The 57,081-nt window shown below is 37.4% G+C and carries 53 protein-coding genes and 8 pseudogenes (1 of these 61 only partly in view); 9 read left to right on the forward strand and 52 right to left on the reverse strand.

Annotation, left to right across the window (positions count from 1 at the left end):
* Together FIM44_RS08825 and FIM44_RS04220 are read right to left on the reverse strand one after the other, a co-directional pair.
* Positions 1–126 (reverse strand): annotated as a pseudogene (locus FIM44_RS08825) (restriction endonuclease subunit S); the annotation flags it as partial.
* Between the two features lie 9 nt (positions 127–135).
* Positions 136–1,857, reverse strand: coding sequence for a type I restriction-modification system subunit M (locus tag FIM44_RS04220; RefSeq protein ID WP_524541228.1), 1,722 nt, complete (start codon positions 1,855–1,857; stop codon positions 136–138).
* 16 nt (positions 1,858–1,873) lie between these two features.
* On the opposite strand from FIM44_RS04220, the gene FIM44_RS04225 reads away from it, so the two are divergent.
* Positions 1,874–2,560, forward strand: a complete 687-nt coding sequence (locus FIM44_RS04225; protein WP_140579193.1) for a phosphatase PAP2 family protein — start codon at positions 1,874–1,876, stop codon at positions 2,558–2,560.
* 16 nt (positions 2,561–2,576) lie between these two features.
* On the opposite strand, the gene FIM44_RS04230 is transcribed toward FIM44_RS04225, so the two are convergent.
* Together FIM44_RS04230 and FIM44_RS04235 are read right to left on the reverse strand one after the other, a co-directional pair.
* The gene (locus tag FIM44_RS04230) at positions 2,577–3,509 is read right to left on the reverse strand and encodes a COG2958 family protein (RefSeq protein WP_140579194.1); all 933 of its coding nucleotides are present in this window, start codon (positions 3,507–3,509) and stop codon (positions 2,577–2,579) included.
* Positions 3,506–5,107 carry an ABC-F family ATP-binding cassette domain-containing protein gene (locus tag FIM44_RS04235; RefSeq protein WP_140579195.1) on the reverse strand — a complete coding sequence of 534 codons (1,602 nt, stop codon included), beginning with the start codon at positions 5,105–5,107 and terminating at the stop codon, positions 3,506–3,508. The genes FIM44_RS04230 and FIM44_RS04235 overlap by 4 nt, the downstream gene beginning before the upstream one ends.
* Positions 5,108–5,303: 196 nt before the next feature.
* Here FIM44_RS04235 and guaC point away from each other — a divergent pair, with 196 nt between their 5' ends.
* Positions 5,304–6,281, forward strand: a complete 978-nt coding sequence (gene guaC, locus FIM44_RS04240) for a GMP reductase (protein ID WP_194147495.1) — start codon at positions 5,304–5,306, stop codon at positions 6,279–6,281.
* A 183-nt stretch (positions 6,282–6,464) separates the two neighbouring features.
* Positions 6,465–7,089 (forward strand): annotated as a pseudogene (patA, locus tag FIM44_RS04245) (MBOAT family peptidoglycan O-acetyltransferase PatA); the annotation flags it as partial.
* A gap of 525 nt (positions 7,090–7,614) precedes the next feature.
* Here the strand turns inward: patA (FIM44_RS04245) and FIM44_RS04250 are convergent.
* The 24 genes and pseudogenes from FIM44_RS04250 to FIM44_RS04365 form a co-directional block, all read right to left on the reverse strand.
* Positions 7,615–8,383, reverse strand: a pseudogene (locus tag FIM44_RS04250) (transposase).
* Complete coding sequence (locus FIM44_RS04255; RefSeq protein WP_140579196.1) at positions 8,370–9,221, reverse strand: Coiled-coil domain-containing protein; 852 nt, start codon at positions 9,219–9,221, stop codon at positions 8,370–8,372. The pseudogene FIM44_RS04250 and the gene FIM44_RS04255 overlap by 14 nt, the downstream one beginning before the upstream one ends.
* Positions 9,221–10,102 (reverse strand): hypothetical protein, encoded by an 882-nt coding sequence (locus tag FIM44_RS04260; protein WP_140579197.1) that lies wholly within the window; start codon positions 10,100–10,102, stop codon positions 9,221–9,223. Before FIM44_RS04260 ends, FIM44_RS04255 begins: the two co-directional genes overlap by 1 nt.
* Positions 10,103–10,155: 53 nt before the next feature.
* Positions 10,156–10,485 (reverse strand): hypothetical protein, encoded by a 330-nt coding sequence (locus FIM44_RS04265; protein ID WP_140579198.1) that lies wholly within the window; start codon positions 10,483–10,485, stop codon positions 10,156–10,158.
* A gap of 1 nt (position 10,486) precedes the next feature.
* The gene (locus FIM44_RS04270; RefSeq protein WP_140579199.1) at positions 10,487–11,071 is read right to left on the reverse strand and encodes a hypothetical protein; all 585 of its coding nucleotides are present in this window, start codon (positions 11,069–11,071) and stop codon (positions 10,487–10,489) included.
* Positions 11,072–11,096: 25 nt separating this feature from the next.
* Positions 11,097–11,891: a hypothetical protein gene (locus tag FIM44_RS04275; protein ID WP_140579200.1), complete on the reverse strand. Its 795-nt coding sequence runs from the start codon at positions 11,889–11,891 to the stop codon at positions 11,097–11,099.
* A gap of 3 nt (positions 11,892–11,894) precedes the next feature.
* Positions 11,895–12,440 (reverse strand): DUF5675 family protein, encoded by a 546-nt coding sequence (locus FIM44_RS04280; RefSeq protein WP_140579201.1) that lies wholly within the window; start codon positions 12,438–12,440, stop codon positions 11,895–11,897.
* Between the two features lie 47 nt (positions 12,441–12,487).
* Positions 12,488–12,706 (reverse strand): hypothetical protein, encoded by a 219-nt coding sequence (locus FIM44_RS04285; protein WP_140579202.1) that lies wholly within the window; start codon positions 12,704–12,706, stop codon positions 12,488–12,490.
* The gene (locus FIM44_RS04290) at positions 12,703–13,698 is read right to left on the reverse strand and encodes a coiled-coil domain-containing protein (RefSeq protein WP_140579203.1); all 996 of its coding nucleotides are present in this window, start codon (positions 13,696–13,698) and stop codon (positions 12,703–12,705) included. The genes FIM44_RS04285 and FIM44_RS04290 overlap by 4 nt, the downstream gene beginning before the upstream one ends.
* Position 13,699: 1 nt before the next feature.
* The gene (locus FIM44_RS04295) at positions 13,700–14,026 is read right to left on the reverse strand and encodes a phage holin family protein (RefSeq protein ID WP_140579204.1); all 327 of its coding nucleotides are present in this window, start codon (positions 14,024–14,026) and stop codon (positions 13,700–13,702) included.
* Positions 14,026–14,247: a hypothetical protein gene (locus FIM44_RS04300; RefSeq protein ID WP_140579205.1), complete on the reverse strand. Its 222-nt coding sequence runs from the start codon at positions 14,245–14,247 to the stop codon at positions 14,026–14,028. Before FIM44_RS04300 ends, FIM44_RS04295 begins: the two co-directional genes overlap by 1 nt.
* 11 nt (positions 14,248–14,258) lie before the next feature.
* The gene (locus tag FIM44_RS04305) at positions 14,259–14,465 is read right to left on the reverse strand and encodes a hypothetical protein (protein ID WP_140579206.1); all 207 of its coding nucleotides are present in this window, start codon (positions 14,463–14,465) and stop codon (positions 14,259–14,261) included.
* 65 nt (positions 14,466–14,530) lie between these two features.
* Positions 14,531–16,087: a terminase large subunit domain-containing protein gene (locus FIM44_RS04310; protein ID WP_140579207.1), complete on the reverse strand. Its 1,557-nt coding sequence runs from the start codon at positions 16,085–16,087 to the stop codon at positions 14,531–14,533.
* 214 nt (positions 16,088–16,301) lie between these two features.
* A pseudogene (locus tag FIM44_RS04315) lies at positions 16,302–16,703 on the reverse strand (hypothetical protein); the annotation flags it as partial.
* On the reverse strand, positions 16,700–21,445 hold the full coding sequence (locus FIM44_RS08640) for a putative barnase/colicin E5 family endoribonuclease (protein ID WP_238699894.1): 4,746 nt from the start codon (positions 21,443–21,445) through the stop codon (positions 16,700–16,702). The gene FIM44_RS08640 and the pseudogene FIM44_RS04315, both read right to left, overlap by 4 nt.
* Before the next feature lie 124 nt (positions 21,446–21,569).
* The gene (locus tag FIM44_RS04325; RefSeq protein ID WP_140579209.1) at positions 21,570–22,760 is read right to left on the reverse strand and encodes a hypothetical protein; all 1,191 of its coding nucleotides are present in this window, start codon (positions 22,758–22,760) and stop codon (positions 21,570–21,572) included.
* A gap of 39 nt (positions 22,761–22,799) precedes the next feature.
* A pseudogene (gene dnaG / locus FIM44_RS04330) lies at positions 22,800–24,103 on the reverse strand (DNA primase).
* 10 nt (positions 24,104–24,113) lie between these two features.
* Positions 24,114–25,268 (reverse strand): RAD55 family ATPase, encoded by a 1,155-nt coding sequence (locus FIM44_RS04335; RefSeq protein WP_140579210.1) that lies wholly within the window; start codon positions 25,266–25,268, stop codon positions 24,114–24,116.
* Between the two features lie 121 nt (positions 25,269–25,389).
* Entirely contained in the window at positions 25,390–25,746 is a 357-nt protein-coding gene (locus FIM44_RS04340) for a hypothetical protein (RefSeq protein ID WP_140579211.1), read from the reverse strand.
* 20 nt (positions 25,747–25,766) lie between these two features.
* Complete coding sequence (locus FIM44_RS04345; RefSeq protein WP_140579212.1) at positions 25,767–26,708, reverse strand: phage replication initiator YdaU family protein; 942 nt, start codon at positions 26,706–26,708, stop codon at positions 25,767–25,769.
* A gap of 125 nt (positions 26,709–26,833) precedes the next feature.
* Positions 26,834–27,154: a hypothetical protein gene (locus FIM44_RS04350; RefSeq protein WP_140579213.1), complete on the reverse strand. Its 321-nt coding sequence runs from the start codon at positions 27,152–27,154 to the stop codon at positions 26,834–26,836.
* A 1-nt stretch (position 27,155) separates the two neighbouring features.
* On the reverse strand, positions 27,156–27,374 hold the full coding sequence (locus FIM44_RS04355; RefSeq protein WP_140579214.1) for a hypothetical protein: 219 nt from the start codon (positions 27,372–27,374) through the stop codon (positions 27,156–27,158).
* Positions 27,371–28,492, reverse strand: coding sequence for a site-specific integrase (locus FIM44_RS04360; protein WP_140579215.1), 1,122 nt, complete (start codon positions 28,490–28,492; stop codon positions 27,371–27,373). Before FIM44_RS04360 ends, FIM44_RS04355 begins: the two co-directional genes overlap by 4 nt.
* A pseudogene (locus FIM44_RS04365) lies at positions 28,492–28,697 on the reverse strand (hypothetical protein). The gene FIM44_RS04360 and the pseudogene FIM44_RS04365 overlap by 1 nt, the downstream one beginning before the upstream one ends.
* A gap of 303 nt (positions 28,698–29,000) precedes the next feature.
* On the opposite strand from FIM44_RS04365, the pseudogene patA (FIM44_RS04370) reads away from it, so the two are divergent.
* Positions 29,001–29,933, forward strand: a pseudogene (gene patA, locus FIM44_RS04370) (MBOAT family peptidoglycan O-acetyltransferase PatA); the annotation flags it as partial.
* 9 nt (positions 29,934–29,942) lie between these two features.
* On the forward strand, positions 29,943–31,037 hold the full coding sequence (locus FIM44_RS04375; protein ID WP_140579217.1) for a hypothetical protein: 1,095 nt from the start codon (positions 29,943–29,945) through the stop codon (positions 31,035–31,037).
* Positions 31,038–31,039: 2 nt separating this feature from the next.
* On the opposite strand, the gene gmhA is transcribed toward FIM44_RS04375, so the two are convergent.
* The 15 genes from gmhA to cdh all read right to left on the reverse strand — a co-directional run bounded on the left by gmhA (position 31,040) and on the right by cdh (position 44,202).
* Positions 31,040–31,618 (reverse strand): D-sedoheptulose 7-phosphate isomerase, encoded by a 579-nt coding sequence (gene gmhA / locus FIM44_RS04380; RefSeq protein ID WP_140579218.1) that lies wholly within the window; start codon positions 31,616–31,618, stop codon positions 31,040–31,042.
* Positions 31,611–32,996 (reverse strand): D-glycero-beta-D-manno-heptose-7-phosphate kinase, encoded by a 1,386-nt coding sequence (gene rfaE1 / locus FIM44_RS04385; protein WP_140579219.1) that lies wholly within the window; start codon positions 32,994–32,996, stop codon positions 31,611–31,613. The genes gmhA and rfaE1 overlap by 8 nt, the downstream gene beginning before the upstream one ends.
* On the reverse strand, positions 32,993–33,985 hold the full coding sequence (gene rfaD / locus FIM44_RS04390) for an ADP-glyceromanno-heptose 6-epimerase (RefSeq protein ID WP_140579220.1): 993 nt from the start codon (positions 33,983–33,985) through the stop codon (positions 32,993–32,995). Before rfaD ends, rfaE1 begins: the two co-directional genes overlap by 4 nt.
* A gap of 8 nt (positions 33,986–33,993) precedes the next feature.
* Positions 33,994–34,518, reverse strand: coding sequence for a D-glycero-beta-D-manno-heptose 1,7-bisphosphate 7-phosphatase (gmhB, locus tag FIM44_RS04395; RefSeq protein WP_140579253.1), 525 nt, complete (start codon positions 34,516–34,518; stop codon positions 33,994–33,996).
* Positions 34,505–35,242: a sulfite exporter TauE/SafE family protein gene (locus FIM44_RS04400; protein ID WP_140579221.1), complete on the reverse strand. Its 738-nt coding sequence runs from the start codon at positions 35,240–35,242 to the stop codon at positions 34,505–34,507. The genes gmhB and FIM44_RS04400 overlap by 14 nt, the downstream gene beginning before the upstream one ends.
* Entirely contained in the window at positions 35,233–35,898 is a 666-nt protein-coding gene (locus FIM44_RS04405; protein ID WP_140579222.1) for a type III pantothenate kinase, read from the reverse strand. The genes FIM44_RS04400 and FIM44_RS04405 overlap by 10 nt, the downstream gene beginning before the upstream one ends.
* 4 nt (positions 35,899–35,902) lie before the next feature.
* Complete coding sequence (gene pgbB, locus FIM44_RS04410) at positions 35,903–37,528, reverse strand: plasminogen-binding protein PgbB (protein ID WP_140579223.1); 1,626 nt, start codon at positions 37,526–37,528, stop codon at positions 35,903–35,905.
* Between the two features lie 4 nt (positions 37,529–37,532).
* Entirely contained in the window at positions 37,533–38,189 is a 657-nt protein-coding gene (locus FIM44_RS04415) for a hypothetical protein (protein ID WP_000022994.1), read from the reverse strand.
* The gene (gene dut / locus FIM44_RS04420) at positions 38,186–38,623 is read right to left on the reverse strand and encodes a dUTP diphosphatase (RefSeq protein ID WP_000694164.1); all 438 of its coding nucleotides are present in this window, start codon (positions 38,621–38,623) and stop codon (positions 38,186–38,188) included. The genes FIM44_RS04415 and dut overlap by 4 nt, the downstream gene beginning before the upstream one ends.
* The gene (greA, locus tag FIM44_RS04425) at positions 38,613–39,107 is read right to left on the reverse strand and encodes a transcription elongation factor GreA (protein WP_001031321.1); all 495 of its coding nucleotides are present in this window, start codon (positions 39,105–39,107) and stop codon (positions 38,613–38,615) included. The genes dut and greA overlap by 11 nt, the downstream gene beginning before the upstream one ends.
* A gap of 40 nt (positions 39,108–39,147) precedes the next feature.
* Positions 39,148–40,230, reverse strand: a complete 1,083-nt coding sequence (gene lpxB / locus FIM44_RS04430) for a lipid-A-disaccharide synthase (RefSeq protein WP_140579224.1) — start codon at positions 40,228–40,230, stop codon at positions 39,148–39,150.
* Positions 40,230–40,691 (reverse strand): nickel-binding protein Mua, encoded by a 462-nt coding sequence (gene mua, locus FIM44_RS04435; protein WP_140579225.1) that lies wholly within the window; start codon positions 40,689–40,691, stop codon positions 40,230–40,232. The genes lpxB and mua overlap by 1 nt, the downstream gene beginning before the upstream one ends.
* 6 nt (positions 40,692–40,697) lie before the next feature.
* Positions 40,698–41,051: a hydrogenase/urease nickel incorporation protein HypA gene (hypA, locus tag FIM44_RS04440; protein WP_000545288.1), complete on the reverse strand. Its 354-nt coding sequence runs from the start codon at positions 41,049–41,051 to the stop codon at positions 40,698–40,700.
* A 58-nt stretch (positions 41,052–41,109) separates the two neighbouring features.
* Positions 41,110–43,266 (reverse strand): flagellar hook protein FlgE, encoded by a 2,157-nt coding sequence (flgE, locus tag FIM44_RS04445; RefSeq protein WP_000946402.1) that lies wholly within the window; start codon positions 43,264–43,266, stop codon positions 41,110–41,112.
* 201 nt (positions 43,267–43,467) lie between these two features.
* On the reverse strand, positions 43,468–44,202 hold the full coding sequence (gene cdh / locus FIM44_RS04450) for a CDP-diacylglycerol diphosphatase (RefSeq protein WP_140579226.1): 735 nt from the start codon (positions 44,200–44,202) through the stop codon (positions 43,468–43,470).
* 318 nt (positions 44,203–44,520) lie between these two features.
* Here cdh and FIM44_RS04460 point away from each other — a divergent pair, with 318 nt between their 5' ends.
* Complete coding sequence (locus FIM44_RS04460) at positions 44,521–44,850, forward strand: zinc ribbon domain-containing protein YjdM (RefSeq protein ID WP_058338070.1); 330 nt, start codon at positions 44,521–44,523, stop codon at positions 44,848–44,850.
* A 56-nt stretch (positions 44,851–44,906) separates the two neighbouring features.
* Here the strand turns inward: FIM44_RS04460 and FIM44_RS04465 are convergent, their stop codons facing one another.
* The 3 genes from FIM44_RS04465 to FIM44_RS04475 form a co-directional block, all read right to left on the reverse strand.
* On the reverse strand, positions 44,907–45,122 hold the full coding sequence (locus tag FIM44_RS04465; protein ID WP_001206519.1) for a hypothetical protein: 216 nt from the start codon (positions 45,120–45,122) through the stop codon (positions 44,907–44,909).
* Positions 45,123–45,206: 84 nt separating this feature from the next.
* A complete protein-coding gene (locus tag FIM44_RS04470; protein WP_140512532.1) occupies positions 45,207–46,082 on the reverse strand; it encodes a twin-arginine translocation signal domain-containing protein in 876 nt (291 codons plus the stop codon).
* A gap of 150 nt (positions 46,083–46,232) precedes the next feature.
* Positions 46,233–47,750, reverse strand: a complete 1,518-nt coding sequence (locus FIM44_RS04475) for a catalase (RefSeq protein ID WP_020982936.1) — start codon at positions 47,748–47,750, stop codon at positions 46,233–46,235.
* 322 nt (positions 47,751–48,072) lie between these two features.
* Between FIM44_RS04475 and FIM44_RS04480 the strand changes: the two genes are divergently transcribed.
* Entirely contained in the window at positions 48,073–50,448 is a 2,376-nt protein-coding gene (locus tag FIM44_RS04480) for a TonB-dependent receptor (protein ID WP_140579227.1), read from the forward strand.
* On the opposite strand, the gene ruvC is transcribed toward FIM44_RS04480, so the two are convergent.
* A complete protein-coding gene (gene ruvC, locus FIM44_RS04485; RefSeq protein WP_140467392.1) occupies positions 50,449–50,922 on the reverse strand; it encodes a crossover junction endodeoxyribonuclease RuvC in 474 nt (157 codons plus the stop codon). It lies immediately after the preceding gene.
* A 131-nt stretch (positions 50,923–51,053) separates the two neighbouring features.
* Between ruvC and FIM44_RS04490 the strand changes: the two genes are divergently transcribed.
* The gene (locus tag FIM44_RS04490) at positions 51,054–51,779 is read left to right on the forward strand and encodes an NYN domain-containing protein (protein ID WP_140579228.1); all 726 of its coding nucleotides are present in this window, start codon (positions 51,054–51,056) and stop codon (positions 51,777–51,779) included.
* 166 nt (positions 51,780–51,945) lie between these two features.
* On the opposite strand, the gene FIM44_RS04495 is transcribed toward FIM44_RS04490, so the two are convergent.
* From FIM44_RS04495 to FIM44_RS04520, 5 genes and pseudogenes are all read right to left on the reverse strand, one after another.
* On the reverse strand, positions 51,946–52,071 hold the full coding sequence (locus tag FIM44_RS04495; protein ID WP_238699896.1) for a hypothetical protein: 126 nt from the start codon (positions 52,069–52,071) through the stop codon (positions 51,946–51,948).
* A 577-nt stretch (positions 52,072–52,648) separates the two neighbouring features.
* Positions 52,649–52,924, reverse strand: coding sequence for a hypothetical protein (locus tag FIM44_RS04500; RefSeq protein WP_140579229.1), 276 nt, complete (start codon positions 52,922–52,924; stop codon positions 52,649–52,651).
* Positions 52,925–53,130: 206 nt separating this feature from the next.
* Positions 53,131–53,829 (reverse strand): annotated as a pseudogene (locus FIM44_RS04505) (DUF3519 domain-containing protein); the annotation flags it as partial.
* A 44-nt stretch (positions 53,830–53,873) separates the two neighbouring features.
* Entirely contained in the window at positions 53,874–54,425 is a 552-nt protein-coding gene (ruvA, locus tag FIM44_RS04515; protein ID WP_000635127.1) for a Holliday junction branch migration protein RuvA, read from the reverse strand.
* Positions 54,426–54,449: 24 nt separating this feature from the next.
* Positions 54,450–56,294, reverse strand: a complete 1,845-nt coding sequence (locus FIM44_RS04520) for a FapA family protein (RefSeq protein ID WP_140579230.1) — start codon at positions 56,292–56,294, stop codon at positions 54,450–54,452.
* 91 nt (positions 56,295–56,385) lie between these two features.
* On the opposite strand from FIM44_RS04520, the gene murJ reads away from it, so the two are divergent.
* Positions 56,386–57,081: the 5' end (the start) of a murein biosynthesis integral membrane protein MurJ gene (murJ, locus tag FIM44_RS04525; RefSeq protein ID WP_140579231.1), read on the forward strand. The gene runs 765 nt beyond the window's last position; 696 of the gene's 1,461 nt are visible here — the first part of the coding sequence; its start codon is at positions 56,386–56,388; its stop codon lies off the right edge, out of view.

The raw sequence follows: 57,081 nt of genomic DNA on the forward strand, positions 1-57,081 counted from the left end.
CCCTTGAGAGAAAGATTTTTTACTTTTTCCAACAAGTCCGCTATAAAATTCCCCAATATCCCCCAACTTCCTAAACTCCACCCCCTTAGGTGCTAGAGTTTGGAGCAGGTTTTCTATGCGGTTCATTTTGTCCCCTTAAGCTTCTAACTCTTTAATGATACGATCTAGACGCTCTCTTAAAGCGCTTTGTTTTTTTACGATTTGAGAAATCCCATCATTAAGCGCTTTAATGTCAATGATCTCTTTAGTGTCTTCTTGCTCCACATAGCGATTCACCGATAGGTTGTAATCGTTTTCTTTGATTTTTTCAATACTCGCTAGGGCGCAAAAGTGCTTGATTGTTTTCCTTTCAATATAGGTTTGCAAAATCTTTTCTCGGTTGTGCGCTTTGAGCTTGTTTTTCTTGCCTTCTTTGACAAATTCCTTACTCGCATCAATAAAAAGCGTGGTGTCGTCTTGTTTGTTTTTCTTAAGCACTAAAATACAGGTAGCGATACTCGTTCCAAAAAAGAGGTTGTCTGGTAAAGCGATCACGCAGTCAATGAAATTATTTTGGACTAAATATTCTCTGATTTTTGCTTCAGCATTCCCCCTATAAAGCACCCCGGGAAATTCCACGATCGCGCAAGTGCCGCTATTGGATAAATAAGAAAGCATGTGCATGGTGAAAGCGAGATCGGCGGCGTTTTTGGGCGCTAGCACACCGGCTGGGCTAAAACGCTCATCGTTGATTAAAATGGGGCTTTTATCGCCCATCCATTTAGTGGAATAAGGAGGGTTGGAAACGATCGCATCAAAAGGCTCATCGTCTTTGTGTTTTGGGTCTAAAAGCGTGTCCCCATGCGCGATGTGGAATTTAGAGTAATTGATGTCATGCAAAAACATATTGATGCGGCAAAGGTTGTAAGTGGTCAAATTGATTTCTTGCCCGAAATACTCTTTTGAAATGTTTTTATCGCCTAGCACTTTAGAAAATTGTAAGAGTAACGATCCGCTCCCACAGCATGGGTCATAAACTTTATTGACGCTTTCTTGGTTGTGTAGGGCGATTTTAGCGAGCAGTTCGCTCACTTCTTGGGGGGTGAAAAATTCCCCTCCGCTTTTGCCGGCATTGCTCGCATACATGGCCATTAAATATTCATAAGCGTCTCCAAAAACATCAATCCCGCTTTTTTGGTAGTCGCCTAATTGCATGCCGCCTATGGCTTGAAGGATTTTAGCCAATTTTTCAACCCTAGTTTTATGAGAGCTCCCTAATTTATTGCTATTGACATCTAAATCCGCGAACAAGCCTTTGACATTTTCTTCTGATTGAAACCCAAGGCTGGATTTTTCTATTTCGTTAAAAATATTTTGTAAGGTTACATTGAGATCTCCGTTATTTGGTGCGTTTTTTAGCACATTACAAAATAAAGCGCTTGGCGGGATGAAAAAGCCTTTTTCTTCAATCAGGCCTTCTTTTGCGCTTTGGGCTTCTTCATCGCTTAATAAAGCGTAATCAAAACTCAGATCGTGCTCTCGCTGTTGCTCATTGATGTAATGAGTCATGTTTTCTGAAATGTAGCGGTAAAAAAGAATGCCTAAAACATACTGCTTAAAATCCCAGCCATCCACTGAGCCTCTCAATTCATTAGCCACTTTCCAAATGGTGTTGTGCAATTCGTTGCGTTCTAAAGACGCTTGGTTGTTGTTTGTCTTGTTTTCCATAGATAATAAGCCCCTTTTTTGTGTTTTGATTGGCGTTTTTAGCACACCACTTAAAGGTTTCATTATAGCAAAGAATATTATTTTTTTATTCCCTGTATTTCCCATGCGTTTGTGTGGAAAATAAGCTATAATCACCCCTTTAAAGTTCATTTTTTAAGGGGTTTGAATGGTATTTGACAGAACAATAAGCGTAAGAGAGAAAGAAGCGGCTAAAACGCTTGGGATTGTGGGGGTGGTCTTTTTTATTTTGTTTGGCATCGTGATAAGCGGGGTGGCTTTTCAAAAAGAGTGGGTGCAACAATTGGATTTATTTTTTATAGACTTGATCCGCAACCCTGCACCCATTCAAGGGAGCGCGTGGCTTTCTTTCGTGTTTTTTAGCACATGGTTTGCGCAAAGCAAGCTCACCACTCCTATAGCCTTACTCATTGGCTTATGGTTTGGGTTTCAAAAGCGCATCGCTTTGGGGGTGTGGTTTTTCTTTAGCATCTTATTAGGTGAATTCACCTTAAAATCCCTTAAGCTTTTAGTGGCACGCCCACGGCCTGTAACCAATGGCGAATTGGTTTTTGCGCATGGCTTTAGTTTCCCTAGCGGGCATGCTTTAGCTTCTGCACTTTTTTACGGCTCTTTAGCGTTGTTGTTATGCTATTCTAACGCAAATGCTCGCATTAAAACGATTATTGCTGTGGTTTTGCTTTTTTGGATTTTTTTAATGTCGTATGATAGGGTTTATTTAGGGGTGCATTACCCTAGCGATGTTTTAGGAGGGTTTTTATTAGGGGTTGCTTGGTCGTGCTGTTCTTTAGCGCTTTATTTGGGGTTTTTGAAACGCCCCTACAAAACCGCTTAAAGCGTTTAAAAGAAAGTTATGAGTTAGGGTATAACTCCTCTTTCTTTTTGATCTCATCAAATTCATCTTTATAGCGGTTTTGGTTCTTTGGGTCATAATCCACAACGCTCTTTAAAAAACCGCTGAATTTTTCATTTTTGTCGCTAAGCTCTTGAGCCATAGTGTAATCAATTTTTTCTTTGTATTTAGCGTTCAATAAAATAACGCTTTTATCCTCATCAGTTCTTAAATCAATCACGCCAATCCCAAAACTCGCATGCAAACGCTTCAATAAATCCATGAGTTTAAGATCATGCGTATCAATATGATGACCCACTAAATACGCCTCATTAGCCCACGAGCTGTTAGAAATCGCTTGAAAATAACACTCCCTGCAATTATTCACGCTGATTTCTCTTTTCAATTCAAAGCTCACCAGTTTAACGGGTAAAGTGTCAAATTTCTTAGAAAAAGCGATTAAATTTTCATTAGACAATTCAGCGTGCAAAAACCTAACCCCCACCATGTCCGGATAAAGCCACCTGTCCATGCCTTTTGGCGATTTTAAACTCTCTTCATGAAAAATGGTTTTCGTGTAGCATTTCAAATTTTCATTACCAAAAGCCATGTAAGTTAAAAAGGGGTGCAACTCTCTTTCACGCGCGATTTTAACGCTTGGAGCGCTGGGTTTTTGAGTGTTTAAAACCGGCTCATTCATCGTGCTTTTTAAAACGATTAAAACTGGGTTTTCTTGCGCTTTTTTAAAAGGTAGCTCTTCGCCCTTCTTTAAGGCTGTATAAATATAAGAACTAACGCTCTGGTGTGGGGTTTCGCCCCCGCAATCAAACATGTTTGTAATCTCGCCTTTTTCAAAAAGCTCTTTGGCTTTATCATAAATCTCAGTAACCTTAATAGGCTCTTTGATAATCTCTAAAACGCTTTGAACGATTTCAATATCTCGTGGTTTCATTTTTTGCTCACTAAATACTCTTCATAACTGCCTTTAAAATCAATGATTGAAGCGCCTTTAGGGCTTGGGACTAATTCAATGATCCTATTAGCATACGCATCAATGAGCTCTCTGTCATGGCTTATGCAAATCACTGCCCCATCAAATTTAAAGAGCGCTTCGCCCAAAGCGATAATGGCTTCTAAATCCAGGTGGTTGGTTGGCTCATCTAAGACTAAGAAATTCCCCCCCTCTAGCATGAGCTTAGATAAAACCATTCGGTGTTTTTCGCCTCCGCTTAAAGCGTTCACGCATTTTTCTTGCTCTTCGCCATTAAAAAGCATCCTTCCTAAAGCGTTCCTCACCTCTGCGCTTTCAATCTTTTTGTTGAAATTAAAGAGCCATTGATACAAGGTCTCTTCCCCGCTAATTTCTTCGCTCACATTTTGAGGGAAATAGCCTTTTGAAACCGTCGCTCCCCATTTCACCACGCCCTTATCGGGCTTTAACTCTTCTACTAAAATTTTACAAAGCGTGGATTTACCCACGCCGTTTGGCCCTATGAGGGCGATCTTGTCTTTAGGCATCACTTTCAAGCTCACTTGATTTAAAACAATTTGCCCATCATAACTTTTAGAGATGTTTTCGCATTCTAAAGCTTCATTACCAATGGTGCGTTTGGGTTTGAAAATAATGCTAGGATCCCTCCTGCTGGATACCGCTAAACTTTGAATGTCTAATTTATCCAGTTGTTTTTGGCGGCTGGTGGCTTGCTTGGCTTTAGAAGCGTTAGCGCTAAAACGAGCGATAAATTTTTCCAGCTCTTCTTTTTCTTTGAGTTTTTTATTGCGTTCGGCTTCTTGCTGTTTAGCGATCAGAGTAGAAGCGATATACCAATCATCATAATTCCCGCTAAATTCGCGCACGCTGTGAAAATCCAAATCCAAAATATGCGTGCATACCGCATTTAAAAAATGCCTGTCATGGCTGATGACGACCATCGTGCCTTCATGGCGTTTGAGGTTGTTTTCTAGCCATTCAATGGCGTTTAAATCCAGGTTGTTCGTAGGCTCATCTAAAAGCAAAATATCCGGTTTAGGGAACAAGACTTGAGCGAGAAGGATTTTAAATTTATCGCTGCTTGGCAAGGTTTTCATCAAATCGTTGTGTTTAGAGCTAGGAATGCCTAAATCTTCTAGGATTTTTTCAATCACCACTTCGCATTCATACATGGGATCTTCTTCTACGCAAATGGTTTCCAACTCCCCTAGTCTAGCATTCACTTTATCATCGCTCAAATCGCCTTCGGTGTATAAGCGCTCTTTTTCTTTGATAGCATCATACAAACGCTTATTGCCTATCAAAACCGCATCTTTAAGGCTCAAATCTTCAAAAGCGTATTGATCCTGCCCTAAAACCCCCATCCTCATCCCGCTTGTGATAATAACTTCCCCACTGCTGCAATCAATGCTCTTGCTTAAAATCTTTAAAAAAGTGGATTTTCCTGCTCCATTAGCCCCAATCAGCCCGTAGCGTTTGTTTTTATCCAGCTTGATATTCACGTTTTCAAACAATTTTTTAGTCGCATAGCGTTGCGTTAAGTTGATGGTTTGTAGCATCTTATGATTTCCTTATTTTTTGTGATTAGAGAAAGTTTATTGTAGCGTTTTCTTTGCAATATTGTAACCCTTGCTCATTATGGTTATTCATAAGGTCTTTGACGCCCAAAATTTGATCGAGCCTATATCATTTCTCTTGATTTTTTATTCAAATTAAGGTAAAAATAATGTTTTAAAGCAAAAAAGGATCAAGTCATTGAAAGTATTTGATTACGAAGATGTCCAACTCATTCCTAATAAATGCATCGTGAATAGCCGTTCAGAGTGCGATACGACCGTTATTCTAGGCAAACACGCATTTAAAATGCCCATAGTCCCAGCCAACATGCAAACAATCATCAACGAATCGATCGCAGAATTTCTGGCAGAAAATGGCTATTTCTACATCATGCACCGCTTTAATGGATCAGCAAGAATCCCGTTTGTCAAAAAGATGAAGGAACGCCAATTAATTAGCTCGATCAGTGTTGGGGTGAAAAAGGAAGAATATCTTTTTGTAGAAGAGTTAGCCAAACAAGGATTAACGCCAGACTATATCACGATTGATATTGCACATGGCCATTCAAATTCTGTCATTGAAATGATCCAACGCATCAAAACGCATTTGCCCGAAACTTTTGTGATTGCCGGGAACGTTGGCACGCCAGAAGCGGTCCGTGAATTAGAGAACGCCGGTGCTGACGCTACGAAAGTTGGCATCGGGCCTGGGAAAGTGTGTATCACTAAAATCAAAACAGGCTTTGGCACGGGTGGTTGGCAACTAGCAGCTCTTAGGTGGTGCGCTAAAGCAGCAAGAAAGCCCATTATTGCAGATGGTGGCATTCGCACGCATGGGGATATTGCAAAATCAATACGCTTTGGTGCGACAATGGTAATGATTGGATCGCTTTTTGCAGGGCATGAAGAGTCATCTGGAGAAACAAAAATAGAAAATGGTATCGCATATAAAGAATATTTCGGTTCGGCATCGGAGTTCCAAAAAGGTGAAAAGAAAAATGTTGAAGGTAAGAAAATTTGGATCCAACATAAAGGATCATTAAAAGATACGCTGATTGAAATGCATCAAGATTTGCAATCTTCAATCTCCTATGCAGGCGGGAGAGATCTTGAAGCGATTCGAAAAGTTGATTATGTCGTTGTGAAAAATTCAATTTTCAATGGGGACGCAATCTAAAAAGATTGATAAAACGAAAGCAAAAGACAGAAAAAAGGGTTTTCAACCTATTTTTCAAGCGGTTTGCTTTGTGCTTAGATTTTTGTTGTTTTTTGATCCTTTCTTTATTTTCATTGCATCTTGTTGGATCATTTTTTTTGTATATTGTTAGCTTCCATCATCTCAATCTTAAGGGTATTTGTTTTGTTATTCAACACGCCGTTATTCATCTTTGCTTTTTTGCCTGTTGTCTTTTTAGGGTATTTTATCTTGCAAGCTTATGCTAAAAATCCCTTGTTCCCTAAACTATGGCTCGTATTGGCTAGTTTGTTTTTTTATGCTTTTTGGAATGTGAAGTATTTGCCCTTATTGGTTGGCTCTATTGTGTTTAATTATTTTGTGGCTTTGAAAATCCATCAAACCCAGACAAATGCATATAAAAGATTATGGCTTATTTTGGACTTGATCGCTAATGTTTCACTTTTAGGATTTTTCAAATACACTGATTTTTTCTTAACCAATTTCAATCTAATATGGAAGAGCCATTTTGAAACCTTGCATTTAATCTTGCCTTTAGCGATCAGCTTTTTCACTTTGCAACAAATCGCTTACTTGATGGACACTTACAAGCAAAATCAAACGCATGCAGCCCAAAACGAGAGAGAGAGAGAGTGAAAACGCTCCTGTTTTATTAAACCCCCCTACTTCATTTTTTTCATTTTCGCATTTTTTAGATTACGCTTTATTTGTGAGTTTCTTCCCTCAACTCATTGCAGGACCCATTGTGCATCATAGTGAGATGGTGCCTCAATTTAAAGATAAAAATAATCTATAACAATCCCAAAAACCCCCAACAAAACCCCTAAATAGCGTTACTATCAAGGTCCGCTTTAATCTTTGCTTGTGGCACAATCACAACGAATTTTAAAAATAACCGCCAAATAGTAACCTTTTTTTTATCAACTTGTCAAGTGCTTTAAAAAAAACAAAACGCCACTAAAACCCAACAAATAACGCTATTACAAGGTTATTTTATATTAGGTTAGATAGCAAAAAGAGAACACTTAGCGCTAAATTTTATAAAAAATGTAAAACATCATAGCTATTGTTAGACAATCAGCAAGCTTAAGAAAAAGAAAACCTAAAAAACAATTTCTTTTTAATGCCGCTTCAAATAAAATAAATAGACCTCATAATACAAAAGTGAAAAGTTTTAAAAATTTTCCTTTTAAAAAAAAGGGGCGTAAAATGGCGTGTAGGGCAATAAAAAAACTTAATCTAATAATAGATAATTGGCAGCATCAGACTAGGAAGCCCAATCGCTTAGCGTTTGGGTGCTTCACACAAAAACAAGCTAATCTACATTATCATCAGCGTTAGCCAACGCTATAAGTTCGGTTATATTCATTTGCTTATAATTGTTATTCTCTTTATTTTCTATTATTTGGATTTGTTCTTTACCAAACAATGAAACGCCAGCGTCAATAAATAGTTTTGAAACCTTTTCAGCCGCCATGATAATGTTAATATTGTCTTTCACCTTATCGCCTGCTTTTTTTATCATCTTAATCAGCTCACCTCTTGCCACAATAGCACAAAACAAAATCTGTTTTTTGATATAAACGGCATTCATCGCTTTCAAAATCAATTCGTCGCTACTTGTTTCGGCTATCGCTTCCATTACCACGGGTTCAAGGTCTAAATGTTCTAAACTTTTTTTTAAATTTTCTTTCAATTCTTGCTTTTTAGTGTCTAAAAATAAACCCATTTTGTCCATGGTCAGCTTGTCTTCTAAAACTACGGCGGCTTCGTTAATAATCTTTTTCTTTTCCCACTTATCGCGTATTTTAAATTTTCTGATTAAATTAACGCTCACACTATACTTTTTGCTTAAGCGTGCTTATACTCATCCCATGCGTTTCATACATGGCTCTTATTTCTTTTAATATAGCCTTATTTTCCCACTCCCCATCCATCACCCATAACGCTAATGTCCTGTTACTAATGCCAAATTTTAAAGCGATCTTTTGTTTAGACTCCAAACTCCTTTCGTAATATCTTCTTACCTTAAGTTTGAAATCATTTGAATAATTTCTTCGCTTTCGTTTTTCACTTTCTATCATTTTGTTGTAAAAATTCTCCATATGGATTGATCTGTTGGTATTCTTTTAATTTGATTTTGCCTTGATTCTTTTGAATGTGTTCAAGGCGTTTTTTATGTTTCAATAGCTCTAAAATTACGCTTTCAGGAACTTTGCCTCCTAGACTCTCTAAATTATTAATGTCTTGTTCTAGAATTTGAATAAGTCGGCTTTGATTTTCTCCTAATCTTGCGGTGTTCTCTTCTTTGCTTCTAAAACCAAATTTTGTCATCTCTTGCGCGTCTTTGATTTTTTGATTAGTGAGCTGTCCGCCCATCTGCCTGGCTGTAGAATAAGAATAATTTTTTAAGGCGTTCACGGTCTCTGCTTCATCGCTATTTAAGCCATAAAGCCCGCTAGTTTTTTCATTAGCAAACCTTTTAAGCGCGCTAAAAATCCCGCTGTTATCTTGCGCTTTTTCTATCAACCTATCGCCCAAGTTCAAAGCCTTTATCCCATCATAAATTTTATTTGAAGCACTCGTTAAATTTTTTATTTTTGTTTGATTCTCGCTTTTGATGTTTAGGTTTCCATTTAAATTCACATTCAAATCTATGCCTAAATACTTCCTTGCCATGTAGTAGTCAAAAACGTTCAAGTTCCTATTTTTGATCTTATTGTCTAGGTATTTGATGCCTGTTGAAATATAGCTCGGCTGTTCTATATTTTCCAACATAACGCTATTATCGTTATTCGCTTGTTCTTTGTTTTGTTTCAAGCTTTCCAACATAACGCTATTATCGTTATTCGCTTGTTCTTTAAATTTATTTTCTAGGATTTCGCTTTCTGTCAATTCGTTTTCCAAACTCATTTCCTCCATTAAACCACTTTGAATTTAAATTGTTTGAACGCTTCATCTTCTAATTTACCTTCTGCGATAAGCTGCCTTCTTCTTTCATTATAAGCGATTTCATTTTGTATTTTTAGTTCGTTTTGTTTGTTTTGATTTTCCAACATTAGAGCGTTTTGCAATATTTTAACCTTATTGCTTTCTAGCGTAACTTGCAAATAACACAACGCTTTTAATTCTACTTCCCTTAAAAGCTCTAACCTCTCTACTTGCTTTAAGTAGTTTTCTACCACGCCGTTAATGTATTTTTGTAAATATTCGCTCTTTAACTCGTTCAAAAACATTTCTTTCAAATTGTCCTTAATCGCGCTATAGAATAGCTGCGGTTGAGTTTTTAGAAAGCTAAAATCTAAATTCCTAACAACGCTTTCTATAATTTTGTCTAAATTTCTTTCTAAAATGCCTGAAATCTTTACCTTTAAATCTTGTTCAGTGCTGGCTATAGTATCTGTTAAAATGCCGCTTTGCGCGTTTTTAAGTTCGTTTTGTAATTCTGTAGTTTGCAATAAGCCTTCTAATTCTTTTTTAATCTCAAATTTTAATTCTCTTTTTAGCTCGTCTTTGATTTCTCGCTTGTTGAATTGGCCTAATAGCTCGGCATGGATTTGTTCGGTCAGTTCGTTTTGATTGACTAATTCTTTTACATTATCTTTAACTTGTGCTGGAATTTTTAATAGTTCGCTTGAAACGCTGTCGGTTAGCTCGTCTTTGATTTCATTTAATCGTTGGTTGGCTTTTTCTTCTATGAAATCGCTTATCTCGCTTTTAGCAACTTCTATCGCTTGGGCGTTTTTATTTTCTAACTCTTGGCTTGCGTTTAAAAATTCCTGTATCTTATTATAAAGCTTCATTAAATATGCCTTTTAATCTTTAAAAAATATTAAACCAAAATAGAAAAAAGATTTTAAGGGCTATTTTTTCTAAAAGCACTCAATAAGCTCTCATAGCTCTGTAATTTCTCGTTGCATGTGCTGTCTTTAATAATGATTTTATGATACTTGTCTTTAATTTTAGTTGCTCCTAAAATCTTTTTTATTTTGTATTGTTGGCTTTCTAATTCTAGCGTTTCAATCGCCTCATTTTGTTTAATCAAATGCGCTTGCGTGTATTCTAACCGTTCTTTTAACTTTGTGTTATCCGTTCTCAATTTTAAAATGTAAAGGCTAATCGTGAAAATCACAACATAAGGGACTATCGTTTTCAAAATACTTGAAAAACAATAGGCATGAACCATTCTACTGTCTCCATTGAGAGCTAACAAAACTTTTAATGTTTTCTATCTTTTGATTAATTGGTGTATTATTCGCGGTTTTTGGCGTTCTTTTGTTTTGATCAAATGAAACGCTTGCTACGCCTAATTTAGTGCTTGTTTCTAGAGGCTTTTGCACTTGAAGGGCACGTAAATAAGGATTGATATTAGCTTTTTTGAAGACCCATTCATGTTCTTTTCTTTTGAAAGCGTTAGATAGCGCTAAATTCTCATTAGTCAGCTTGTCGTTCTTTAGCGCTTCTTTTTGTCTTAAATTAGTGAGAGCTTCTCTGTTCTTGGCAAAATCCATGTTTAATTCCGCTTGTTCTTTTTCTAATTCAAATATTTCATCTTTGCGCTTGTTGTTATAAAAATCTTGCATCCTTTGATACTTTAAGGCGTCTTCTCTGATCTTGGCTTCATCGTATAATACTCCAACTCTGGTAATGTTGTTATAAAAATTGCTTAGCGTTTCATTCAATAGTGAATTCGCAAACCTTTGGCTGTTTAGAGCGTTTGCAAAACTATCAATCGCACCGCGCCCTGCTGTGATATTCTCATAATATGCCATGGTGAAATCCTTTCAAAAGATAAAATTATACTCCGTTTTGTAAAGAGTTCCTTACAACGCTTAAAGTGATGATTTTGCTTAGACTTGTTTTAGCGTTGATCGCTTTAAAGGTTATCGTGTGTTTACCTACTTTATCGCTTCTAAACAAATAAACGCTACCGCTCGCTAACAATTGGTTATTTTCATCATAAAAGCCTTCCGTAACGTTATTTAAAGTAGAAAACCCCCATAATTTCGCTGGCGCGTTCTGTAACACTTCTAGCTTATCGCTAAAAAGCTGTATTTGATTCATTTCGCTTTCTTTATTAAGCTTCTCTAATTCGCTACTCAAATCGTTCAAAATCGTTTTCAGCTCGTTAGTTTGTTCCTTATCGTTATAGACTACATTTTTCTCATTCTTATGAATGGTATTGTATTCTTTGCCTATTTCTAAAATCGTATTTAATACATTGTCAAAATTAGCCGCAGTTACGCCGCTTGGTGCATTCGCTTGGACTTGCAACAAACTCACATAAGCGTTAGCCCGATTAATAAAAGCGTTATCTTTTAAGGACTTGATCATGCTCTGGCATTGTATAAGCGTGTTTAGAGTGCTTGCTTTTTGGGCTTGCAAACTGGATTGCAAGCTTAAAAACTCTAATTGCATTTTTGCTCTTGCTTGTTCTATCGCTAACGCATGTTCTTGTTCCTGTAAGGCTAGTTGCTCGCATTGCAACGCTCCTTGCATGCTTAAGGCATTCAGTTCTTTGTTGTTGAAATTTTGCTTTTGTAGGGCTTCTTTGAATAAAACAAAATTTCTAATAAATCGCGCTGTATCCATTCTTCAAACCTTATCAATCACCTTAAACAAAAAGTTATTAACGCCCTTATCTTTGACTAAATCAAAAAACTTTTTTACCGCTTCGTTGCTTTTATAAATCATTTCTTCATCGTGTTGCATCCCTAACAAAACACACCCTAAAGTATCATGCGTGCTATTTCCTACATGGATTAAAATTTTTCGGTTTGTGAAATCCTTGTTATTGGGATCTACAAGCTGTAACACTTCATGGCGTTTATTATCGCATTTTTTGTTTTGGTATTCTTTAGGCACCGTGCAACTCGTATCGCTCCATGCTAATTCGTAATCCCTAGCGATGATCGGTTTATCTAAATTCGGCGTATCCGTTGGCTCTCCGCTGTTTTCTAAAGAAAAACAACTAAACAAAGCGTCTTGTTTTTCATAGTGTTTTACGATCGCTTTATCGCTCATGCCTTGATCGTGCGTGCTTTCAAACACCTTAAAGCTCCCTAACATACCGCTTTCTTTCTTGTCTTTCCTTACTAGCGCTCTTAAATCGTGTCTTCTTTCTAGTAGCACTAAATACATTAACTTCCTTTAGTTTCTTGGTATTTAAGCAAGATTAAGGCTTGATTTTAAGGGTTAGTTTTAGTGCAAAACTTCAAATCGTTTTCTAGCGTTTCGGTATAGATCAATAACGCCTGCAAGTATTCCAACGCTTCTAAATGCTCGCTCGGTCGTGATGGCATTTCAATGTCGCATTTAATTGGCACTTTCACCTCGTGATAAATCACCTTTTTAGCGCATGCATTAAAGCAAACGCTAAAAACAAGCGCTAAAAATAAAAGCTTCATTCTAAAATTTCATAAACTAACGCTTGAGAGTGCTTATAAAACACCCAGTCGTTATTATACTCTTTCGGTATGCTTTTCGTGGTTAAGTTAGCAAAACGCGCATTATTTAAAAAGGTTGTTTCAAACCCTTCCGTGTTAGAGGTATAATTCACATTAACCCATAAATTTTTATGTTTTCGTGCGAATAACGCTATTTTATAATCCGCTTCCTGCTCTGGCGTTGTGAATAAACAAGAACACCTATAAGTGTTAATACTCTTACTATTGGACAAATTAACGGTTTTATTTTGATAAAAGCTATTGATAATCGGATAAGCGTTATTATTAGCTTTCAAACACAACACCATTTCACCCATGCTTTCACCATTGTAAATCCCATTGGTCAATAATTCGTAAGGCATGCTAAATTGCACAATGTAGCTTTTATTCGCGCTTAAATGAATACTAGAAAATTCAAACAATTCCCTAAATTCATCGCTTTCGTTTTTGAAAAAACTTTGACGCCCATAAACATAAAACCCTAAAAACTTCACATTCACGCCTTGGATTCGTGGCGTGTTTAAAAGGTTTTGCGTGTTAGCTTTCAGTTTTTCTAATTCTAACGCTAGATTATTTTTAGCTTCTGTGAGTTCAGTTATAAGATTATTTTTTAAGGAGCTTCCTGCTTGCGTTAGTTTTTCTTTTTCGCTATTTAACACGCTCTGTAATTGCATATTCAACAAGGCTTCTAATTCTTGCTTTCTAGCTTCTAAACTATTCACTAAAGCGTTAATTTGTTCGTTTAGTTCTTGTTTGCTTGTTTCATAGCCCGCTAAGGCGTTTTTCATCGCTTGTATCTTTGCTATGATTTCTAAATCGTGATCGCTAAAGTTTTTAAAAAGATCTAATTGATTCAAAACCTTAGAAATTTGATACACCCCCTCTAAACTACTATAAACCTGCTCCTTAAAATCCCCATTATTTAAAGCGTTTTCTAAATTCCTTAAATCCATTTTATAACCTTTTTTTGAGACTATCTAACGCCAAAGCACTCACGCTCTCCGCTCCCAAATACCCAATGCCTCCACTAATCGCTATACATAAACTATCGGGCAAGTTAAAAAAATAATCTGTGATTTCGTAGCTAATCCAAGTTACCAACATGCTCGATCCTATGCCTTGAATGATATAAAGCACTTTTTCGACTTTGTTTTTAAATTCTTCGTTCCTAATACTCTTAAAAACATACAACAAACCCACAAATAAACCAATCATAATAACCAAAAAATACGGAATGAGCTTTGAAACTTCAAAACCTAAAACGATTAAATGCTGTTGCACTACTTGATCTTAATTTTCTTATCTTCAAAATGTTTTAACTGCATGCCTTCTAAATGCTCGTTCGTAATGCCTTCTAACACTTTTAAATTATTCCTAATTTCGGCTTCTAATTTTTCGGTTTTGTTCATGTCATTAATAATTAAAACGAGTTCAAAAATTTCCAACAGGCAAAACAAAAACACCACTGCGGGGATCACTTTCAAAAATCTTTCATTCCACATGCGCTAATCCTTTAAATCCCAGCGTTTAGATAGATCAGCTCTAAATTTTCTAAAATTGCATCATCGCTTTGTTGTCTGATCTTAACTTTGACAATAAAGTCCCTATAACCTCTATTTTTTAAAAGTGCTAAGGCTCTTTTAGTCTTTTTATGCGCTAAACGCTTTTTTTTAATGTTTTCAACATTTCTAAAATGTTTAATAAGATTTACATTTTTCATTATAACCCTTTCTTTTTCTCTTATTAAACACTAAATCAAGCGTGATTTTTAAGGGTTAGATTTTGCTATATCCTCCATGTCGGTTTGGCTGTGAATCTTGCGTTATAAGTTTCTTTAGCCTCTCGTTTTAGGGGCGCTTTCACGCTCTCATGCGTTATCGCGCTCGCTAAAGCGTCTATACAATCATCTTTTTTAAACGGCTTGTCCGGATTAAAGCTAAATAATTCTTTTTTTATCTGTTCGGTGTTGTTGCTAGAATGGCTAAACACTAAAAAACCGGTATTGTAAAAAGGTCTTATTGCTTTGATTTTATCCACTTTAGAGATTTTTCGGCTTGGCGTGTAGCAAATAATCTCATCGTTTAATAATCCCTTGTTGTTTTGCTTGTTTTGCTCGTTGTGCCTGGCTAAAGCGACTAAAAGCAAACGATACAAAATCAAACCTCCGCCATCGCTTTCTATAAAGGTTTTTGCGTCCTCGTATTTTTCTTTAGCCGCTAGAATGTGTTTAATGGTTTCTTCTTCGCTCCATATCCCACAAAAACAATCTAAAACGATATACCTAACGCTTTCTTTGTAATTTTCAACGCCCACGACCACAATAGCCCTATTATCAGCGTTGTGGCTCAAGCTTAAAGCGTTATCTACAAAAATATAAGTTTTCATCTCCCCTAATTCATGCGTGAAAACCTTGCTGAAATACTGCGGATCAAAATAGCCGCCACTGCTAACGACGGGATCTTGTTGGTATTGTGCAAAAAATTCATCATTACCCATTTGCAACCTTAAGGATTCTAATTGTTCCTTATTGTGCTTAGCTTCAAATAACGGCGTATACTTTTCTCTTGTGTGTTCAAAATCCTTGATCTTGTAAATTTCTTTGTTTTCGTTCAAGGCTTTAAGTTGTATGATTTTCCATTTTCTAATGCTTTCTTCATCAAACTCTCTTTCGTTCTGTAAAAAACCCACTAAGTCATTCGTCCCTAATCGTTGCATCAAAATTGTAATGTTAGAGTCTGCGTTCTGTAACCTTGATATAACGCTCTCCTTAAAATTAAAATTCACATTATTAACTTCTTTCCTGCTTTTCATGTCGCTTACTTTTATGGGGTCGTCAATAAGTATCTGATCGGCATGAAAGCCGGTAAGCGCGCTTTTTAAAGTCGTCACAAACAAACCACCGCCTTGCCTTAATACAAATCCTCTTGAAGTATTGTTTAGAAATTCTAACGGATAATCATAAAAAATATTTTTGTAAAACACGCTCTGCATTAGCTCTCTAACTTGTTTACAAACTCTTTTGCATAACTCATCGCTGTAGGAGATGTAAAAAAGTTTTTTTTCTGGATTTCTGCCTAAGCTCCACGCTATAAAACACCTTGCTATAATCTCGGTTTTCCCATAGCTTGGCGGCATGTTCAAAATCAAGCGTGTGATCAGCTCTTCATTCTCGCATGTGTTCTTTTGCGTGCATTCTAAAACTTTGCATAAATATTCTATGTGCCATGACTTTAGTAATTTTTTTTCCTCAAACCTCTCCCACTTCAAAAGCAAAAAATGATAAAAACTCCGTCTTGCTAATTCTCTAATCGCTAGCTCCTGTGAAGCTTGTTGCTTATACATAAAATAACGCTCCTACGGAAAAACAAAACGCTACAATAAAACTAATCCCTAACGCTAAAACTAAAACGCTAAGCGCTAACATTTCTAAAAACTTCATTTTCAATAATCCAAATTCTGCGCGCTAGGGTATTTCTGCCATGCTGATTTGTTGCTTGTTTTAACGCTCTCTGTCTGTGAATTGCCTTTTTGGATTCCCTCAATGGTCACGGCTTGGTTGATTTTCTAGCTTTTTAATCTCGCTTTTGATGTTCTCGGTGTTAGCGTTTAAAGTGTTGGTTACTTCTTGCTCGTTAGCCTTCATGCTCGTATTGAAATCGCTAAAAAAGCTCTCGTATTCTTTCATTTTGATTTTCAAGCTCTCGCCGGTGCGATTAAGCCACTCAATGGAGTTTCTTAAACTGCTATCAATTTCATTCGCATTTTTGAAAAAATCCAAACTCAAAAGCACTTCTAAAATCCTAACAATCCCTTTAAGGCTTAATTCCACTTGCTCAGTAAAAAGATGATTACCTGTTAAAGCGCCCTGTAATTGCTTTAAAAGCTCGTTAGTGATTTCTTTAAGCGCTGGTTTTTCTTTAGTGGTGATTTCTGGGCTTGGTGGATTAGGATAATTCATTTTTTATCTCCCTCTAAAAACTTCTCATAAGCGTTAAACTTCTTTTCTAATTTCGGCAATAAATCTAATAGTTCCCTGCTCTCCTTACTGTTTTTTCCGATTTCAATACCATATTTAATGAAATCAAAAATATTGATTTGATGAATAGGCTTACTCGTTCCTGTAAAAATATCGGCTGCGTTTTCTATCATTCGGTCTTTAGCTTTTGTCAAAAACTCGTAAAACTGCGCGCTAGGGTTTTCAAGGCGCAAAAAGCGTGCAAAAGAACTTCCTAATAATTCGCTTATCACGCTATGGTAAGCGTCCTTGTTTTCTTTAATGAAAGCATTCATGCCGTTTTCATCTGTGCTATTCACTAAGTAGTTAATATCATTCACTAACTTGCTGAAATTATCGGCTCTGTTACCGCTTTCAAGCATTTTAGCGCTGGTGTCTAGCGCATCGGTTAGATAGGGTGAAATAGTGAATTTTTTAAGCATGGTATCGTTATTGAGATTGTGAAAGTTCGCACTGTTATAGGCAAACATTTCCTTAAACGCTTTAAATTGCTCTCTGTCTAGGTTTTTATAAGCGTTATCAAACACTTCTAAAAAGCTGTTATTAGGGGTGTTTCTGGCGTAATGGCTTAAAAGGGCTATGTTAGCGTTTTCTACTTGGTTATGACTTGGGATTTTAGCGTCTTTCTCTAACGCTCTTGCAACCTGATTAGCTAAATTCTCCACGCTGTCGCTTTCAAATTTAGGCGCTAATTGCTTCAATTTGTCGTTATAGCTGCTCATCGTGCTTAAAAGCGTATCGCTAAAGCTGTTCGCTCGGTTTTCGTTAGATTTGCTCGCTAACTTGAAAATTTCTTTATCGTTTAATTCCTGCTTTGGCATTCTAACTAAAAGTTCATCAGGCTTCAATTCAATATTGAAATTTTCCTTAATCGCTTGTTCGTATTTTTTTCGGCTCTCTGCATTAAAGTTTAGCATGCCTTGTGTTCTGTGGTTTCCTGCTATAATCTGACCGTCTTGTAAGATAATGGGCAAATCATCAAAACCCCCTCGCCCTATAATCAATTTAGGATCAAAGCGCTCGGCTATCTCTTCTACTTTCTTACTATCCACTGCGGTGCGTGTTTGCGTACCTGTGTTTTTGAAATTGGGCTTTAAATCGCTCTTATTGACGATCACAAATTTTAAGGGGTGTATTTCATCATCGTTTAAGCTAACGCTCGTTTTAGGGGCGTTTTTTAGCTCTTTATAGGGTATGTTTTCGCTTTTTGAAATTTCTCTGTCTAATTCGCTTTTTCCTAGCGTGGCGTTTTTTTGCGCTCTGATTTCAGCTTCTATTTTTTTTTCTTCTTCATCTTTAATCTTTTGTAGGCGTTCTTTTTCTGCTTTAGCTAAGCGCTCGCTTTCTAGTTTCTTTCGTTTCTCTAGTTGGCTTTTTTCTAATATAGATAAGGGCGGTTCTTGACTCGTTAAGCTTTCTTTATTAGAATTGTTTTCATTAAGGTTTAAGGCACTATAGTTGCTATTGTCTTTGTAATCGTTAGAAAGTGGCGGTTTGGTTTCTAACTCCCTTAATACTTTTTCATCTCTCTCATAGCTAGTAACCACAAAATGATTATTTAGATTGTTATTATCCCATGTGTTTTTTAGCCCCACTCTTATGTTATTTAATTCCACGCTAACGCACCCTAAATCGTCTTTAAATAATGTTCCGTTCTCAATGACTTCAGGGATAGATTTCACTAACTCATCGGTTCTTTCTTTAATTTGCTCTGCATTTAATCCTAATCTTGTGTATTGTTTTTCTCTCTTTTCTAAGATGTGCGCTAATCCGTAGCCATCTTTACCATCCTTGCCCCACACAAAATCAATCCCTCTTAAATCGTCCCTAAACGCTGCGCATGCAACTTGTCCGTTTTTCTCTTGCAATAGCTTCTCTAACGCTTCTTTTGGCTTTAGAGCAAACTCGGGGTAATTCTTGCCAAACTCTTTAAGGGGTGTTATAGCGTGTTGTAACGCTTCCTCTTGCTTAGTGATGTTTTCTTTAGCGCTTTTTACGCCTTGCGTGATCTCTTCAATCTTTCGCATCGTAGCGTTAGAAAACTTGGAATTTTTAGCGCTGAGTTCTAAATTCTTTGTGAAGTCGCTTATCGTGTGGCTTCTTTCTAGCGCTCTTTGAATGTGGTATTTTAACGCTGCGCCTCCGCTTAGTTCGTCTAACTTCTTGAAAACATAAGTGGTCGGTATGTTTCTCACAATATTACTCACTAATCTTTGCGTGACTTTCTGGTTTAGAGCGCCTTCTAGGCTTGTCGCAAGAGGGCTTTTTATGTCTTTTGTAGTAGTGTAGTTAATTTTTCTTGCTATCGTGGCATCGTTTCTAAAGAGATTGTCAAAACCCTTAGCTATATCTATATACTGCTTAGCTTTGGGTGTGGTAAAAACTTCGTTTCTAAACTCGTTCAACTTGTTAAAAAAATGCGTGCTGTCAAACACTTTAAGGTTTTCGCCTTGCTTGGTGGATTTCTCTATCAAAGCATTAAGCATGCTCAATTCAAGTTTTTCCTTATCTTTTTCACTCAAGCCTTTCGTCAAAACCGCATAATTGCTTAAATCTTTCTCGCCTTGAGCTTGTATCACTTGCATAAGGTTTTCAATCGCTTTTTCTTTGGTGATCTCTCTGTCTCTTATCTTGGCGCTATCCACTAATTCTAAGGTTTGTTTCATGTTTTTATAATCGCTGATAGCGGTTTTATTCAAATCGCTTAGTTTTTCATAAGCTTCTGCGTTTTGCTTCAAGATATTTTCAATGCCTTTATCAATATCTTCTTTCAAAAAATTAGCGCTCGCTTTTTTGATATAACCTAAAGTGCTTGGGTCTTTAATATTCCTTTCATAGGCGTTAATCATTTGCCTAGCGTTTCTTAACTGCTCATAAGTAACTCCGTTTGGGTTATAAATATTTTTTTCAACTTGGTTTAAAAAGCTGTTAGCTGTTGGATCAAACTTGCCCTGTTCTCTTAAATCTTTTAGAAAGGTTTCAAACGCTGTGGTATCTTGTAGGCTCTCTCTTAAATTAGTCTTATAGCTTCCATCATAAAGTTTGCCTATTACGCCGTCAAGTGCTTTTTCATAGCTTTCTTTAGTGCCTCGTTCTAAATTATCAAAAATACTCTTAACTTCGTAATCTTTCAAATCAAATTGTCTTAAAGAATTTTGTAAATTTTCAGTCGTCTTATTTAAAATCTTTTTTAGATTAGCGTTGGCAATTGGACTAGCATTAGCCGCTTCGCTTAAAAAAGCTATTGTATTGCCTGTTTCATCGCTTCTTATCGCTTGGATAAAGGCTTCTTGCTTTTTGGCTTGGCTTTGCAACAAAAAAGCATCTCTTAAGGCATCGTAACCTTTCACAATGTTGCTATCTTCGCCTACTTTTTTAACTAACGCCTCTCGGTATTTGCTTCCGTCTGCTTTAGTGAGTTTCAACTCGCCACCAAATTGCTCGGCTAATTCTTTAATTGCTTGACGCTCGTTTTCGCTTATAGTTTGGTTTAATATCCTTTCAGCGCCTTTGGCGTTACCTGTTACTATGTGCTTGCCTAATGCATACAAACCGCCAGTAGAAGAGTTAGCGCCTATGGTAAAAATGCTTCTTGGGTTAGCAACTTTTTGGATAAGCTTCCCGGCTCCTAAAACTAGGGTGTCCTCCGCTAAACTCAAAACACCTTCGCTTAACGCATGCCTTATGATTTCATCAGCTTTTTGCTCTCTATCTAATAAAACATTTCCTACAATCGCATCGGTTGCTCCACCTGCTACGCTCCCTAACGCTGATCCTACAATAGCGCCGCCTACTAAACCTAAAGCGCCTAAATTCTTTCCTGATTTAGCACCTCTAAACGCTCCTAATAAAGATCCGGCTAATGAAAACTTATTTGAGCTTAAAGAATTTAAAAAATTATCAAAAAAGCGGTCGTTTATCTTGTAAAATTTATCGCCCTTCCTAACAAATGGCTCATGCTCTTGGTTGTAAACTACATCATCAAAACCATTATTTTTAACAATTTTTTTAAACTCGTTTTGATACTTATCTCTTAACTCCTTATCTTCACTGGCAAAAAGGCTAAAAGCGTCCTTATCTTTTCTCAAATTATTAAACAAATTCCATGATTTTTGCAAGTCTTTGGTTATGTATTTGGCTTTTTCTCGCTCTTTGAAATCTTTTAGCCTATCCAAATCGGTCTTACCTTTATAGCTATCTATCAGGTTATTTAAAACGCCGTTACTCTCTTTGATTAGTGCCTTGTCGCTCTCGCTTAATTCTTGGCTTGTTTTGCTTCGGATTTCTTTTTTTTGCAAGTCCTTATTATAATCGCTTTTAGCGATCTCGCTCTTAGTCGTGAAAGGATTAAAAATGCTAGTTTCTGCGTTATTATAATATTCATCCTTCAAAACGCTGGGTAAATCTTTAAACTCGGTTTTATTGGTTGTAGCAATTTCTTTAATCTCATTTAATTGGCTCTCTCTTTGTTTGGCGTTGTCGGTTTGAATGCCTAAAAACTCGCCTAACTTGTCTAATAGTCCTAATTCTTTTAATTCTTTAGCCTTTGAATTTAATAACTCGTGGATTTCTTTTTTTTTAACTTCAAAATCTTTCAACGGCATGGTTTTTGTTCGCATAAACATAGGTTCATTGTTGTTTAGTGGCGTGGATTTTAAAATCTCTTGTTGCGCTAAATCTTGCATAAAAAGCCTTGAAATCTTTCTTATTACTTATTCAATTAAATATAAAAACAAAAATCTTTTAAAGGGGTATTTTTACCCAAAACTAACGCCTTAAAGCCCCTAGCTTTTAGTTATGGGGAGTATGTCAAATTTTGGGTGTCAAATCTTTTAAAAGTTTCAACAAGTTGTTATTATTCAAAATGTCTCTATAGCCGTGTTTTAGGTTTTCGTTTAGATTAGAGCTATTGATTTCGTTAAGTATGGATTGTTTTTCGTCAATAAATTCATTAATTATTCTGTATTCTATCGCTAATCGCTCTTTCATTTTCTCTAATTCTTTTGATTCTGCTAGGATTTGCTCCGTCAGCGCTTTTATGCTTTCTTCGTTGGCGTCTTGCTTTCTTTTTTCATTCTCTAATTCTCTTTCTTTCTCTCTGATCTTCTCTTGTAATTCCTCTAATTCTTTGTTCAATTTGATTCCGGAGTTAATTATCTTAAGCTTATAACCGCTTGAATACCACTTGTTTTGCAAGAAAAACGCCCAAACTTGTTTTATTTCACTTCTATTCTCAAAAGTGAATAACATTTGTTCCACGCTTAAAGCCTTCGCAAAATTTAAAGGCACAAAATAATTAAAATCCGCTCCACCTGCTAAATTCCTTTGAAAAGAGTTATTATTGATCTGGTTTAAAGTGTTTGTTGTGAATTGGTTATTGATGCCGTCCATTGGATTGAAAGCGTTTAAGGCGTTGTAATTGTTAGATCCTGGATTATGGTATTCATAAATAGCGCCTTTAGGAAATATCGCATAAGGATTCACCAAAAACGCGTCTAGGGCTTTAAATTCTTTGCGTTTGAAAAGTCCTTGAAAAATATTATTTTGATTATCGTCTTGGTTTTCTTTGAAGTCAAAAAATAACCTTAATTCTTTACTAAAGCGTTGTTTCTTTTCTTTTTCTTGTCGGATCAGCTCTTTTAATCTTTTAGCAACATTAGACGCATTTAAACGCTGATTTTTAAGATTTTCTAACGAATTGATGCGTGCGTTATGATCGTTTAGTTTTGAATTGTAGTGGCTCGTTATTGAATTAGCTCTCTCTATCGCACCATTATAATCGTATAAAGATTTTGAAAGATCTTTCAATCTGTTAGCGATCGCAAAAAAGGTATTTTCTTGATCTTTAGGAATAATATTATCCCAATTGATATTAGGTGTCAAACCTTGTCCTGCTCCTTGTCCTGTCGTGCCGTCGTTTCTAGGATTCAAAGGTTCAAATCGTGGTATATAGGGCTCGCTTTGGTATCCTGGATAAGGGGCTGTTATATGAAAATCCATTAAAATCCTTTCTTATATTTTTTCAAATGGTTATCAATGTCAAAACTGGTTCTGTAGCTCCTTAATCTTATTATTCAACGCTTCTATAAGCATATAATCTTTATTTTCTATAGCGTGTTTTAGGCTGTTTTTTAAGCCTTTAATTTTAAGCTCATTTAAACAATACCCGTAATTATCCTCTCTGATGATTTTGTATTTTTGCAAAAATTCTAATCCCCTCAAATCGTTTAAAACGATTTTTTTAAAAATATCTTTGAACTCCACATCTGCCGGGCTTAAAACTCTTCTTGCGAGGTAATTAAACTCTTCGCTTTTTAACATGGTTCTAAGTAATCGCCCATGTCTTTAAAGTCCTTGTCCTTAATTTTAATAACGCTTAAATTGGTGTTATAGTTCAACAAGCACATTTCAATCGCTCTAATATTGGCTTCTAAACCTGCTAAATCATTGTCTAAGCAAAAACACAACTCCGCATTTAGCTGGTTTAAAATTTTTATGTGATCTTTAGTGAATGCCGTTCCTATGCAACAAATCACATTATTATAATCAAAATGTTCAAAACTCATCACATCAAAAAAACCCTCGCATAAAATGACCTGCTTCTTTTGTGTTATCGCTTGGCGCACTTTATCCAAATTGTAAAGAATGAAAGATTTTTTAAAAATCTTAGTGTCTCTCCCGTTAATGTATTTAGCTCCATCCCTGGGATTTTTGATAGTGCAAGTTCTAGCGCTAAAACTCACAATCTTGCCGTTACTGTCTTTCAATGGAAAAGTGATCCTGTAATTGCAAAAGATCTTAAGCTCTCTGTCTTTGTTTTCAACACTAAAAAGCCCGCTCGCTATCAAATCATAAGGGCTAAAACGCTTTTTTAATTCGTTTTTCTCTTCATTAGTGCAAAAACCTAAATCATAATCTTTAACCTTTTCTAGCGTTACGCCCCTCCTATTCAAATACTCTAAAACATTGTTTTCTTTTAAAATCCTTTCTTTGAAAAGAGAGTTAGCGAATGCTAAAACTTCTTTTAGCCTTTCTTTTTCTTGTTTCTCTTCGTTGTTTTCGTATTCTAGTGAATAATTATACATGGAGGCTATCTCTTCAACCGCTTCTGTGAAACTGATTTTTTTAAATTCTTTTAAAAATTGAAACGCATCACCACAAGCACCACACCCAAAGCACTTGAAAATATTTTTTTCAGGGCTTACCATAAAACTCGCGCTTCGTTCATCATGAAAAGGGCAACACGCTTTCAAGTTCGCTCCGCATTTGTATAAGTCTAGGTATTTTTCTATAACATCCACAACGCTAACGATATTTTTTAGACCTTCAAAATTGGTAATCATTGCAAATCCTTTAATAATCGTAATCTTTTATTTCATATGGGCTATCATCAAGTTTTCTATAATTCGTATTGATTTCAAAAAGCTTATAATCAACCATTCTAAAGAATTGAACACCCTGTAAACCTGTTTGCTTATTTTTTAAAATTAAAACTCTTCGGTGTTTGTTCCTCTCGTTGTAGTCCTTAATGTGTTTTAGTTCCCCACTTTTGATTCTCTCAATCCTGATCATTACATGCGCTTCATGCGCGCCTTTACGGCTCCCTGTTGGCGCGTAACTATCGCTTTTGCTGTTTTGAATGATCAAAACGATGATGACTTGCAAGCGCTTAGCTAAGTCGGCTAAAGTAGTGAATTTAGTAGTCTCTACTTCTTCAATCGTTCTTCCTATAATTGGGGCTTGGATTTTCATTTGACTGTCAATAATAAAAAGTTTATGACCCTCTCTGGCTAAGAGTCTAATCTGTGAAACTAGTTCGTTAATCTCGCAACTTAGATCATCAATGAAATAATTTTCTTTGTTCAATTTGAAGTTTTTAGAGTTTAAAGTCTCTATGTGCTTTCTCACGCTAAACTCAAAACCAAAATAGGTTACTTTGTGGTTTTGTTGGGCGTTGGTGATGTATTGGACGCTTAAGAGCGTTTTACCGGCTTCTGGATCGCCGCTCAATAAAATTAACTGCCCCACTTCAAAACCGCCTTCACTGACATGGTCTAAAAAGTCAATGCCTGTAGGTATTTTTTCTATTTTAGGTTTTGATTTGAAAAACTCTTCCCACTCCCAATAATACTTTCCGTTTCTGTTAGTGCCTAATGTAGTGTATTTTCCTAAAAAATCAAAATCAAAAATCTCGCTCTTTCGTGTGGCTTTTATCAATTCGTTCGCTAAAAACTCTTGCATTTTTAGACTCAAGTATGTTTTAAAATCGCTCTTTAGTTCTAAATAGTTCGGATATGTATCCGCCTGTAAAATGGCGCTAAATTCTTTACTTTCAAACGCTTCATCGCCTATTTTTAGCCTTATGATTTCAAGCTGTATCACTTGGTTTTTGTTTTTCATCTCTAGCAAGGCCAAAATAATCTTTTGATTAAAAGGCGTAAAGTTTGAAATGGGTATTTCTTCTAAAAATTCTTCTAAATCTTTCGGATAGTTTATAAAACTATTCATTATCAGGTTCTGCATTTTTTACCTTTTTTATCTCTTTTTGTTTTTTTGTTCTAAAACTCTTATTGCGATCTCAAAATCTTGCATTTGCAAGTTCAAGAATAGGTTTTCTTTTTGAAACTTCCTAATGCCGTCTAAAATAGCTAAACGGACTATTCTTGTGAATGTGCAACACTTTTTTTTCTGCATCCTTTTTAGCCTTTTGTAGTTGCTTTCTCTTAGCTTTAGCTTCTTTCTCGTAGTTTTTAAGAGTTCGTCTATAGGCTCGTTTAGATTTAAACCATGCTGTCTCATCTTTATTTCCTTTTTCTTTTTCTAAAAAATAAATAATCATTCTTTCAACGATCGCGTTTCTGCTCATTCCCTCTTGCTCTTTGACAAGTTGCAAAATTTCTAACAATACTCTTTCAAAAAGCATGCATTCGGTTTCTACTTTGGGTTTAAAGTTCTTTTGCTTGTGTTTATAGCGCCATGGTCTCATTGCTTTATCCTCCTCTTTGCCTACCAAATGCAATATCCGTTATATTTGGGATTTGGCTTGTATTCAAATAACTCTTCGGCTTGTTGCGGCGGCGTAAAGCTTGGTTTAAACTCCATCACAGCATAAAGCTCGTTATAACCTTTGCGCAAGCTCTGGTTGACACATTTATTTAAGTCTTGGCCTTGTTCTTTCAACTCTAACGCTTGCTCCAGCAAGGCTTTTTTTGTGGCGTAAGTCAGTTTTGCTTTCTCATTTTTGTAGTGTAAAAACCGCTCAAACGCTTCCCTTTCGCGCTTGTCTAATCCACTTGTGTTTAAGTTACCTAAGATAGAAAAAACAAAATCACTAAAGCGTTTAAACAAACTAATGTTAATTTTAGAGCTTGTAGAAGAAAAATGATGATCAGTGTTTGCATTCTCTTGGTTATTGGAATGTTTTAAATCTTTTTGATCTTGAAGATTCTCACTCGCATTCATTTTTTCATGTTTGTTGTTATTCTTTTTATTTATAAGGGTGGTAAAAATTGGTGTTTCGGTGCAAACTTCGGTTTTAAGTGGTTTCTCGGCTTGTTTTCCTTGATTTTTCCGCATGGTAAATTTTGGTGTTTCGGCGCGATTAGTTTCATCAACGATAATAAAGTTATCTTGTTCTAATTGCTCTTTAGTTGGCGCTAAAATGTAAGCTTTTTCGCCTAAAAATTTTCCTAATTTGTTTTTATAGTAAATGATTTTTAAAAAGCCTTTTTGAACCAACTCTTTTAAATATTTGTTGAGCGTTTTAGTGTTCATATCCAGTTGTTTGCATAAAAACTCCGTCCTTGGTTTAAAAGAACTTGCAAGGCTGCTTAAAGTGATAAAAACAATCCTTGCATCTCTGCTTAACGGGCTATTAATAAGGATACTATTAGCGGTTTTGGTATAGTTGCTTTCCACATTCAAGTTATTTTTTAGTATGTAGTTCATTTTAGACTCCTTCCACTTTGAAGATTAGATAAAAAGCTAAGGTAAGAATAAGCGCGATTAAAAATAGCTCTAATCTCGTTTCTAAAATCCTTTTTTTTGGCTTTTTAGGCTGTTTTTTGTCAATATCATAGGTGATCATTGTTTTTATCCTTTTTGTGGGTTTTAGAGCCTTTTAAGGCTTTTAAATAGGCGCATAATTCTCTACCTAGATCGTTTAAATAACAAACCTTGTAAAAGTTGTTTTCTTTATCTTTTTCGCGCTTTTTATTGATGACCCATTGATTGCATAAGCCTTTTTTTTCAAGCTTGTTGAAAATCTTAAGCGTGTAATAGTAATCAATGTTAAGATCTTTTGAAATCTTGTCGGCTGTTTTGGGTAAATACGCTTTTTTATAAAGCGCTTTCAAAACTTCTAAATCGATCGGTTGTAATTTTTCTTGTTCCATTTTAAACCGCCTTTTTTTGGAGTAGGATAGAATAGCTTGTCACCCGCTTATTCCTAACATTGCAAACGCTAGATTTGATCGTGTGCGTTTTTTGGAGTTTTTTTAATTTTTGAATGAAATCAAAAAAACTTAAATCCGCATCGCTTTCTTTGATGATCTTGTAAGTCAAATATTGAAATAATCCTACGGTGTTCTTCTGGTTGTTGTTTTGGTTGTTCATAGCGACACCTTTAAAAACGCCGCTCGTTCTTTCTCTTGCTGCGGTATGTAGCGTGCATAGGTAGAATAAGTGATATTTAAATCTTTATGCCCCATGTTTTTAGAAACCCATAAAGGTTCCTCGCCCATGCTTATCATCAAGCTTGCAAATGTATGGCGTGTGGTGTAAAGCTTTCTTTCTTTAAGGTTCAATGCTTTCAATAGTTCTTTAAACATTCTCTGAAATTCTTGAGTCCTTTTAGGGATGCTAAGAAAGATCATTTTTTTATTAGCCGGTTCGCTTGCTTTTAGCTCTTTTAGGATTTTTTCCACTGGCTCTAATAGATCCACTTCTCTAATGCTTGATTTGTTTTTAGGGCTTGTGATGACGCCTGAAAGGTTTAAAGATTTGTCAATGTTGATTTTTTTGTTTGTGAAATCAATATCGCTCCATAAAAGCGCTAATTGTTCGCCTGTCCTTAAACCGGTAAAAAACGCTACCGCTAAAAACGCTTTTAATCGCAAGCTTGGCGCGTTTTCTATGAGCGTCTTAACCTCTTCTAAACTAAAAGGATCGATTTTTTCCCCCTCTTTAGCGTTTTTCATCGTGATTTTGAAATAGGGAGTTTTGTCTATATAGCCTTCTTGTTCGCAAAACTCTAAAAAGCTTTTCAATAAAGCGTTAAGGCTTAATAAAGTGTTCTTTTTATATTTTTTAAAAGCGTTGTTGTGGTAATTGGTAACGCTCTCTTTGGTGATTTTAGACACTTTCGCGCTCTCTTTAATGTTCATCAGCTTCACAATCGTGTTAAATCTTAAGTGCATAAATCGTAAGCTTTCTGCCTTAAGCCCTATTTTTTGGTTAAAAAAGCTTTCTTTAACTTGTGCTATGGTTGTATTTTTAGTTTTTTTAGCCGTTCTTTGGCTTTCTTGCTTTGGCTCTTTGTTAGGCTTTAACGCTCCTTTTTGCATTTTTAAAATTTTTTCTAAACTCAAGCCCTCTAAATACTCTAACGCTTCATCATTTTCTAAATTCAGGCTTTTAATAAGCTTGCTCAAGCTCTCTCGGTGGCGCTTGCTGTTTTTAGTGTAGTTCAAATAGAGGGCGTTTCCTCTTAAGTAGATGGTGTGCCTATGCATTAACGCCCCCTTTGGCTTTCTTTAGCGCTTGCTTGTGAGTTGTCTCTAATCGTGGTTATTTGACGATCGCTAAAGGCTCTTTTTGTGGGTTTTAAAGCGCTTTTTTTGCGTGCGTTGTCCCCTTAGGCTTTGGCGTGCTTTGGCTTGTGATCTCGCTTGTGTTGGCGTTATCGCTAGTTTGCACGCTGTTTTTTTGCACCTGTATCGCTTGCGTGATTTCCCTAAGCTTGTTGAAGCTTGTTGCTGTCTCATTTCTTTGTCTCATCTTATTCCCTTTCTGTATCTTTGACGCCCCTTTATAGCGTGGAGAGCGCGGATTAAATGTTATTTAAAGCTATTTAAAAATCTGTAATTGTGAGACAAGTAATAGAGCAGCCCCCTTGGGTTTTTGGAGTTGGAAAAAACCATGTTTTTTCAAACGCTTGCCCTATTGTATTGGGCTTTATAGTAACCGCTTTTTTTTGATTTAGTGGGATTTAGTGGGATTTATTTTTTTTGTAATTGAATTGATAGAAATAATCAATTTTTGAATTACAGAAATATCGCTTTAGGCTTGTTTATCTTTTCTATCGGTTTGTTTAAAAAGGTCGTGATTGCGGATAATACCGCTCATTTTGCCGATTTTGGATTTGATAAGGCGGCTAGCTTAAGTTTTATTCAAGCATGGATGACTTCTTTATCTTATTCGTTCCAGCTGTATTTTGATTTTAGCGGTTATTGCAATATGGCTATAGGCATTGCCCTCTTTTTTAATATCAAACTCCCTATCAATTTTAATAGCCCCTATAAGGCTTTGAATATCCAAGATTTTTGGAGGAGGTGGCATATCACTTTGAGCCGCTTCTTAAAAGAGTATTTGTATATCCCTTTAGGGGGTAATAGGGTGAAAGAATTAATCGTGTATAGGAATTTAATTTTAGTGTTTTTGATTGGAGGGTTTTGGCATGGGGCTGGTTGGACTTTTATCATTTGGGGGCTATTGCATGGGATTGCTTTGAGCGTTCATAGAGCGTATTCTCATGCCGCTAGAAAATTCCATTTCACTATGCCAAAGATTTTAGCATGGCTCATCACTTTTAATTTTATCAATCTTGCATGGGTGTTTTTTAGAGCGAAAGATTTGAATAGCGCTTTGAAGGTTTTAAAGGGGATGGTTGGTTTGAATGGCGTTTCGCTTTGTCATCTTTCAAAAGAGGCATCAGAGTTTTTAAATCGTGTCAATGATAACATGATCATGCACACCATGATGTATGCATCCCCCACATTCAAAATGTGTGTTTTGATAATAAGCGTCTCTTTTTGTTTAAAAAATAGTTCCCATTTATACCAATCTAATCAAATGGATTGGATTAAAACAACAAGCGCTTGTTTGTTGCTCTCTGTAGGTTTTTTATCTATTTTTGCCAGTTCTCAATCTGTCTTTTTGTATTTTAATTTTTAGGACACTAGCATGGAGTTTTGTAAAAAACAGACTTTAATCATTGTTTCTTTTTGCCTCTCTCTTCTTATAGGTGTTGGATTGTTTAATTACCTAATCGATCCTTTTGAGTATTTCAGGAAAGCAAAATACCCCATTGATTGGCATGAAAGAGTTGGGGGAACTTTATTGCCTTTTGAGGGGGTTGTTAAACATTACTCTTATAACAGCTTGTTAATAGGCTCAAGCATCAGTTTGAATTTTAGCTTAAAAGACATCCATGACTTGTTGGGGTTGAAAGATCCTATCAAACTCACCGTCTCTGGTATGAATATTGGAGAAATATTATCGTTGCTTCCTTTTGCTTTCAAGCACCAACCAGTCAATACCATCGCTATGGATTTAGCCTTACTTGGTGGGGGTTTGAACCAGCGCTCCAAATACTTTTTTGAATACCCCTATTCCACTGGAGGTTTTGTGTATTTATACAACTTTAGAGTCTTTAAAAACGCGTTGTTCTACTTTTCTAAAGATTACCTCAAAATTAAAGAAAAATCTTTTTGCAAACTCAATTCTTGGTTCCAATTATATGATTTTTGCAATAGCGTTTTAAATCGTTATGATTATAATTTCATGTTTGGTCATAATAACCCCCATGACTATACGCTGGATAATGTGAAAAGATCCTATTTATCAGCATTAAAAAATCCTAATCAATTAGCCATAGATGAAGAAAATGCTTATAAAATCACCAAACAGCTAGGGGATTTTATTCAAAAACACAGCGATAAACATTTTATTTTATGGACAAGAACGGACTCACTCTTAAAATACAAGGTTTATAACCATACCATTTTAACGCGCAATTTAAACACCATCCACAACGCCCTAAAAGCGCTTTTAAAATACCCTAATGCAGAAATCCATGACTTGCGCACCATGCCATTAGCTAAAGAGATAAAGTGCTATAAGGATATAGGACACTATGATCCCATAGGTTCCAAAGAAGTCTTGCAAGCCATAGCGAGCAAGAAATACCTACTCACTCCCAATAACATTGATTCCTTCAAGCAAAAACTCATCCAAACGATAGAAAACTATCAAATCCCTAAAGAAATTCAAAATTAGAGCTAATTTTTATGAGCGAAATGCCTTTCAATGCAATCGCATAAGATGTGGATCATAAGGATGTGCATTTCTTGGATTCGTGGGGTGTCATCGCTAGGGACAATCAAAGCCATATCGCTTAAAGGCTTCATTTTCCCCCCATCACGCCCCGCTAAACTAAGCGTTTTCATCTCTAAATCTTTGGCTTTTTCATAAGCTTTTAGGACATTTTTGGAATTACCGCTTGTAGAAATCCCTATCAAAACATCGTTTTTTACCCCCAACGCTTCCACCTGTCTGGCAAACACTTCTTCATAACCATAATCGTTCGCAATGGCGGTAAGAGCTGAGGTATCCGTGCTTAAACTTATTGCGCTCAAGCCTTTCCTTTCCAATTTATAGCGCCCGGTCAATTCAGCGGCAAAATGCTGTGCATCGCTAGCGCTCCCCCCGTTACCGCAAATAAGGATTTTCCCTTGATTTTCTAAAGTTTCTGTCAAAAGATGAACGCTTTGTTTTAACGCTTCTTGCAAACTTTCTAAACTTTTTTCTAACGCTTCCTTATGGGCTAAAAATTCTTTTTTTATTAAACCATCAATCATTGCATGTCCTTTTAATTTTTTCTATGATAGCGCTCGTGGAATAACCTTCTTCAAACTCCATCAAGTGGGTTTCTTTAGCAAACTCGCTCCCTATGACTTCTTGATTGAGATAGTCCGCTCCCTTGACTAAAATATCAGGCTTTAGGGCTTGAATTAATTTGATTGGCGTGTCTTCTTCAAACACCACGACATAATCCACGCAAGACAAACTCGCTAAAAGAAACGCTCTGTCTTTTTCGCTCACTATGGGGCGTTTATCTCCCTTAAGCCTTTTAACGGAAGAGTCGCTATTTAACCCTACAATGAGAATATCCCCTAAAGCTTTAGCCTTTTGCAAATAGCTCGCATGCCCTTTATGGAGGAGGTCAAAACAGCCATTGGTGAAAACGATTTTTTGCTGATCTAAAGTTTCTAACAGCTTTTCTAAAGGGAGGATTTTAGGGTGCGTTTGGTTTAAAATCAAAGCGATTTCTTCTAAACTCGCTAACGCGCTCCCCATTTTACCCACCACCACCGCCGCAGCCGCATTGGCAAACTCGCAAGCTTCTTTTAGGCTTATCGATTCTAATAAAGAGAGCGTTAAAGACGCGATCACCGTATCGCCTGCCCCGGTTACATCATAAACCTCTTTAGCGATAGTGGGGCAATTGACCAGCTCGCCCTTTTCTAAAAAAGCGATGCCTTGTTCGCTCAAAGTGACTAAAGGCATAGCGATTTGATAAGTTTCTTTTAAGATTTGGAGCGCTTTTGATAAATTCGCATGGCTGTCCAACTTCAAATGGAGCGCTTGTTCTAATTCAGCGCGATTAGGCGTGATCAAACTCGCATGAGAATATTTGCTATAATCCTTCCCTTTAGGGTCGCATAAAATGAGCTTGCGGTGTTGGTTGGCTAGAGCGATCATTTTTTGAGTGAGTTCAAAATCCAACACGCCCTTATTGTAATCTGAAAGGATAACGCCATCTATTTCTTTAATTTTTTCTGTGAAAAAATCTAAAAGTTTTTTTCTTAAATCAGCGTTTAAGGGGTCTTTGATTTCCTTATCCACGCGCACGATTTGTTGGTTTTGCGCGATGATGCGCGTTTTGAGCGTGGTGCAACGGGTTTTATCTGTTAAAATTCCTGAAGTGTCAATCCCCCTTGTTTTTAAAGCGCTAATGAAATGCTCGCCCTCTAAATCATCGCCCACGACCCCACATAAAAAGACTTTAGCCTTTAAAGAAATGAGGTTATTAGCCACATTAGCTGCTCCGCCTAAATTCTTGCTTTCTTTTTTGACTTCTAAAACAGGCACAGGGGCTTCAGGCGAAAGGCGTTCGCTCTTCCCCCACAGGTAATAATCAGCGATCAGATCGCCCACGACTAAGATTTGTTTCATGCGTGCTGTTCCTTAAAAACCGCATGGATATGGGGCAAATAATCTTTAATACCGCTTTCTAAATCGTATAAAGGGGTGTAATCTAAATCCAAAATAGTAGGTTCAATGTGCGCTTGGGTGTGCTTTTGGAAGAAAGCATAAGGGTTTTTGATATAAGTTACTTTAAAATCCCCCAAATGCTCTTTTAAAACGCTAACGATTTCATTATAACTTCTGGCTTGGGAATAACCCACATTATAAACCCCGCTTTTTTGAGCCTTCATCGCTTTCACATTCGCTTGGATCACATCTTCAATATAGACAAAATCCCTTAATTGCTCGCCAAATTCAAAAAGCTTGACTTCCTTAAACGCCATTGCGCCTAAGGCGAGTTGCAAGATCATAGAAGCGGTTTTCTCTTTATAAAACTCCCTAGGCCCATAGACATTAAAATACCTTAAGCCCACTTGAACATTGTCATTGGAATGGGAGAGGACAAATTCGTCCATGCAAAGCTTGGAAAAGCCATAAACATTTTCAGGGCTTTCGTTTGAGCCTACCACATTGGGGGCTTTAGTGTTGCCATAAACGCCCGCTGAAGAAGCGTAAACCACTTTAGCCTTTTTTGAGCGAGCGATCTCTAAAAGGTTTAAAAAAGCCTGATAATTGGTTTTCATCACTAATTCTTGATCCATCATGGTCGTATCAGAAATGGCGGCTTGGTGGAACAAATAATCAAAATGCAATTTGTCTAAACGCCTTAAATCTAAGGGGTTGTTAATATCAGCTATAACCACCTCACCCTTAAAACCGATTAAATTCTTAAAATGCCCTAAAGAACTGGGACGGTTATTACTAGAGAGCGTGTTACTGCGAAATTTATCTAAAATGATTACTTTAGCTTTAGGGTGGTTCTCTTGAAAATAAAAGGCTAAATTACTGCCTACAAAGCCAGCCCCACCGGTGATTAAAATGGTTTGATTTTCTAACTCATCATCAATATAACGCATCATTATCCTTATTTAATCCAATTGATCATCTCTTTAAGATCTTTACATTGTATCCAAGAATGAGAAGTTTTTACAAAGTTTGCGGCCAATAAAAGGTTATTTTTAACTTTAGCACTCAAGCCGGCTAACATGTCGCTTTCTTTATCGCCTATCATAAAAGATTGCTCCAAGCAAATTTGATGCTCTTTAGCGGCTTGCAAAATCAAAGAGGGTTTTGGCTTTCTGCAAGCGCAATTTTCTTCTGGGGCATGCCTGCAAAAATAGACGCCATCCAAATTAAAACCTAATTCTTTAAGCAAGCTTTCTTGGAGGTATTCAGTGAGATTTTCAAAATCTTTAAGGGTGTAATAGCCCCGGTTGATCCCAGATTGGTTGGTGATTAAAAGCAGTTTGTAGCCTAAAGATTTCGCATGGTTTAATAATTCAAAAATCCCTTTTTGAAACTCAAAATCTTCTTTTTGACTCACATAGCCTTTATCAATATTGATAATGCCGTCTCTGTCCAAAAAAAGGGCTTTGTTAGTGGCGCTCATGCATTCGCTTGTGATCGTGTTGGGTGGTTTCGCTTGAATGGTGCATCGCATGGGGGGTTTGGTGGTTGATGAGCATGATCCCCATATAAAGGATATAAAGCCCAAAAACCCCCATTAAACCTTTAGACAAAAGATTGAAAAATTTCCTGTAAGAAATGGAAATTTTGCTTAAAAAAACCCCCATTAAAAACAACGGCACGCTAGTGCCAAGCCCAAAAGAAAGACCTAGCATCGCTCCCATAAACACGCTATGACTAAGAATTGCACTCGCTAAAAACGAATACACCATCATGCAAGGTAAAAACCCGTTCAACACGCCTAAGAAATACAGCCCTAGAATGTTTTGAGATTGCAAGGTTTTTTTCATCAAAAAAGAGATGAAAGGGATTTGAAAGCTTAATTTTTCCATTCTTGCCCCCAAGAGTGCTAAACCGATCAAAATAATCCCCATGCTGATGAATAAAACACCCCTAAAACCCATGCTCACGCTAAGACTATGCCCTAAACCCGCCGCTATAGCCCCTAAAAGCATGTAGGTGCTGATTCTCCCTAAATTATAAAGGGCATGGCAAGCGAGCTGGTAAGAAAAGCTTGTAACTTTAGAAAATCTTATTTGACTAAACGCGCTCACAATCCCCCCACACATGCCCACACAATGCCCTAAAGACATGCTCAAAGCGGCCAAAAACATGCCCAAAAAACTCAAATTGTGCGTCATTTGCATTCTAATATCCCTGCTTTTTTAAGAGCGATTTCCATCCCGTCAAAAACCAAACGCTCCTTGCAAACAGAATGGGGTAAAAACGCGCTCAAATACTTCGCATCGCCCCCACAAAGATAGATTTTTTGATTTTTGGCTAAATGTTGGATACAAGAGATGACGCTTAAAATCATGCCGTAATTCACAGCATCCCTAGTGTTTTTAGGCAAAACTTCTAAAGAATCTAAGGCTTTGAAAGGTTGCTCTAAAATTTTAGCGCTTTTTTGATACGCATGGATATATTGGGCTAAACCGGGCAAAATACACCCTCCTAAATGCTTGCCCTCTTGGACTAAATCAATCGTAATCGCGCTCCCCGCATCCACGATCACTCCATTATTTACCGCCAGACACGCCATTTGCCGGTCTATCCCAAGCCCCATATAGTCGGTTTCTAAATGAAAAAATCCTGCAATATTTTTAGCGTTAGGGTAACAATCCAAAAGGGCTTTTTCATTTTCTTCATTCACGCTAATGTAAAAGATTTCCTTTTGAATACCCAAACGCTTTAAATCTTCTTTAGCGCTTGAAAAGAGCTGATAGTTTTGCGCGAAATGGATACGCGTGTTGCCTATATCGCATAAAACCAAATCCTTTAAATCTTTAAAACATTGTGGCATGGGGTTACTTCGCTTTTAAAGCTTTTTTTCTTTCTTCAAGCTCTTTTTCATCTCTTTCTTGTTGCTCTTTCGCTCTTTGTTCAAATTCTCTCGCCCTTTGTTCGGCTTTGGCTTTTTTCTTTTCTTCTTTCAAGCGGCGTTTTTCTTCTTTAGGGCTGAGTTTTGGCGCTTCTTTAAAAGCATTATCCTCTTTTGAAACAGGAGCGTTTTTATTTTCTTGATTTTCTTTTACGCCTTGTTGGATAGCGTTATTTTGATTGTTAATAGGCTCCATACCGCGTTGATTGGCTTTAACTTCATTCTCTTCAAACCCGCTATTTCTTGGCTTAACTTTGTTTTCTTCTAAAGGCTTTTCTTTAACTTTATGCCTTTCTTGCAAATAAATAGGAGCGTTCCCTTTTTCGTCTTTTTGAGATTTTTTAGATGCAGGTTTTTCCACAACGGGATAAAGCTTGGGTTTAAAATTATTATAATCTAAATAGTAGCGATCATAATACACCCGATTTTTATCATAAAACACCCCTTTATCCAAACGATTAGATGAAAAAAACTTAAAACTGCCTATAGTTGGCGTTTTATAGACATTATACGAATTAAAATCATTCAAATCCACCTCTATCACATACCCTCGTTTTTCTAAAGAATACAATTTATTATGATTCAATACAATCGTATTGAGCGAAGCAAAGGGCAGTTTCACGCTGTTTAATTCCCTCAAACTCTTATCCATTTGCAAAATCTGCCCGTCTAGCGTGAGCACGTATAAAGTCCCCTTATCATAAAGCAAATCCACAATATCCCCATCATAGTTGAACTCTTGACCGCTCACTACTGAGAGTATTCTTTTCCCTGTAGAAGCGATCATGTTATTGCCATCTACGATAAGGTAAGTGATATTGTTAAAAAACTTATCGCTGCTGATAACAATGTTTCTAATAGGCGTAGGGGTTCCATGCACATAATCCACGACCAACAAGCGCCCATCTAGCATGGGGAATACCACGACCGTATCCATAAAAATAGGCATCGCCATTAAAGAATTGATCGTGGTGCTTGGGGAACCTTTCTCACTAAAAAGCAATTTTTGAGAAGTGATGTCGTATAAATTCGCTGAATTGTCCGCTAACACCACCGCTAAAAGATTCCCTTTAACGCTCGCACTCAAGGCAAAAGTTTCCAAAGGAATAATGATGGATTTCTGGCGGGCGTTAGGGTTATTGCTAATCAATTCCACTTGATGACAGACTTTATCTTGAACTTCTGCTTCAACGCCCTTTAATTTTAATTCCGTTTCTTCAGTCTTAGCCGCCTTGCTTTTGCTTGTTTTTTTATCAATTTTGTTCAAACAATCTTGTGCAAGGATGAAAAACCCCTGACTCTCATTTAAAAAACTGCTTTCATAATTGAAATTCTTACCGATTCTTAACTGCGTTAAACCTTTATCGCCTATAACCGCTCCATTTTTCAAAATGGCTCCATAACGATTAGACGAAACGATGCTTTCTTGCAAATGGTTAGGGAAATACGCTTCGCCTTTAATTTGGTGTTTAGCGGGTTTGAAGTATTTTTTCATGTTACAGCCGCTAAAGACAATTAGGGCTATGAGTAAGATTAAAAATGGTTTGTTCATCAAATCAATGCGTTCCTTGAATGGTTTCTTTTTTTAGATTAGTTGGTTTGGAAGGGTTTTGTTGAATATCTTCTAACATTCCATAATGTTTTAAAACAGAGATTATAGCATAGAGTGAAGAACTTAGAGGGATAGTTGATAAACTTTGATGCGCTTTTTTAATTGCGTCTTTAGAATTTTCTTCATACAACAAATTCACTTCTTGTAAAGCGCTCATTTCTTTGAGAATGGGGCTTTTTTCAAGCAAGTTTTTATCTCTAGAGAGCGATGCGTAAGAATATTTGGCAAATGTTTTAACGATTCCATTAGAAGATTGTGAAAGCCTTTTAAACTCGTTTGCATCGTTTCTCTCACTCGCTCTGGCGAACTGATACAAGTCATACAACTCTGGGGCAACTTCTTTCAATCTTTTTTGCAAAGCTATATTATTAGGACTCTCTAGCACTTCATTATAAATTTGAGTGATTCGCTCTCTAGTTTGCTCATGCTTATAATCTTGCAATTTTGTATCCCCTAAATAAGCGATAAAAGCCACCACGATAAACAACAACACCCACTTGTAGCGTTTGAAAAACTTTTCTAATCTAAACGCCCCTTCTAAAAGCTTTTCATCGCTTTTAAATTCGTTTTTAACTTGCTCTAAATTTTCCTTAATACTCATGCCTTACTCACTCCTGTGCTGCCAAAGCCCCCGCTACCCCTTGAAGTTTCATCTAATTGTTCGCATTCTATAAATTCGGCTTTATAAGTTTTTTGAACCACCCCTTGAGCGATCCTATCCCCTACTTGAACTTTAAAATCTTTATCGCTCAAATTCGCTAAAATGACCTTAATCTCGCCCCTATAATCATTATCCACCGTGCCAGGAGAATTTAACACCATCACCTGATGATTCAAAGCTAAACCGCTACGGGTGCGCACTTGCAATTCATACCCCACTTCTAAAGACAAACAAATCCCTATTTTCACCAACCCCACGCTATGAGATTTGATCATTACTTCTTCTACAGCATGCAAATCAAAGCCTGAAGAACCCTCGGTTTGGTATTTAGGGATAAGGGCGTTTGGGTGGATTTTTTGGATTTTAATTTTCATCAAAACAAATCTCTTTATAATAAATGTCTAAAATTTCAAAATCGCTCTCGCCATTAGGCAATTGAATACTCACCGCATCGCCCTTGCTCTTACCTATCAAACTTTTAGCAATCGGCGAACCAAAAGAGATTAACCCTTTAGCCGGATCGCTCTCCACGCTCCCTACTATCGTATAAGAAAACTCTTTATCGTTATCCAAATTAAGGATTTTAATCGTGCTGCCAAAACTCACTTTATTATGGGCTAAAGCGCTCGGGTCAATCACTTGAGCGTTAGCGATAATTTCGCTTAAATCCACGATTCTCGCTTCAATGAAGCGTTGTTTTTCTTTAGCGGCATGGTATTCAGCGTTTTCTTTCAAGTCCCCATGCCCTCTAGCAATATCAATTTCTTTCACAATATTAGGCCGTTCCACCTCTTTTAATTGCTTCAATTCCGCGCAAATTTTATTGTATCCATGCATACTCATAGGTTCTTTATTCATTTAATCTCCTAAGCTTATTCAGTAGAGATTATAGTAAAAATTAAGCTAAATTCAGCAAAAAAGCCATTTCATTAGCGATTTTTCTCGCGCTCCCACTGGCTAAATATTCCCTTAATCTCAAACTTTCTTTAAAATAGCGCTCTCTATCCATTTCTTCATACGCTTTTAACAAGCCCTCTACGCTCAAAAAATGCTGGATCAATTCTGGGTGTAATTGGCTCTCCCCAAGCCCTGGAGTTTCATTGTTTAAGGCGTTATAAAAGATGTTCGCTAAACCTATATAATGCAAATTGACAAGCATTCTAGCGATCAAAAAATCCATCGTTTTAGCCCTATACACTAACACAAAAGGCGTGCCAATCAGAGCGGCTTCTAAAGTCGCTGTGCCGCTGCAAATGAATGCAAATTCCGCTTCAAACAAACTCTTATGTGCATCATAAGAAATTTCAAATAATTTAATGTCTTCTCCATAAAGAGCTTTCAAATCCAACCCCCTAAAGAAACTCGGCACGACCAACACACGCCTTTTAAACCCTTCGTTTTGTTCTAAAATTTGAGCCACTTTGACAAACAAGGGGAATATTTTAGCGATTTCACTTTTTCGGCTTCCTGGCATGAACACTAGAGTTTCGCCCTTAATATCTTTTTTATAATATTTAATTTCATCTAATAAAGGGTGTCCTACATATTGGGCTTTTTTTTGGTAATAGCCCACTTCAAAAGGCAAAATCGCTCCCAAAAAATCGCAGTATTTTTCAAGGCTTTTAGCGCGCCATTTTTTCCATGCCCAAACTTGCGGTAAAATATAATACATGATTTTTTTATGCGGATCTTGTTTTTTGATTTTTTTGGCTAGGGGGATATTGAAAGAAGAAGAATCCATTAAAAGCACCATATCCGCTTGTTTGGCTAATTGGACCATTTCTTTATGGGCTTTGAGTAAAAACCCTAAACGGCCTATCACATCTCTAAAACCCATGATGGAAAATTCCCTAGGGCTATAGAGCGCTTCTTTGCTTTCAAACACACCAATAAAACGATAATCTTTAGGCAAATTGCGGCGTAATTCCTCTAAATGCGCATTAGAGCTCGCTTCTAAAGCGCTCACTAAAATCGTGGGCATTATTTGTCTTTCAAAAGGTTTTGGACTTGATAGAGCTTGATTTCTTTATGCAAATCCCTTAATTCAATTTTGAGTAACGAATTTTCAAAATCTTTTTTAGAGAGATGGTTTTTTAAAAGCCTGTTTTCGCGCAAAACACTGCGGTATTGCAAATAAAGCCCTTCATCAAACACGTGCTTGCTGGGTTTTGCCATTATAACCTGATTATCATCAGTGTAAATCCCCACTTCTTCAAGGGCTTTAGGGAAAATCACATCCTCTTGTGTATTTTGTGTTTCTTTGTTTAAGCGGGAGTTTTCTTTTTCTAATTTTTTTTGATAGATTTCTTGCTTCAAACCTTTTAAGGCGCTCTTTTTCTTACGCAAGATTTCTTGGACTTGCTTCAATTCCAAACGGATTTTTTTTAAAACTTCTCTAGTGTCTTTAATTTCTTGCTGGTAAGCGTTCAATTCTTCTTGCATCGGTTTTTATTCCGCTAACATTTCCAAAGACAACAAACGCATTTCATTGCCTTGAGTGATAACGACATTCTTGCTGTGGCATTTCTCACACACCCCATAATCTAGCGCGTTAGGCTTAAAAACATGCGAACAATCCTTGCATTCTAATTCAACCTTTTCATCTACAATGTCTAAAACAGCGTCTTTACACACCAAAGATTCTTCTCTAAAAGTCTCAAACGCGCTCACAAACAAGCTCTTATCCATAGCGCTTCTTTCACCAATACCGACCACAACTCTTTCAATCTTATGGGCTTGATTTTTCTTCGCATGCTCTTCGCAAAGAGCGATTAAAGAAGAAACGACCGAGTATTCATGCATGCTAAACCTTAATCTTTAAATTAGCCCCTATTATATTGTATTAGAGTAATCTTTCAGTTTATTGCTTAAGATTCAATAGGGTGTTAAGGATTTGATCGGATGTGGTTACCGCTTTAGAGTTCGCTTGAAACCCCCTTTGAACCACAATCAAATTCGTTAAGCTCCGGCTCAAATCCACATTACTAGACTCTAGTTTAGATCCTGAAATCGAACCCCTACGCCCCGTATTAGCCGCGCCGATTAAGGCTTGCCCTGAGTTTCCGGTTTGAGAAAAGACATTCCCGCCTAAAGCCTGTAAGCCCGCATCGTTAGCGAAATTCGCTAAAGCCACTTGAGCGAGCGCTAAAGTCCTGCCATTACTGAACGCTCCTAAAAGCACCCCGTCTGAATCAAAGCGGACATCCATCAAATCGCCCGCTTGATAGCCGTTTTGCTCAATCGCATAAGTTTCAGAAATCTTATCCACGCTCGTTAGCCCATCAAAACTCCCTGAGGAACCAAAGGCCAAATTGATGCGTTGGGGGGCATCAGCGCCATTTTTAGGATCAAATTGCAAAAGAGGCGGGTTCATGCCTGCAAGCGATCCGTCGTTATTGAAGTGCAAACGGCCTCCCTCAAACACATTAGGCCTAGCCGCTGACCCCCCTACTAATTCCCCAGGCTCAGGCACGATCACTCTAAAATTCCATTCCGCTCCCCCACTCCTATAAAACTCAATGCGCATGGCGTGTTTAGTGCCTAAGCTGTCTATCACATCAATGCTTGTCGCATGCGTAGCGTGGGTGAATTTAGAACTGCTCGCTGACGCTCCCCCTTCAATCAAAGAAGCGGTGTTAAGCCCTTTCATCGCGTTTTTAAACAAAACATTGTTCGTTACGCTGTCTGAAGAATACCCGCTCACAAAGATATTGAGATTTTCTTTAATGACATTTTTATTGTCTTTATTATTGATTTCAAACATGCCGTATTGGTTGATTGTAACCCCTATAGAAGCGGCTGAGTCCTGGTAATTGTCCGCTAGGCTAGGATCTTTAACGATATTAGCGTCATGCTGGATTAAGGCGCGCAAGTCTTCAGTGGTCCTAAACTGCCCAATATCCGCATTAGGGCTGATAGAATGCGTATAACTATATTTGAAAGCCGTTACATCTTTATCGCCGTCTAAAAAGTTAGCGAACGCTCCGGTCCCAGCTTGAGTAACCACAATATTTTTAAGCTTTTCATCGCCGTCTAATTCATTGGTGTTTTCCAAACGCAATTGCTTGCCGTCCAAATAAGCTTCAATGCCCGTTTGGCTTTTGACCGCATTGATCGCATTTTTCGCCGCTACTAAGCTTGAAGTCCTGCTCACCGCTGAATCGTTCGTGAAAGAAATCTTAACCCCATTCAACTCAAGCGTGCTGTTTTCTGCAGAAGGGAGGATGTCTTTGACCATTTTCGCACTCTTATAGCTCACCCAAATCCCTTGATTTTCATTCAACAAAAGAGCGTCGCCATCTTCATTGTATAAAGATCCCATGTCTTCGGCGACTTGAGCAAGATTCGTGCCTGAATCATACACCGGATTAATGCCATCTGAAGGGGTTTTAGCTGAAGAATCCAAAGCAAATATCGCCGCTGTTTGATCGGCATGCCTTCCAGCGTTTAAATTCGCCCTCATAGAAATACGGTTGCTCGCTCTGGCTGGCATCACCATTCCTGGATCAATTCTAATGTTTTCTAAAGGGCCGGTGTTATCCACTTTTAAAGCGTCTGTATCGCTCCCTTTATTGCCGGTATCGCTCCCATTTCTCACCCACCCTTGCACCACAAGCCCACCGGTGGTAACCAAACTCCCTTGCGAGTCAAAAAGGAACTCCCCGTCTCTAGTGAAATTGCGCGTGATCCCCCTATCAGGGCTAATGATAAAAAAGCCATCGCCTTGAATCGCTAGATCGGTTTTGACATCTGTGTTTTGGATATTGCCTTGTGAAAAGATTTTAGTCGTCGCATCCACGCCTACCCCAAGCCCCACAGAAAAGTCATTCTGCCCTGCCAACCCGTTTTTATAGGGCGCGGTAGCGATGAGTTTGACTTGAGAGAGCATATCCACAAAAGAAGCCCTAGAATATTTAAACCCAGTGGTATTCACATTCGCAATATTATTACTCTCAATATCCAAAGCGATTTGGTGGGCTTGCATCCCATTGACACCAGACCATAAAGACCTAAGCATGGTTATCCTTTAATTTAAAGAAATTCAATCTATGCAAAATAAAGCAAAAGTTGTTCCTAAATAGCTTTTTAGAATGATTGATTGCAGATTTTAATTTTTGTTAATCAAAAAGATCAGTCAAATTCATAAGGGATAGGGGGTTTTGTAACACTACCCCCATAACGCTTTTTAAAGGTTGTCGCTCAAATTTAAGAATCTACCTTAACGCAAAATCGCGCATTCATGATCTTGAATCTCTTCGGCTGAAGCGCGATTGGAAGTCAATGGGTTAAATCGTGTCGCTAACAAGACAAAGGAGTTATCGCTTTGTTGCACCACCGCCAAGCCATAGTCTCCCATGCGTTTGCGCGCGTTAGGCACTTCTTCAGCAAGCATGATAAAGGGGCTTTTTTGCGCCAATTCGCTTTCTGTTACCCGACGCGCCAGATATTTATGCCCACTCAAGCCGCCTGATAATGGCGACCAACGGCTGTTGATTTTTTTTAGATTATTGTCTAGCTGTTTGCGCGCTTCAAGGCTAATGCAAGAGATATGGATATGGAAATGGTTTTGCGATCGCCCCTTATGAGAGTTAATCGTCAAAGAGATCGCGCTATCAGGAATGGGTTTGCCGTATTTTTTACTCATAAAATCCCGCGCTTGCCAGGATAAATAAAAAAAGTTAGGCGTAGAAGGATCAAGCAACAAAGGGCTTTCAATACCGCTAATGTGAGTTGTTGGCATCAACAAATACTGCAACGGGCCGTTAATATCTTTTAAAACCACATAGCCGGCATTGGGTTTGACTTCTATGCATGGCGAAGGATTCTGATTTTTCTCATAATTAGGCAAACATTTCTCAAAAACAATCTTACGCAACACATTCGGATCTTTAGCGTTTAAACTCATAACAAAGATAGTTATCATCGCTAAAAAAAGAAAGCCCGCTTTTTTCATCTTTTTTGCTCCTTGTTTTTAATGAGAGTTTTTACAAACTCTCTTGTTATTTTTCTACAATAGTGGTTAAAAGCTTTAATTATTATGATTATTTTAACGAATTTTAACTTATTAGTAACTTTTAGTAACCTAAAAAACTTAAATTAATGGCATTAAAAATGCTAAAAGAATTTTTTAAAATATTAAATAACTTGCGTTAAGCAGGTGATAATTTTTCGTCATGCGATTTTATGGGATTGATACTTATCACAATAAAGCGTTTTATAACCTTGATTTAGGTAATATCATTATACTGATACCACAATAAGGACAACTATCATGCAAGATTTACCCCCATGCCCTAAATGCAACGACGCCTACACCTACCATGATGGCGTGCAATTGGTTTGCTCTAGCTGTTTGCATGAATGGAATGAAAATGAAGCTAATGATGAAGAATTGATCGTTAAAGATTGCCACAATAATCTTTTACAAAATGGGGACTCGGTCATTCTCATTAAGGATTTAAAGGTTAAAGGTTCATCTTTAGTGCTTAAAAAAGGCACCAAAATCAAAAATATCAAGCTTGTCAATGGCGATCACAATGTGGATTGTAAAATAGAAGGGCAGAGTTTGTCTTTAAAATCTGAATTCCTCAAAAAAGCTTAGGAAAATACAAAAGCTTAAGAGTGAGAAAAGCTTAGTGGCTTTTTAAGCTTGTAAAATCATTTTTTAGAAAAAATCAACTTATCCAGTTTGAAAAAAATGAGTGCTCCAATGGTTTGCCCCAAGAAAAGATTGAGCCACAACGGGAAATTGAAATAATAGAAAATCTCCATAAAAGGCAGCATCACCAACGCGCTCAACATCCATCTAAGCCAATAAACCAAAAACAGCTTAGAAGCGTATTCTGTGCCAAGTTTCTTAAAAAATTCTCGCATAAAGACAATCCTTTAAACCCTTTTTGCAAACTCTCCTTAAAAAGGAAAGCTTACTATCAAGGAATATTCCTAAATTTCATGTCTTTAGACAATCGTATAGGACACTCTTTTTTCAAAAAGTTTGCTCTCGTAATTGCCTAAATCCCTACCATCTACAAGGGCAAAGGCATCGCCAAAAGTCGCCAATAAGGCAGAATCTAACTGCATGTCTTTATGACGATTCAACGGGATAAAAACTTCCTTGTGATTATTTTGAAAATCAAACGCTAGAAATGAATCTTTCAAATACACTTCTACCCTAGAAGCGTTTTTCACCACGCTGTTTTGAGCCAATTTCAAGCCTTGCACTTCAGCGCTTTTAATCCCACACGCATGGCATAAGGACACAAACATGCTCTCTTTTGAAATGGTTGCAAACCAAGGCAAACTCTCACGCTTGGATAAATTTTCTTTACCCTCTAAAGCCTTCTGTCTCTTAGGCATCTCATGCTTGATAAACGCATAAAAATTACGAACGCTTTCTTTAGGGGTTGTTCCCTTGAGCTGGTTGGCAATGTTAGCCACGCTCGCATCGTCTCTTTCATAACGCCCCATTGCTACAAAATCGCTCGTTTCAAACAAACGCTCATTCAATTGATAGCTAGCGATCTCATAAGACAAATGGACTTGCTTTTTTTGAGTGCTTTTTAAAAAATCCACTTGCAAATAAGGCACTCCAAAATTGAGCATGCTTTTATAACTGGCATGATTGCCTTGTAAATGCACATTGCTCGCTACAACACTCGGCATGGGAATGAAAAGTGAAGTGTGTTCTGCAGAATCAAAATCAATGCTGTATTGAGCTTCTATTTTATATTTTGCAACACTCCCTTTGCTTTCTTCTGCCTGCAAAATCTGTGCTCCTAAAACAGCACCTGTAGCACCTAAAGCAGTCGTTTTAATAAAATCCCTTCGTTTCATAACTATAACTCTTTATTGTAATTTTTAAATTCGTTGAATGAATGAAAAAATAGGACACACCACCAACCCTAAAGGATTGATAAGTATCCAAAAACCTAAATTTTGAAAGACAAAGCGTTCCTAAAAAATAAGAACGCTTAAAGAAAAGGGTTACTTTTTCTTTTTCATGTGGTGCATGTCTTTTCCATGCATGTCTTTCATCATTTTTTGGTGTTTTTCAAGAGCTTTTTTAACTCCCTCAGCGTATTTGGGATCAGCTTTCTTGAAATGCTCCAATTGTTTATCCACAATTTCCTTATGGGTAACATGAGCTAAAGACTCTCCAATAGTGTCATGCAACCTTTCTTTTTCATCAGCTGGCAATGAGCGGTAGTAATCACCTGGTTGGGTGTAGTAATCGCTATCATCAGCTCTGTAATCCCAATTCCACACTTCAAACTCTTTCTCAATATGAGCTAAGTTGAACTTAGGATCTCTCGCGCTCTTATCTTCTTTATAACCTGGCAATGAGCTAGGCGTATAGTTTTGTAAAGAGCCGTAATACCCGTTTTGCATGTAACCATCTCTGCTAGAAGAGTGGAATGGGCATCTTGGTTTATTAACCGGTATTTGAGGATAATTAACCCCTAAGCGGTAGCGGTGTGTGTCCCCATAAGAGAACAAGCGCCCTTGTAACATCCTATCAGGGCTATAGCCAATTCCAGGAACGACATTAGCTGGAGTGAATGCCGCTTGCTCCACTTCTGCGAAATAGTTTTCAGGATTTTTATTCAACTCTACAATGCCCACTTCCATCAACGGATAATCTTGGAGATACCAAATTTTAGTTACATCAAACGGATGGAATCGATACTTCTTAGCATCCTCTTCTGGCATCACTTGAATGCTCAATTTCCATTTTGGGAAATCCCCTCTAGCGATCGCATCGAATAAATCCCTTTGATTGGAATCGGGATCATGCTTTCTGATTTCTGCGGCTTCTTCGTTAGTCAAGTGCTTAACGCCTTGCATGGTGTGAAAGTGGAATTTCACCCAAAAGCGTTCGCCTTTAGCGTTGATGAGACTGAAAGTGTGGCTGCCAAAACCATCCATGTGGCGGAAAGATTTAGGGATCCCTCTATCGCTCATAACCCATGTGACTTGGTATAAGCTTTCAGGAACATTACTCCAAAAATCCCATACCATGTCGTGGTTAGGCAAATTGGTTTGAGGATCTCGTTTTTGAGTGTGGATGAAATCAGGGAATTTGATCGCATCACGGATAAAGAAAACAGGCGTGTTGTTCCCTACTAAATCCCAGTTACCTTCTTCAGTGTAATACTTCATCGCAAAACCTCTAGGGTCTCTCACCGCATCCGCACTGCCTCTTTCACCAGCCACAGTAGAAAATCTGAAAAAGCATTCTGTTTTTTTGCCCACTTTAGAGAAGATTTTCGCTTTAGTGTATTTAGTGATGTCTTTAGTCACAGTGAAAGTGCCATAAGCTCCGCTTCCTTTAGCATGCACTACCCTTTCAGGAATCCTCTCTCTGTCAAACGCCGCTAACTTTTCCAAAAACCAAGTGCTTTGTAATAAAACAGGACCTCTAGGGCCAGCCGTAATCACATTGTTGTCATCCCAAACGGGAGCGCCAAAAGCAGTGGTTTGTTTCACATCTTTATTAACCATATTCTTTCCTTTATTTGGTTTTAAAACTTCGTAATCTGACACCAAGCCGATTACTTGTGGTGATTATCACATAATTTGTTATACAAAGACTAACAAGATTCAATTTTTTTAAAAAATCCTTTTTTTAAGAATTAAAAAACCCCTTAAGTATTTCTATTTGTAACAATTAATGAAAATTAAGAAAGATTAAAAACAAAATTTTATTTTTAATCTGGTTTTAATAATAATTATCATACTATTCTATCTCAATGCATTGACAGATTTTGTTTTTTTTTTTTTTGATTTTTATTTTTTGAATTTTTAGATTAAGGAGAGTTGTTGGATGTTTTTAAGATCATACCCAAAGCTTAGATACGCTTTATGTTTCCCCCTACTCGCTGAGACTTGCTATAGCGAGGAGCGCACTTTAAATAAGGTTACCACCCAAGCTAAAAGGATTTTCACTTACAACAATGAGTTTAAAGTAACTTCTAAAGAATTGGATCAACGCCAAAGCAATGAAGTCAAGGACTTGTTTAGGACTAACCCTGATGTGAATGTGGGCGGAGGGAGCGTGATGGGGCAGAAAATCTATGTGAGAGGCATTGAAGACAGGCTTTTAAGGGTTACGGTGGATGGGGCTGCGCAAAATGGCAATATCTACCACCACCAAGGAAACACCGTGATTGACCCTGGCATGCTCAAAAGCGTGGAAGTTACCAAAGGTGCGGCGAATGCGAGCGCAGGGCCAGGAGCGATTGCAGGAGTGATTAAAATGGAGACTAAAGGAGCGGCTGATTTTATCCCTAGGGGGAAAAGTTATGCAGCGAGTGGGGCGGTGAGTTTTTATACCAATTTTGGCGATCGAGAGACTTTTAGATCGGCTTATCAAAACGCGCATTTTGATATTATCGCTTACTACACGCACCAAAATATCTTCTATTACAGAAGCGGTGCTACAGCGATGAAAAACCTATTCCATCCCACACAAGCCGATAAAGAGCCAGGAACTCCCAGCGAACAAAACAACGCTTTAGTTAAAATGAATGGTTATTTGAGCGACAGAGACACGCTCACTTTCAGCTGGAACATGACACGAGATAACGCTACACGCCCTTTAAGGAGTAACGCTATAGGGTTAGCCTATCCTTGTGAAGCCCCCTTTAGCCCTGACGGCGCTCAAGGGTGTCCTAATGTGTTAGATAGTTTCACAAGATATATGTATCACTCTATTAATAGCGCTAACAATCTTTCCTTACAATACAAAAGGGAAGCGGGAAATTCTTTTGGCGATCCACGATTGGATTTTACCCTTTATACAAGCATCAGGAACGCTCAGTTTGATCCCCTATTTGATCCTAATGGCGTTTATGCTAAATTCCCCACTTCTTTAGCGAGCGCATGGGAAAAAGAAAATTACCCATGCGTTGAAGGTGGGTATTGCACCCCAAGCTTTTCTGATGTGGATAAACCAAGCTCACAACCTAGAAATCTGTTTTTAAACAACACCGGCTTAAACCTTAAAGTCGCGCATGTGATTGATGAAGCCACAGACAGCCTTTTTGAATACGGATTCAACTACCAAAATTTAAGCGTTTTTGACGCTCGCATCCCTAAATCAGAATTATACAGACCTAATCAAGTTTATACTGATGATAAAGGGCAAAAACAAATCGCTTGCAGTCTTGTGGATAATAACCCCAATGACCCTACGCTATGCCAAAGAGGGAAAGCCAATGGGAATATTTATGGAGGCTATGTGCAAGCGAATTACTCGCCTCATAAAATCATCACTTTTGGAGCCGGGGTAAGGTGGGACGCCTACACGCTTTATGATAAAGATTGGAACCACCGCTACACTCAAGGCTTTAGCCCTAGTGCGGCCCTTGTGATCAGCCCCATTGAGCCTTTATCTCTAAAAATCACTTATTCTCAAGTTACAAGGGGGGTTATGCCAGGAGATGGCGTGTACATGCGTCAAAACGATTTGCGATACGCTAAAAATATCAAGCCTGAAGTGGGCTCTAACGCTGAATTTAATATTGACTATTCAAGCCAGTATTTTAGCGGGAGGGCTGCGGCGTTTTATCAAGCTTTGGATAATTTCATCTCACAATACGCGCAAAATTTGATTGTAACCAATTTGAGTCAAGCGATTAGGATTTATGGCTATGAAGTGGGCGGGACTTTCAGATACAAGGGCGTGAGTTTGAATGTAGGGGTCTCGCGCACCTGGCCCACCACTAGGGGGTATTTAATGGCAGACAGCTATGAGCTTGCCGCAAGCACCGGTAATGTTTTCATCATCAAATTGGATTACACCATCCCCAAAACAGGGATCAATCTTGCATGGCTTAGCCGTTTTGTTACCGGTTTAGATTATTGCGGGTTTGATATTTACTTGCCTGATTACGGGACGGCTGAAAAACCCAAAACCACTACCGATTTAGCCAAATGCGGATCCCAATTGGGGTTAGTGCATATGCATAAACCGGGCTATGGCGTGAGTAATTTTTATATCAATTGGAGCCCTAAAACCAAAAGCCGCTGGAAAGGTTTGTTGCTTTCTGCTGTGTTTAATAATGTTTTCAACAAATTCTATGTGGATCAAACAAGCCCCTATATCATGAGCCCAGACATGCCAGGCACGGACGCTATTAAAAGAGCGATCGCCGAGCCTGGTTTTAACGCGCGCTTTGAAGTGGCTTACAAATGGTAGTTAGTGGGGCTTCAATCGTTGCGCATGCGTGATAGCAACGGCTATCGCATCGCTAATATCCAAAGGCTTGATTTCGCTTGTGATGTTAAGCAAGCGTTTGACCATAAAGGCCACTTGCTCTTTAGCGGCTTTCCCGTTACCGGTTAGGGCTTTTTTGACTTGTAAGGGCGTGTATTCGCTAAAATTACCGATTCTTTCTAAAATCTTTAAGGACAACGCCCCCCTAAATTGCGCGAGCTTGATCACGCTTTTAGGGTTATACGCAAAAAAAATATCTTCAATCGCTACTTCATGGACTTCGTAACGATCCAATAAGCAATCTAAGGCTTCTATCAAATCTAAGATTTGTTCTTGCAAGCGTGTCGTGGTGATATTAATGAACCCGGCCGTGATTAAAGAAAGCTTGTTAGAAGTGTGAGAAATGATAGCATACCCGCATTTCCTACTGCCCGGATCTATTCCTAAAATACACATCAATCATTCCTGTTTGTTTATCGCAAGGTTTAAAAAACGCTATTATTATATCCATGTTTCTTGTTAGCGCAAAATACAAGATTGCATTAAGAACTTTTAAAAAATTTAGCGTATAAATAAGGGAGCAATAAATGAAAGCAAACACAATCATACTAGTGGATTGGGAGAATTTCAGGCGCGATATTAAACAAACAAAATGCGTTAATTACAATATCGCTTTAGATGTGATCGTTACTATCAGGGCTTTTTTACTGGATGATGAATGGATCAGTCGTATTTACTTTTATACCACCCCACCCTTTGATTTTGAACATGCGTTATGGGATAAAAGGAACGACACCCTCCAAAATGAAAAAAATCCGGGAACAGAAATGAAAATCTTCACGAGCAGCGACATTGAAGAGATCTTACAAAGCAGTGAAGCGACTAAATGGGAGAATATTTATAGCGATGTGGAAAATTTCCAACACGATCTGGCTTCATTGGATCAAGTGGAATTAAGGTTAGGGAGGACTAAGTTAAACGCAATAAGAGTGGAGTTTGATGGGAGTTATAGGGCGTTATTAGAACAAAAACAGGTGGATATGCTCATGGGTCTTGACATTCAAAGAATAGCCTTTAAAAAAATAGCTGATAGGATTTTGATATTTTCAAAAGATACGGATCTAATCCCCGCGCTCAAATTAGCCAGAGATGAGGGGCTAAGGGTGGATATTGCCGATTTGTCTAACAGATTGTCTCTTCTTAGCCAGGATTTGAAATACAATTCGGATAAAGTGAGGAAATTGAGTAGCAACGAAGTCAAAGACAAGTTTTTTTCCATCAGAGAAAATCTCACTAAAACCAACTGGGCTTAAACTAAACCATAAAAAGGGTTATTTCATTTTTATAGAGTTTAAAAAATCATTTTTTAAAAACTCAATTATTGGCATTTGATTAGAACAAAGCCAGAATTTTTAAAGAGGTTTTTAGGCTTATTTTTCTCATACTGACTAGGTAAGCTTGGGTAGTTTATTGCCTTGCTTATTCTTTTGTGGTAGGATTAGGGTTATCAAGGTTTAGGGGATTAGTATCTTTCCCTTTGTAATTTGGCGCTAAAGGCGACTCAATTAGCCCATTCCTTGATTTATCTGCTTCATAACTTGTAATAACCCACCTATTATTTAAGGTCTCACCTTTCCAACTATCTTCAAGCCTTGGTTTAGAAAATCTCTGCTCTAAACCTTGATAAACTTGATAAAAACACTTAAAGCTAGCCGTATGTGTGCCAAAAGTCCCTAACGAAAAAGATTTCTCTTTTTTTGACTGGGTGGGTGAGGCTTTTTAATCATTTTTTTAATCCTTGACTTATTAAAGTTTTTGTTTTATAGTTTCAATGCAAGCCCACTCCATCGGCTTTCTTTAAGCGTTCTTGCCTGCGGAATGAAAGAGTGGATAATGTCCGCCTTGTCAATCTCTGCTTTAACATCGTTTTTTGTTTTTCATTTATTCTCCTTGCGTTCTCCTTGAAAGATTTAGATCGTTATTTGACTTTGCTAGGGTTTTATGGTAACATTCTTACAGACATCGCTATAGGAACTCAACCTATGGTTGCCCCTTAGAGGGTTTGGTGTCTTGCATTAAAGCTTTGATTGATGCATCATTTTTAAGATTAATTCATTTTTTACCCCTTGACTTATTCAATTTTTTTAAATTGTTCTTTTTAGCACCACCATGGGAACTCGACCTATGGCTGAACCTTTGCTTTAGCATTGAGTCCGGTGCTTGAAAACTTCTTATAAGCGTTATTATCCTTATAATCTCCGTTACTCTTGAACATTGTTTTTAAAACTAATTCACTATTTCTATTATTTAATATTTTTGCGCTAATATTGTCAAGGCATGGGTTGGAGAATAACTTTCTAACCCATACTAAAAACACTTTGAGTGTGCCAATAGACCCTGACACATAAGACGCAAGGGCTTGTGTATGGTCAAGGTGAGGCTTTTTAATGCTTTTCATTGCTTACTCCTTGTGTTTAATTTTTTATGTTAAAGTTTCAAAACACATTAGCTTTATCAAATATGTCTAGCACTCAGCTCATAACTGATGTTCAATTGCTATTCTGAGATTTTGCTAATGTTTTTCTATGGGCTACACTATCCTTATAATTTCATTTTATGCTTCGTTTTATGCATTTTTTGCATTGTTTTTAGCGTTAACTCATGTTTTTCGGCGTTGGCTTGTTCTAAGGGGCTTAAATGGGTAGGTTTTGGTGTGGTTTCGTTTAAATTTTCTGTATTTTTTAATAAATCCTCTTGATCTGTTAGCGGTTTTTGGGTAGGATTAGGTTCATAGGGGTGGTTTCCAGAGTGTAGACTGGCATCTCTAAAATCTTTAAAATTCCTATTGCTATAAAAATCAAAAATCTTATTTCCATTGTTTAAATCATCTACAACTAACCTAAGCTTTACGCCGTTATTCTCCCACTCGTAAGCGTATCTAAAGCCGTTTTTAAGCCTTTCAAAACTCTCTAATAACACGCTTCCGTTTTTAATGACTTCGCTCATGTTAATGAGTTCGTCGTTAGTTAGTCCGCCTGTGTTCTCTTCTCCGTAATGCTTTCTTAGTATTTTTCTAGCTCCTGCATTCCTTGATCCTTGTTCTAAAATGTAAAGGTCGTTTAAATCTATGCCTTTAATCTCTGCTTGGTCTAGCTCGCCCTTAAACACCTTTAAAACTTGTTGCTGTTCTTTAGTCAGTTTGCTTTCATCAATCTTTTGTAATTCTTGTAAGGCTTTTTCGTATTTAGTTACCTTTTCTTTTACTTCCTTATTGATTTCTTCGCTCGCTTGCTTAACGCCGTTAGTAAGCTCTTCAATGATTTTAAGCGTGTTGTTGGAAAATTTAGCGTTTTGTGCACTCAATTCTCTTACTAGGTTTTTAGCGAGCGGATACTAAAAAACTTTTTTTAAGAGCGCAGTTGTTGTAAGGCTTCTTTAATCGCTGCTTCTATGCTGAGATTGGGTTTTAGGGTTTTTAAGACTTGGTTGATTTCGGTGCTTTTAAAGCCCAAACTCTCTAGGGCTAAAAAGACTTCATTGCGTGCGGGTCTGTTTTCATCTTGAATGAAAAAGCCAATCAAATCCACCATGATCTTATCAGCGAGCTTTTTCCCTATACCTGGGACTTGCTGGAGTCTTTTGACTTCTTTAGTGGCGATAATGTTTTCAAATTCGTTCGGCGAAAAGCTTGAAAGAATGGCTAAAGCGATACGCCCCCCTACCCCATTGATTTTCAAAAGCCTTTCAAAGAGGATTTTTTCGCTCTCTTCTAAAAACCCGTATAAAAGATGCGCGTCTTCTTTGATCACTTGTAAGATTTTCAAACGCGCTTTTTGGCCCGTTTGAAGCAAAGCAGCCGTTCGCATAGAAACTTGCACCCCATAAACAACCCCTTGCACTTCTATATGCGCTTCTAAAGCGGAGATTTTTTCCACAACCCCTATCAAACCCACTATCATTTTTATCCCTTTTTATCTCTTGCTCTAGCCTTTTATAGCGCTTTTAGGGATTTTTTTGATTTTATGATCTTCATAGATCACGTTCACGCTTTCATTATGGCTTAACATAGCGCTTAAGTTGCTCACTTTTGGGTAATTGCGATGGTAAATCACGATATTTTCTTGCTTGAAAGGGTTTTTAGTCGTAATGCTTGCATGCTGGAAGCTGTTTTCTATGCTAATGAGTTTAGCGTAACATTCATTATTGATTTTTTGTAATTCTAGCATTTGAGCTTTTAAGATTTTCAAACGCTTCAAAGCAAACATAAACTCGCTATAAGCGTCTTTCACGCTTTCTTGTTGCATTAAAGAGCGTTTGATTTCTTCAGTGGCGTTTTTAAGCTTTTCCATGATGGCTTGATGGTTTTTAACCAAATGGTTTAAAGACTGGTGCTGAGCGATGATTTTTTTAGATTTTAACCCTAACGCATTGAGTTTTTGTTTAGCGATCTTCAATTCTTCTTGGTTTTCTCGCCCCCCAAAAGCGTAAAAAATAAAGCGGTTGCCATTACCATCCACCTCATCAATCCAACATTGCTTGGAAAAATACAGCTTGTTGTCGCTTTTAAGCTTTTCTAAAGCGATTTCTTTCGCATAGACCACGCTCCCTGCACTCGCTTCCACTTTAACGCTATTGGCATACACTTTAGCGCGCTCTAAATACTTGCACTCAAACTCTTTAGCGTAGCACACGCCCTTATGGTTAGTGATACGCGCTTGATTGGCATAGACATAGCTTTCAGGGTGGATTTGCCCCTCTATAGTGATTTCTTTGGCCACTAAGATCACATTCTTGCCCACATTGCCCTTAATGTTAATCGTGCTCGCTTCTAAAATGAGGTTAGAATCAATCGCATCGCTCAATTCATCTTTAGCTTGAATCTCTAAAACTAAACCGCTCTCCACTCCCCCTAAAAGATTGGGCGTTTCAATGGATTTGATCCCGTTTTTAAAAACAAAATTTTGCTTAGAAACCAAACGCCCTTTTTCCATTTTAACCCCTTGTAAGGCTTTGGAGTAATACACTAAAGCGTTATTTTCTTCTCTTTCTTCAAAAGCGTTTTTGTCATGCCCTATAGGGGTGGGCGAATTGGCAACTTTAGATAATTCAATATAAAGGCCTTTAAGGTTACGGCCATCTCTGCCTTGTTTGGGGTAATTCACGCAAGCGACTTTTTGGTTTTCTTTAGCGATATAATAATTTTCTTTAACAAACGATTCTTCTTGATCGCTTAAGGGAATAATGTGCGTTGGCAGGTATTCTTCTTCTAATAAAAAATGGGATTGTTCTTCTGTATTAGGGATAAAGGTTGGAGAAGCGTATAAAATAAAACGCTTATTTTGGGCTTCTTTTTTATATTTTCTTAACTCTGTTTTTAAATTTTCATACATTTGTGAAAAATGCCTAAACACCACGCCCTCAAAAGCCAAACGCTCTTTAATATATCCAAACATTTCTTGGTAATGCTCTTCAGTGTCTAGGACAATAAAACACTCGTCTAAAACGATTTCTATTTTACTCAAATGTTCATCCACTTCCACCTCAAAAAAGCGCTTATAAGCGTTTGATTTGATTTTAATATCGTGGGTTTGATAAAGGGTTAGCTCTTTTTTTTCATAGTATTCATCTTCTTCTAATTGTTGCAATTCCCCACCAAAAGCCTCGCTAAAATCGTCTTTAGCGCTGTTTTTGATAAAAATAGAAGTTTTTAAAATCTCAAACCATAGATCTTCTGTTTGTAATTTATTTTCAGCAGCCGCTTTTTTTAATTCTTTTTGAATGTCTTTACACCGCTCAACTTTTATAGGGGCAAAATGCTCCAAGCTCATTTTTAATCCTTAAATGGTATAATATAAGAATTTGAAAAAAGGAATATGCTAACAAAAAAACGCTGAAAATTAGGTAATAAATACAACCAGTATGCTAAAAAAAATATTTTTAACCAACAGCTTAGGGATTTTATGCTCTAGGATTTTTGGCTTTTTACGGGATTTGATGATGGCTAATATTCTAGGGGCCGGGGTGTATAGCGATATTTTCTTTGTGGCTTTCAAATTGCCTAATCTATTCAGGCGTATTTTTGCGGAGGGCTCTTTTTCTCAAAGCTTTTTGCCAAGCTTCATACGAAGCTCCATTAAAGGGAGCTTTGCGAGTTTGGTGGGGCTTATTTTTGGTGGCGTTTTATTGGTATGGTGCTTATTGGTGGCATTAAATCCCTTATGGCTAGCTAAACTCCTCGCTTATGGCTTTGATGAAGAAAAACTCAAACTATGTGCCCCTATTGTAGCGATCAATTTTTGGTATCTTTTATTGGTGTTTATCACTACTTTTTTAGGCGCGCTTTTGCAATACAAACACAGCTTTTTTGCCAGCGCTTATAGCGCAAGCTTACTCAATTTATGCATGATTTTAGCCCTTTTGATTTCTAAAGAAAAAACGCATTTAGAAGCGTTGTATTACTTGAGCTATGGCGTGCTTTTAGGGGGCGTGGCTCAAATTTTATTGCATTTTTATCCTTTAGTAAAATTAGGCTTATTAAATTTATTATGGAAAGGATTTTTGGGCTTTAAGACTAAAAACGCGCTCAAAAAAAAATACCGCTCTCAAAGAGTTAAA

It is taken from the genome of Helicobacter pylori, assembly GCF_006440215.1.
GTDB lineage: Bacteria > Campylobacterota > Campylobacteria > Campylobacterales > Helicobacteraceae > Helicobacter > Helicobacter pylori_CS.

Excerpts from the sequence above, each read along its gene's own strand:
- FIM44_RS04220 (WP_524541228.1), bottom strand. The coding sequence starts at position 1,857 with ATGAACTTTAAAGGGGTGATTATAGCTTATTTTCCACACAAACGCATG.
- FIM44_RS04225 (WP_140579193.1), top strand. The coding sequence starts at position 1,874 with ATGGTATTTGACAGAACAATAAGCGTAAGAGAGAAAGAAGCGGCTAAA.
- FIM44_RS04230 (WP_140579194.1), bottom strand. The coding sequence starts at position 3,509 with ATGAAACCACGAGATATTGAAATCGTTCAAAGCGTTTTAGAGATTATC.
- FIM44_RS04235 (WP_140579195.1), bottom strand. The coding sequence starts at position 5,107 with ATGCTACAAACCATCAACTTAACGCAACGCTATGCGACTAAAAAATTG.
- FIM44_RS04255 (WP_140579196.1), bottom strand. The coding sequence starts at position 9,221 with ATGGAGGAAATGAGTTTGGAAAACGAATTGACAGAAAGCGAAATCCTA.
- FIM44_RS04260 (WP_140579197.1), bottom strand. The coding sequence starts at position 10,102 with ATGAAGCTTTATAATAAGATACAGGAATTTTTAAACGCAAGCCAAGAG.
- FIM44_RS04265 (WP_140579198.1), bottom strand. The coding sequence starts at position 10,485 with ATGGTTCATGCCTATTGTTTTTCAAGTATTTTGAAAACGATAGTCCCT.
- FIM44_RS04270 (WP_140579199.1), bottom strand. The coding sequence starts at position 11,071 with ATGGCATATTATGAGAATATCACAGCAGGGCGCGGTGCGATTGATAGT.
- FIM44_RS04275 (WP_140579200.1), bottom strand. The coding sequence starts at position 11,891 with ATGGATACAGCGCGATTTATTAGAAATTTTGTTTTATTCAAAGAAGCC.
- FIM44_RS04280 (WP_140579201.1), bottom strand. The coding sequence starts at position 12,440 with ATGTATTTAGTGCTACTAGAAAGAAGACACGATTTAAGAGCGCTAGTA.
- FIM44_RS04285 (WP_140579202.1), bottom strand. The coding sequence starts at position 12,706 with ATGAAGCTTTTATTTTTAGCGCTTGTTTTTAGCGTTTGCTTTAATGCA.
- FIM44_RS04290 (WP_140579203.1), bottom strand. The coding sequence starts at position 13,698 with ATGGATTTAAGGAATTTAGAAAACGCTTTAAATAATGGGGATTTTAAG.
- FIM44_RS04300 (WP_140579205.1), bottom strand. The coding sequence starts at position 14,247 with ATGTGGAATGAAAGATTTTTGAAAGTGATCCCCGCAGTGGTGTTTTTG.
- FIM44_RS04305 (WP_140579206.1), bottom strand. The coding sequence starts at position 14,465 with ATGAAAAATGTAAATCTTATTAAACATTTTAGAAATGTTGAAAACATT.
- FIM44_RS04310 (WP_140579207.1), bottom strand. The coding sequence starts at position 16,087 with ATGTATAAGCAACAAGCTTCACAGGAGCTAGCGATTAGAGAATTAGCA.
- FIM44_RS08640 (WP_238699894.1), bottom strand. The coding sequence starts at position 21,445 with ATGCAAGATTTAGCGCAACAAGAGATTTTAAAATCCACGCCACTAAAC.
- FIM44_RS04325 (WP_140579209.1), bottom strand. The coding sequence starts at position 22,760 with ATGGATTTTCATATAACAGCCCCTTATCCAGGATACCAAAGCGAGCCC.
- FIM44_RS04335 (WP_140579210.1), bottom strand. The coding sequence starts at position 25,268 with ATGAATAGTTTTATAAACTATCCGAAAGATTTAGAAGAATTTTTAGAA.
- FIM44_RS04340 (WP_140579211.1), bottom strand. The coding sequence starts at position 25,746 with ATGAGACCATGGCGCTATAAACACAAGCAAAAGAACTTTAAACCCAAA.
- FIM44_RS04345 (WP_140579212.1), bottom strand. The coding sequence starts at position 26,708 with ATGAACTACATACTAAAAAATAACTTGAATGTGGAAAGCAACTATACC.
- FIM44_RS04350 (WP_140579213.1), bottom strand. The coding sequence starts at position 27,154 with ATGGAACAAGAAAAATTACAACCGATCGATTTAGAAGTTTTGAAAGCG.
- FIM44_RS04355 (WP_140579214.1), bottom strand. The coding sequence starts at position 27,374 with ATGAACAACCAAAACAACAACCAGAAGAACACCGTAGGATTATTTCAA.
- FIM44_RS04360 (WP_140579215.1), bottom strand. The coding sequence starts at position 28,492 with ATGCATAGGCACACCATCTACTTAAGAGGAAACGCCCTCTATTTGAAC.
- FIM44_RS04375 (WP_140579217.1), top strand. The coding sequence starts at position 29,943 with ATGGAGTTTTGTAAAAAACAGACTTTAATCATTGTTTCTTTTTGCCTC.
- gmhA (WP_140579218.1), bottom strand. The coding sequence starts at position 31,618 with ATGATTGATGGTTTAATAAAAAAAGAATTTTTAGCCCATAAGGAAGCG.
- rfaE1 (WP_140579219.1), bottom strand. The coding sequence starts at position 32,996 with ATGAAACAAATCTTAGTCGTGGGCGATCTGATCGCTGATTATTACCTG.
- rfaD (WP_140579220.1), bottom strand. The coding sequence starts at position 33,985 with ATGCGTTATATTGATGATGAGTTAGAAAATCAAACCATTTTAATCACC.
- gmhB (WP_140579253.1), bottom strand. The coding sequence starts at position 34,518 with ATGAGCGCCACTAACAAAGCCCTTTTTTTGGACAGAGACGGCATTATC.
- FIM44_RS04400 (WP_140579221.1), bottom strand. The coding sequence starts at position 35,242 with ATGCAAATGACGCACAATTTGAGTTTTTTGGGCATGTTTTTGGCCGCT.
- FIM44_RS04405 (WP_140579222.1), bottom strand. The coding sequence starts at position 35,898 with ATGCCACAATGTTTTAAAGATTTAAAGGATTTGGTTTTATGCGATATA.
- pgbB (WP_140579223.1), bottom strand. The coding sequence starts at position 37,528 with ATGAACAAACCATTTTTAATCTTACTCATAGCCCTAATTGTCTTTAGC.
- FIM44_RS04415 (WP_000022994.1), bottom strand. The coding sequence starts at position 38,189 with ATGAGTATTAAGGAAAATTTAGAGCAAGTTAAAAACGAATTTAAAAGC.
- dut (WP_000694164.1), bottom strand. The coding sequence starts at position 38,623 with ATGAAAATTAAAATCCAAAAAATCCACCCAAACGCCCTTATCCCTAAA.
- greA (WP_001031321.1), bottom strand. The coding sequence starts at position 39,107 with ATGAATAAAGAACCTATGAGTATGCATGGATACAATAAAATTTGCGCG.
- lpxB (WP_140579224.1), bottom strand. The coding sequence starts at position 40,230 with ATGCCCACGATTTTAGTGAGCGCTTTAGAAGCGAGCTCTAATGCGCAT.
- mua (WP_140579225.1), bottom strand. The coding sequence starts at position 40,691 with ATGCAAGAAGAATTGAACGCTTACCAGCAAGAAATTAAAGACACTAGA.
- hypA (WP_000545288.1), bottom strand. The coding sequence starts at position 41,051 with ATGCATGAATACTCGGTCGTTTCTTCTTTAATCGCTCTTTGCGAAGAG.
- flgE (WP_000946402.1), bottom strand. The coding sequence starts at position 43,266 with ATGCTTAGGTCTTTATGGTCTGGTGTCAATGGGATGCAAGCCCACCAA.
- cdh (WP_140579226.1), bottom strand. The coding sequence starts at position 44,202 with ATGAAAAAAGCGGGCTTTCTTTTTTTAGCGATGATAACTATCTTTGTT.
- FIM44_RS04460 (WP_058338070.1), top strand. The coding sequence starts at position 44,521 with ATGCAAGATTTACCCCCATGCCCTAAATGCAACGACGCCTACACCTAC.
- FIM44_RS04465 (WP_001206519.1), bottom strand. The coding sequence starts at position 45,122 with ATGCGAGAATTTTTTAAGAAACTTGGCACAGAATACGCTTCTAAGCTG.
- FIM44_RS04470 (WP_140512532.1), bottom strand. The coding sequence starts at position 46,082 with ATGAAACGAAGGGATTTTATTAAAACGACTGCTTTAGGTGCTACAGGT.
- FIM44_RS04475 (WP_020982936.1), bottom strand. The coding sequence starts at position 47,750 with ATGGTTAATAAAGATGTGAAACAAACCACTGCTTTTGGCGCTCCCGTT.
- FIM44_RS04480 (WP_140579227.1), top strand. The coding sequence starts at position 48,073 with ATGTTTTTAAGATCATACCCAAAGCTTAGATACGCTTTATGTTTCCCC.
- ruvC (WP_140467392.1), bottom strand. The coding sequence starts at position 50,922 with ATGTGTATTTTAGGAATAGATCCGGGCAGTAGGAAATGCGGGTATGCT.
- FIM44_RS04490 (WP_140579228.1), top strand. The coding sequence starts at position 51,054 with ATGAAAGCAAACACAATCATACTAGTGGATTGGGAGAATTTCAGGCGC.
- FIM44_RS04500 (WP_140579229.1), bottom strand. The coding sequence starts at position 52,924 with ATGAAAAGCATTAAAAAGCCTCACCTTGACCATACACAAGCCCTTGCG.
- ruvA (WP_000635127.1), bottom strand. The coding sequence starts at position 54,425 with ATGATAGTGGGTTTGATAGGGGTTGTGGAAAAAATCTCCGCTTTAGAA.
- FIM44_RS04520 (WP_140579230.1), bottom strand. The coding sequence starts at position 56,294 with ATGAGCTTGGAGCATTTTGCCCCTATAAAAGTTGAGCGGTGTAAAGAC.